The following is a 57,002-nucleotide window of genomic DNA, read 5'->3' on the forward strand; positions in this document are numbered from 1 at the left end:
GCGCTTGATATCTTTGACGATCTTCTCGCCTGGGCTCTTCGTTGTCTTTCTCATCGTCCACTCCTCGGTGGCTACGATGAGCAACAAACACTCTCTTAGCAAATAACCCTATTTGGACCCATAAGCGCTGACGTCAGACACACTGCCATTCGCAAGGCCTTGAAGCTCAACGTCCGGTAAACGGCGGCGACAATCGCAGATAACACAGCGCCTATGGCACCAGCTTCTGTAGGCGTAAAAACTCCGCCGAACAGACCCGAAAAAACACCAATCACGATCAGTAGAACTGGTGCAGTTTCGCCCAAAGCACGAAGCTTCTCTTGCGGCTTGGCGCTGGCCACGACTGGCGGAGCGAGGTTAGGATCCAGCTTTACTCTTACAAAGATCAGCAAGACATATGCAAACAGAGTGATCAGTCCCACAACCAGCCCTCCAAGGAATAACTGGCTAACGGGTTGGCGCGAAATGATGCCATACAGGATCATTAGTATGGATGGTGGAATGAGCGCACCGATTGTGCCTCCTGCCGCAACGGTTCCAGTCGCCAATTCGGGGTTGTAGCGATGACGCATCATTTCAGGAACCGCAATTTTCCCCATAGCAGCGGAACAGGCCACCGACGAACCGGTTACCGCAGCGAAGCCTGCGCAACCGAATGCCGATGCGATTGCGAGCCCTCCAGGTAACCCTGACAGCCATAATTGTGCGGCATGGAACAGCCCTTGGGTAAGACGTGCGTGGTAACAGATATAGCCCATCAACAGGAATGCCGGGATCGAACTTAGAACCCAGCTGTTTGCAAAATTATAGGGAACTATTCCAAGCGATCCCCAAGCAATGTCCCAGTTGAACATTGACCACAAACCGCCAAACGATACGGCGATCAGCGCAATACCAATAGGAATTCGGATCAGGAGAAAGCCGACGAGAACCGCAATGAAGAGGGCTGCAATCTGAAATTCAGACATCGCGATTGCTTCCTGCTAGATAGGGGTCTTCAATTTGTAAGACGCGCAGCCCACTGTCCCGGCCCATCACTGTAGCGATCATTTTCCACGCCGAAACAAGAGCCATCAGACCAAATCCAATTGGCAAATAGAAATAGCTTGGCCATGTGATTATCCGTCCGCTCGCTTCGATGGAATAAGCCCCAATCGAGTATTTCAATAAGGCTTCCTGACCCGTACGCACGGCAACCGTTGCGGCTACAACACTGGTAACCAGAAGCGCAAATACGGATAGAATTTTCTGGAGCCTTCCAGGAAGTTTTTCGACTAAAAGCTCAACAGAAATATGGTTGTCTTTGACTTCCAACGACCCCAATGGAAAAAAAGCCACTCCGATCATGTAGAAGACGGAGACGTAGAGGATTGTGGCATCGATAGGCGTTTGAAAAATGAAACGCATCAACACATCCAGAAAAACATGGATCACCATTAATACAACCAGTATACCGGCAATGCCTGATGCTCCTTCAGTCATCCAAGAAATGGTTCTTCCAACAGCTTTCATCAGCTTCTACCCATAAATGAAGATACAAAAGTTAAGGGGGGTCAACACGAATGCCCCCCTTTATCAATTCAGTTTGCGTATGTCGCAGGGTCGATTTTGGAAGACACCTGATCCCAATAAAGCTGGTGCAATTGATCTTTCGTTTCCACGTTATTGACCAAACCATACCACTTTTCCAATACGGGGCGAAATTCTTCAATGATCACCTCGGCCCGTGCTACACCGTAGTCCTCCATGAAAAGACCAGCGACTGTTTGCAGGTCTTGCCCGCTGAATTCCTGCACTTCAGCAATGAGCTCCGGCGAAGCTTCGTGAAGTCTTATGCCCCTGGCTTGCGCATCTTCGATCGCTTGATTGTCGTCCGTGTAGAAATTCCAAGTGGCGCTTGCAGTCAGCTGCGTTCCTGCCCAAAGCAACGCCTCGCGTTCTGCATCGCCCATTGCCTTCCAGCGATCCGCGTTGATGTTTGCCGATGCAACACCAGCAAACGCCCCCCCTGGAACGGCCGGGGTTATGTCGGTGACGACCTCGTTCAGATTATAATTAATGAGCTCCGGCGCGCTCAGCATCGCGCATTCTATTATGCCTTGGTCGAGCGCCTCGTACACCTCATTCAAGGGCAGTGTCACACCCTGCGCGCGAAAGTGATCTGCAAATCTAACAAAACCTGCACCGCCGGCGCGCAGCCTCAACCCCGCAACATCTTCAATCGAGGTGATAGAAACGTCCTTGCACAGCATATTATAGAGCGGGGTCACCCCTCCTCCAGTGTAAACTTGGTTTTGGGCGCTGAACTCTTCCATGCATTCAGGGCACATGTTGAATGTGTATTCAAGCATCGCGCCAGCAAACGCCAAAGGCTCCTTTCCAGTGGGGTTATCACGCAAGTTGATCAACGTATTCAACTCGTGAAGGAACAGGTTTGTGCTGTATTCGGCCGGATGATAGGGAGTAAGGACAAAACCGATATCAGCGAGACGGTCACGAACACCGGCATTAGTCTCGGGAATACTTAGAAGTGTCATGGGAAAGCCCGTGATCACGATCTCGCCATCAGAGCGCTCGGCGGCAGCGGTAATATAGTCTTCGACAGCCAGGCCTACTGCTGAGGTGGCTGGAAAGCCAAAAGCAAAATTCATCCGTTCTTCTGCCAGTAGCGGCGTAGCCGCCAGAACAGCGCCCCCCAAAAGACCCCAAAACGAGTGATTCATTGTGCGTTCAAGTTTCATTCTTTCTTCCCTGTCATCGGCAAACCAGGGGTGGAGAAATGTTCCAAGCCAAGATTCGCGTTGTTTGTGCCGATGATTGGTACCGACAGTCCTATGAGCAAAAAACTGAATAGAATTTTGGATCATGTACAATTGTTTACAGGTGGAGAGATGACTCCCAACTCAAAACAGCCAGAGCCGCCCATGTTTGTTTCAAAAGCCCCTTATTATCTTGGCTCAGCCACTCCGTTGCAGTAAATTTGTTTCAACGCATGAAGGGCGCAATAAATCAAATTGCACCTATTGATTGCAAGGTTATAATATTGTATCGGTTCGGTAGTCCGTGAGGGACTGCCGGGCTAATGCACAATTCTGCAAGGCTCGATCCTATGAATTTGATGCAAGAAGCCCCCAATGTTGTCAGTGAAGACGGGCTGCGCACGCTGCTTGCCGAGGGTCATTCGGCGGATGTTGTGTGCCGGGTTACGCCCAAACGTACAGGTGCTCAGTGGTCCGGAGTTTGGACCGTGCATTGCGTCTCGCCAGATGGCGAGACGCGTCGCCTGCTTGTCACTGCACGCAACAACATGGCTGCCCGAGAGTTCAAGACAATCAACGGCTTATCGAGCTTCCTTGCAGGGCTGGGCGTTTCGATCATTTCTATCCCGATGTTTGAGGGCAAAGTCGCCTCGCATCAGCTGGACGACGTCGACTAAGCTACTTGCATTTGGTACTTCGCTTCTCGCTGCGCCAGCTTACTCTGAAGGCTTCGTGCTCTCCATGCGCACGGATGGCCAGTTGGAGACAAAAGCACCGCAATCCGGCCAGCATCATACAGGCAGCCCAGTTATGGCACTTCGCCATAATTGATTCAATATTATAATATTGCATCAACTGCCTGTATTCCGTTTGGAGCAGCCACAGTCTGCGACCGCCGAGCAAAGCCCGGCCACATGCGCAAGGCATGGCACCACTAGTCGTGGTTCCACGCCTCAGCATCGCCAAGGAGTTGCAGCGCTATTGTGCGGGCCGCGCCTTCGGCGCTGGCATAGGTTTGATGGTCGGGCAGCTCGTGCAGATCAAAGGGCTGTTGCGGGTCGTCCGGGGTCTCAACTCGGACATAGATCGCCCAGCCATCAATCAGTGCTGGATCATCACAATACTCCTGCCCGCCATCGGGCAGATTACTGAACCCATGAAGATGCACGCTGGCGCGGCCCTCTCGGGCCGCCTGCCTGATGTCAGAATACTTCATGGCAAACGTCGGCCCTTTCACTGACAAAGAATTTGACAGGCTTGCCGTTCAAGCGGGTGCCATCCCGACTGGTCAAGCCAATAGCTGACCCGTTCTGCGTGAAGGTGATGAGGTATTGCCCGAGCTCATCACGTGTCACCACATACCCGCTGTTGACCCAGTGAACGCGGTTGCCCGCGTCCACTGCTGCTTTGATCTCTTCCAAGGTCATCGCAACGCCTCCTCAAGGATTGCGAGAGCCCCAAGACAATCGTCGATATAGGGCTGCTCCTCGCCGTCCAGATCGTTCAGCTCCAGCCGGTTCAAGACCGCGTAGAGCGTGGCGCGCGCTTCACGAGCGGCGCTTCGCAAGCTGACAGTGTCTTCCAGACGTGCCGTCGAAAAATCATCGCTGTGATAGTCCGGGATCATGCTGCCACCTCCTTGCTCTGACCTGCAGCTGCTAGGACAAAATCGGCTGCCTTCTGCGCCTCGGACGCCGCACGAAAAATCGCCTTTTTGTCCTCTTTGAGCGCTTTCAACCAGCCTTCAACATAGGCGGCGCTTTGGTCGAACTCCGGCGCGACGCCAATCTGAGCCCCAAGGAAGCAAGCACCGATTTCCGCCACCAGCTCTTCAAAGGCATAGGCTTCGCGGTTCGCAAATTTCTTGATCCGCTCAAGCCGCTTTTCGCTACCGGTCCAGTGGATTGATTCATGGGCAAGGGTCGCAAAATACCCTTTCGCACTAAGGAAGGTCGCCACGGGCGGCATATGGATGTGATCCTTGGCCGGGCTGTAATAGGCTCGCGGCTCATCGGTGGTCACGATCTCCGCACCCGTACGAGCAAAAAAAGCCTCAAGATCGGGATCAACCTCAGTGCCAAGGTCGCGCGGGGCCTCGGGACGGATGTAGTACTCCTCCGGCAAATCTTCGATCTGATCCGCGTTGAAGACGCGGTATGCGCGCGCATAGGGCAGTTCTTCCTCAATGCCCAGTTCGTTTTCTCGGGTGAACGTCCCGTATTTGACCACGGTCGACGACGTTTCACCTTTGCGGACCTGACCGCCCAACTCCTGAGCCTGCTTGTAGGTCATCCAGCGGCTGGATACATAATCATGCTTGGCCGCCATGACCCAGAGCATCAGGATATTGATCCCGCGATACTCCTCCCCATTATGTCGGGTCGGCAGGGCAATGCCGGACGCGCTTCCGGTCCACGGCTTGCGCCATGGCGGCGTGCCTGCCTCGATCTCTGCAATAATGGTGTCGGTGACATGGGCATAAACATCAAACTTTGGTGCCATTTGTGGCCTCCTCGATCAAAGTGAAGCGGGTGAGGCTTTGCGCCCCCTTCCGCCGATGGGCTGCGCCTCGGCCACCTGATCTGACCGAATACGCATGTATTCGGCGGAACAGAGTGGGAGAGGGCAAAGCCCGACCCACGGCCCTGGCCGGGGCTGTCAATCGGCCACATTTACGAAGAAAATGTCTGCGCCAAAATCAGACGCCAATTTGCCCCGCGAGGAATGGCTCGCCTGCGAGACAGGGGAAATTGGTGGCTGATTTTGGGGATGGACTAAGGTTGACCGCCACGGTCAGGGGTGTTGGGCGGACAAAACTAAAGGAATGATGCCTGAATCGGGGTGAGCGGGCCAACGGCCCGTTGAGCCCCTGTTCAGTCGATTGGAATTTGTCGCCCGCGCACCAAAGCGCGGGCTCGTATCCATATTCGGGAAGATATATTTTTCGGACCGTCGGAAAGAATGAAACTCGGCTGGTGGGAGCCTTTCATGCTGAACCACCTGAAACCGACATTGAAACTTCTTCGAAATCGAATTTTTCGTTGCGCTGCCGCATGTCCGCTTGGAGCCCAACTTGTAAATTCGAGATTCTCGCTGCGAGTGCACGCAGCACAAAAATTTCCGCAATTGCATAGAACACGACGCTGCCATGCGGCAGACAAACCGGCTCTCGTGTTCCACGCAGTGGAAAAATTCGACCCAATTCACGTGTTGTGGCTTTTTCGTTCATCCACACTCTTGGAACCAACGGTGGGCTTCAGACTTGCCCGACAGGCATGAAATAAATTTTGTAGTTTTAAGCCCAGTTAGCGCTTGCAGGGCTGCAGTTAAGCTTGGGCATGTTGACTGAAGCGCAAGATCAACAGTTTTTGCGGTAGCCATCGTGATCCGAGATGCCAGGCATGACCATTTGACGCTTCGGGATTTGAAGCGTGTGGATAGGGTTAAACTGACGTAGGTCTCACTACTATTTTGAGCACTAGCACCCTAACATGTGTAGGATGAAATCAGATCGCCTGCTTCGTAGCGTGGAATGTCTTATGCAATTGAACCATTCCGAAATGTTGCAAATTTTTGTGGAAAAACCATGTCGTTTAATCTGATAACATTGAAAATGTTCCTGACCGTCGCCAAAGCGGGCAGCATTGCGCAAGCTTCTGAGGCAGAAAACGTCGCAGCGTCGGCGATCAGCAAACGCATTTCCGATTTGGAAGATAAGATCGGGACGCCGTTGTTCTATCGGCAAACGCGAGGCGTAGAGCTGACCCCCGCGGGCCGTGAACTCGCCCGGCATTCCTCGAACGTGCTCAGTCTGGTAGAACGCATGGAAACCCAGATGCTTGATTTCGCATCAGGAGCGAAAGGGTCGGTTCGCATTGCGGCGAACACATCGGCGATTACGCAGTTTCTCCCCGAAGACTTGGCCGGCTTCGTCGAGGATTATCCGGATGTGCGGATCGATCTCAGCGAGCAGACATCTGACGAAATCCTGACGGCGGTGCGGGATGGATTGGCCGATCTGGGCATATTTTCGGGGCTGGTTGAAGAACCGGAACTGGAGGTTCTAACCTACCGACGAGATACACTGGTTGTGGTTATGGGGAAGGATCATCCATTCCGACCCGACAATCCAGTGAAGTTCGCTGAATTTGCCAAGCTTGCTATGGTGGGCCTGCAATCAGGTAGTTCACTTCAGGCGTTCTTGGAGGCGCGTGCCGCGGAACAGGGGCTGACACTCAAGACACGTGTCGAAACCCTTAGCTTTGATGGTGTACGCCGGATGGTCGAGGCAGGTCTGGGGGTTGCCGTACTTCCCCTTGGTGCAGTTGAACCCTACCTTGAAAGTGCGCAATTACGGATGCAAGAAATTGACGAAGACTGGGCTGTTCGGACGCTAAAACTTGCTGTGAAGGATTTGAACGCAGTGTCCCGTCCTGTTCGCGCTTTGGTGGAACATCTGATTTCCCAGAACTTGGGGAACACATAGCCCGGCATGTCTTTGCCATCCCGAACGGTGATACCCCCATTCGGAATTCGAGACTCCTGAAAGCGGCGGTACAGGCGTTACCCATAGATTGCACAACAAAAGCAATCCTATGGGAGGATAACCATGAACAGAACATCCAAGGCGATCACCGCCGCCGCGATGCTGGCAGGCGTCGTCGCCGCACCGGCACTGGCCGAAGAAATCAAGATCAACATGCCATCAACCTTCGCCGGTTCGTTGACCCAACTGGGTACAGCTGGTGTGCGGTTTGCAGACACCGTAAATCTGATCTCTGGTGGTGACATTGAAGTCAAGTTCTATGACCCTAATGCTCTCATTCCTGCGTTGGAAATTTATGACAATGTATCTACCGGAGCGGTAGACGCAGGTTGGTCAACCTCGGGTTACTGGGGTGCCAAAAACTCTGCCCTGAACCTGTTTGCTGCTGTGCCATTTGGTCCGGGACCCGGTGAATACCTGGCATGGATGTGGAATGGCGATGGCGAAAAGTTGATGAACGAGTTGTACCATCCCGTCGGTATCCACGGGCAGGTCTGCGGCATCGTTTCGCCGGAAACCTCTGGCTGGTTCAAAGAAGAAATCAACTCCGCAGAGGACCTTGCAGGGTTAAAAATGCGCTTTTACGGCCTTGGCGCTTTGGTGATGCAGAAAATGGGTGTCGACACCCAGCTTCTGGCCGGTGGCGACATTTATCCAGCACTGGAGCGTGGCACGATTGATGCGACCGAATTCTCGATGCCCGCAATCGATCAGAACCTGGGGTTCTACAATCTTGCCAAACACAACTACTTCCCCGGTTGGCACCAACAGTCGACCATTCAGGAACTTCTTGTGAACAAGGCTGTTTGGGACGGCATGACGGATCAGCAACGTGCGATCATTACGACGGCATGCCGCGCGACTGTCGCAACGCAGCTGGCAGAGGGTGAAGCCATTCAAGGCAAGGCACTGCTTGAGATGCGTGCCGAAGGTGTGACGACCCACCGTTGGCCAGATGAATTCCTCGACACGCTTGAGGCTGAATGGAATGGGATCGCCATTGAGATGGCCGAGGAAAACCCTGACTTTGACCGGGTTTGGAAAAACCTTCAGGCCTTCCGTGCTGACTACAAAGTCTGGAAAGATCTGGCCTACCTCGATTGATGAACTGAGATTAAACAAAGAACCCGGCTGACTGTCAGCCGGGTTTACTCATTTTCAAGTCAAGAAAAGAAGGAAGGGGTGTCCAATGCAGAGCGCTTTGGCGGTTAGCCGCGCAATCGATGGGTTTCTCTGGGTTATGGCCAAGATTGGCGCTTGGTGCGCGCTGCTTCTTGTACTCGTTGTCACTTATGACGTGACCACCCGTTATCTGGGCGTACCCAAGGTATTTGGATTGACCTCAACAATGTTGCAGGAATCCGAGTACTGGCTGCATAGTTTTCTGATCGTTTTGGTCGTGGGCTATGCCTACACAAGACAATCCCACGTGCGCATTGATCTGATCCGCGAAAACCTTTCGGATCGTGCCAAGTACATAATTGAAATCATGGGCATCCTACTGGCCTTGATCCCTTATTCCTTTCTGGGGGCCTGGCTGTCCTGGCCCTATGTCGTTCGGTCCTATATCTCTGGCGAAATTTCAAAATCCCAAACTGGCTTGACTGATTTGTGGATCCTGAAAAGCGGATTGATCATGCTTTTCGCTTTGATCGGACTGGCCGGGATATCCCAGCTTATCAAATCAATCGCAGGACTGGCCAGAAGGCTTCCCAATGACATGAAAGCCACGACAATCGGGGGTGGCCACTGATGGGCATTGTCGAACTCCTCCCGCTGTTGATGTTTGTCGCTCTTGCGTTCCTGCTGTTTAGCGGCTTTCCGGTTGCCTGGGTTCTGGGCGGTGTTGGTCTGGGTTTTGGCCTGATCGGCATTGCCGCAGATGAGCTTGCCTTTATTCAGTTCTCCACACTGCCGTCGCGTATTTTTGGCGGTGTCATGGAAAACCTCATCCTGACAGCGATCCCGATGTTTGTGTTCATGGGCACGATGCTGGAAAAATCCGGCGCTGCGCGCGACCTGCTGAATTGCCTTCAAGTTCTGATGCGGCGAGTTCCGGGAGGTCTCGCACTGTCTGTGACCATCATGGGTACAATTCTGGCAGCCACGACAGGTATCATTGGGGCGTCTGTCATCATGATGAGCCTGTTGGCTTTGCCGATCATGGTTGAGCGCAAATACGATCATGCCCTTGCAACCGGCACAATTGCGGCGTCCGGAACGCTGGGCATCCTGATCCCGCCGTCGATCATGCTGGTGATCATGGCAGATTTGCTGTCGCGCTCAGTGGGCAATCTGTTTGTGGCGGCGATCTTTCCTGGCCTCATTCTGGCGACGCTCTACATGGCCTATATCGTCATTCGCTGTTGGCTTAACCCGTCTTTGGCACAGCCAATATCTGAGGCTCTCGGCCCGCAAACGCGCGGTGGCGTAGTGGTCATGATCCTGCGTAGCTTTGTCCCCCCTGTTATCCTGATAGGCATGGTGCTCGGCTCAATCCTTGGGGGCGTGGCAACCCCAACCGAGGCGGCTGGCGTCGGTGCATTAGGCGCGATTTTATTGGGGTTCTTCAATTTGGTGATCTTGCCCTCGATGGGCGTAAAGGACTTCACACTTGAGGGGCCAGATGCCAGCACGCAATCTGCCACCGTTGTTGCCACATCTTTGTGGAGAAAACTGGTGCAGTTCGGACGCACGGTGTCCGGCGTGGTCGACAGTACGGCACAAACCAATGCGATGATCTTCGGCCTGTTCGTCGGCGCGACTTTCTTTAGCTACATCTTCCGCGCGTTAGGTGGCGATGATCTGGTGATCAGCACTGTTGAGGCGATGGGTCTTGGCCCATGGGGTTTGTTGTTCCTGCTGCTTGGTCTAGTCTTTGTGTTGGGGTTCTTCTTTGACTGGATCGAGATCACGCTGATCGTGCTGCCCGTCTTCGCACCCATCATTGCACAACTGGACTTTGGCGATCACGTCTCGCGATTTGACGTCGTGTATTGGTTCGCAATCCTGATTGCCATCAACCTGCAAACCTCGTTCTTGACGCCGCCCTTTGGTTTTGCGCTCTTTTACCTCAAGGCTGTCGCGCCGCCGGAGGTAAAGATCCAACAGATCTATCGCGGCATCATCCCGTTTGTGATATTGCAGCTGTTTGGTCTGACACTGGTGATCCTGTTTCCAGAGATCGCGCTTTGGCTTCCCAGAGTGTTGCTCAACTAAGCATATGATATGTTACATTTGGCAGGTGCTGCACCTTTGCGGCACCTGCCTTGTCGTTTGTGAGAAAGCTATTGATAGCCGAAACTCTTCCATTGTTTCTGTTTGTACTGGCTGGGTTGTTTTCGCCTGGCCCGAATGTCGTCATGCTGACCGCATCGGGTGCAAGGTTCGGGTTCAGGGCTACGGTTCCACACCTGCTGGGCGTTCCGTTTGGGACTGGAATGTTGGCCGCCGGAAGCGCACTTGGGCTGAGCACACTTCTGCTGACCTTACCGGCACTGAAACTGCTGTTTCAAATAGGGGCCGCTCTTTGGATTTTGTGGCTGGCATGGCAGACAGCCTTGGCAGGGCGCACCGAAAGAACACAAGACCGTGGGTGCCCATTTACTTTTCGTCAGGCAATTCTGTTTCAGGCCGTAAATCCCAAGGTCTGGGCGATCGCGCTCGCGGCCTCAGCAGGATTTGGCATTGGGCTTGCCCCCCATCAAGAAGCACTGCGCTTGTTCGTTGTTTTCGCGGGCATCAATCTGGGTGTGTGCCTGTTTTGGACAACACTTGGCCATTTGCTTTCGAATTTCTTGCGTTCCGAGAATGTTTGGCGCGCTTTTATGACTTTGATGGCCGCATTGATGGCGAGCACAATCATTCTGATATTTGCCTAAAACGCGAAATCGGATCAGCGCATGATGAAGGGATTGGCGACCTCGGAAGCCGTTGAAATCATCACGCTCTTGGTTTGTAAATACTGGTAAATCGCGTTCTGGCCATTCTCACGACCCAGTCCGGAATTCTTGTAACCGCCCAGCGGGGTCATGTAGCTGATCACACGGTAGGTGTTTGCCCAAATGGTCCCCGCCTGAAGTCGTTCCGAGAAATGTTTGATCTTGCGAATGTCCTGCGTCCACACCCCCGCAGCAAGGCCATAACTGCTGTCATTGGCGATGCTCAGCGCTTCATCAGCGCTGTCAAAGGGAATGACAGACAGAACCGGGCCAAATACCTCTTCCTGTGCAATGCGCATGTCGTTGCGTACCCCGCCAAAGATGGTGGGTTCAACAAACCAGCCATTGCCCAACTCTGGCCGGTCGGGTCTGCCGCCGCCCATCAGGGTCTCCGCGCCTTCACCTTTGGCGACGTCAATGTAGCCCAGAATTTTTTCCAGCTGTTGCTCGGTCGTGACTGGACCCACCTGGGTGTCGGTGTTCATCGGATCACCGATCCGCGCGATTTTGGCAAGTCTTAGTAATTTGTCGAGGAACGCGTCATGGGCACTGCGCTCGACCAGCAAACGTGATCCGGCGATGCAGGTTTGGCCCGAGGCGGCGAAAATGCCCGAGATCACGCCGTTAACAGCATTGTCCATTTCAGCATCGGCAAAGACGATATTGGGGGATTTTCCACCCAGTTCCAACGTCACCTTCTTGAACGTCCGCGCGGCGACCTCGGCAATGTGGCGTCCGGTTTGTTCGGAGCCGGTGAAGGCCACTTTGGCGACACCTTCATGTTCGACAAGGCTGGCCCCCACTTCCGCACCAAACCCCGTCACCACGTTGAACACACCTTTGGGCAGGCCAACCTGATCCACGATCTTTGCCAGTTCCAATGTCGAGGCCGAGGTGAATTCCGACGGCTTCACGATAAACGTATTGCCAGCCGCCAATGCCGGTGCGAGTTTGTAGGCCAATAGCAGCAGGGGTGAGTTCCACGCGGTGATGCCAACGCAGACACCCAGAGGCTCATAGCGGGTGAAGTTCAGCATGTCGGGTTTATCAATCGGGATTACGCTGCCTTCGATTTTGTCGGCGAGGCCTGCGTAATAATAGAACCACTCCGGCACGTATTTCAGCTGAAAGAACATCTCGTTGAACAGCTTGCCGTTGTCCTGAACCTCGGTCCGAGCCAGCGCTTCGGCATTTTTAGCGATCAAATCACCCAGCTTGCGCAACAGGTGTCCGCGATTGGTGGCCGTTATGCCCGCCCAATCGTCCGAGCGAAAGGCACGTGTCGCTGCTGCAACAGCCCGATCTGCATCCTCTTGCTGCCCGCGAGGGATCACGGCCCAAGGCGCACCCGTGTAGGGATTCTTGCTTTCGAATGTCTCTTTGCCCGCGGCATCTGTCCACGCGCCGTCGATATACATCTGGTAGGTTTTCATGTGTTGTCTCCTGTTGAAAACCCGTCAGAGGTCTGCGGGTGTAACTGTTTTGCCAAGGATCATGTCAGCGGCTTTTTCGGCAATCATCATCACAGGCGCATTGGTGTTGCCCGACGGCATGACAGGCATGACCGAAGCATCGGCGACGCGCAGACCTTGCAGGCCCCGCACACGAAGTTGGCTGTCGACTACCGCGCCTGGATCATCATCCGGTCCCATCCGCGCGGTTCCGATCATGTGGTAAACCGTGATGCCTTCGTGCTTTGCCCAATCCAGCAACTCATCATCGCTCTCGAGGCTTTGATCAGGGTTGGTCTTGCCGGTCAGATATGGCTGCAAGGGCGCAGTGGTCATCAGCTTGCGCGCCAATCGGATTGATCGCAGCAGCACCTGCTGATCACGCGGATCAGACAGGTAGTTCGGGTTGATCTCAGGCGGATCAAACGGATTGCGGGATACCGGACGGACATAGCCGTGGCTCTCTGGTCGCATTTGCCAGACCCCAACAGTCATACCCGGCACATTGTCTAAAAGGCCTACCGTGCCTTCGCGGAAGCTGGCAGGCGTCATCACATATTCAAGGTCCGGCGTTTCCAGCGCGTCCGAGGATTTCCAGAACAGATGCGTCAGCGACGGGCTGACCGATAAGATGCTGGGACGCCCCAAAAGCCATTTAGCAATCTCAAACCCCAAGGGAAGACCCTGCGCCATCGAATTGAAGGTTTTGATGCCCTTCAGGTGCGAAACCATGCGCACGCCGTAGTGATCGCGCAGGTTATTACCGACGCCGCACAGATCCGCTCGCACCCTAATACCCAACCCGCCAAGAACCTCGGCAGGCCCAATGCCTGACAATTGCAGCAATTTGGGCGTGTTCAGTGCTCCTGCACACAGAATGACCTCGCGCCGTGCGTGGACTTCGATTGTGGGGTTGCGTTGCTTGCCCAGACAATACCGAACGCCGTTGACACGACTCCCGTCAAAAAGAATTTCAGCCGCCTGCGCATTGGTACGAATATCGACATTGGACCGCTTGCGAGCTGGGCGCAGGAACGCCTTGGCCGCGCTATAGCGATAGCCTTTGTGGACGGTGCGCTGAAAATACCCGGTTCCGGCCTGATCGCCGCTGTTGTAGTCAGGATTGCGTGGGATGCCCATTTGCGCGGCACCCTCGATGAAGGCCTCGCAGATTGGATGGATCAGGTCCAGATCGGTGATCGGTAGCTCTCCATCGCGGCCACGTACGGCGTGGTCACCTGGTCCAATGCGCCGCTCTGAGCGTTTGAAATACGGGAGAATTTCGTTGTAGCTCCAGCCTGTATTTCCCATCTGCGCCCAAGCGTCATAGTCAGCGCTTTGACCACGCACATAGTTCAACCCGTTGATCGAGCTCGACCCGCCAAGCACACAACCCTGTGGCAAGGCAAAGCTCCGGTTTGCGGTTGCCGGGTTCGGTTTGGACTTGAAACTCCACGTCAATTTCGGCGAGTAGATGTTTTTGATGTAGCCCGCTGGAATATGGATGAACGGGTGCCGGTCCTTTGGACCGGCCTCAAGCAGACAAACCGAGGCACCATCTGCGCTAAGACGATTTACCATGATCGATCCGGCGGTGCCGCCACCGACCACCACGTAGTCAAAGGTATCGGCATCGGTGCTCATTTCAGCAACTGTTCTTCCATGCCGGTGCGCAGTTTATAGGCGTCTGTGGTTCTGTCGATCTTGATGTCATCCCAGGTGATCGCAGCGCCTTCTTTCACGGCCCGGATCAACGGGACATTATGTGCCAGTCCCAACGGCACATTGCCTTGCCGTACCGAAGATACTGCGGGCCGCAAGCCACCCGACACCGTATAACCGCCTTCGCCGTCCAGCATCTCGCCCACGGCCAAATCGCGCTTGGCAATTGCCGCACAATCAGCATTAAAGCAAATCGCGGCACCTGTCGCCTCCGCCCGCAGGGCCACCGATGCAACCGACACAGCAAGCTCCAATCCGATCATGTGCCAGCGTTTGTATAGCGTCATGTATTTGCCCGAGGGATCGGTCACGACTTTGTATTCCTCAAAGCAGTTTTTCAGATATTCAGTGTCGGCCTCGAAAACGACCCAGACGCCTTTGCGGATATCATAGGGGATCTGTTCGCCTTCACGGGTCAGACAAGACACGACGTCAACCAGCCCCTTGCGCTCCAAAACGCCCCCTTCGGATTTTGGACGCATCAGGGTGGGGATGTCATCAATGCCACCGGGGGGAAAAACCAAGCCGTTGTCAGGTGCCTCCAGCCCGGTGGCATTGGCAATGGCCGCAGATTCGATGGCGGGTTTAGACCCGTCAAGAAAGGCATTGAACATCTTAGGGTTCAGACGTCCGCGTTTGGCCTGCTCACGGGTCAAGCCCCAGTGATCCCAAACCGTGTCCGGAGTGGACTGGCGGTAATGCGGCAACCATTTATGGCCGCGACCCGCTGCCACCACACTAAAGCCACAGGTGCGCGCCCAATCGACCAGATCACTGGCCAACGCAGGCTGATCGCCATAGGCCATGGAGTAGATCACACCGGCCTCAGTTGCTCTTTGGGCCAGACCGGGACCGCAGAACGCATCCGCTTCGACGGTCACGTTAATCACGTTCTTGCCTTGTGCAAATGCGGCCAGACAGTGCGTCACAGCGGCTAGCGGATTACCTGTAGCCTCGATCACAATGTCGACTGCCGGATGTGCGGTCAACGCCTGCCAGTCATCGCTGACATGGGTTTTGCCTGAGTTCGCAGCGTCATCGAGGCTGGCGGCACTATGGGCCTCATAGGACCAACCCGCCAGTTTCATGTTTGATTTTGCGTTTGCTGGATTGAGGTCCACCACACCCACGATGTGGATCGCCGGGATGCGCACCGCTTGCGCCAAAAACATCGTGGCGAATTTTCCAGCACCGATCATGCCAACCCGAATTGGGTTCCCGGCAGTTGCACGTTCCTGCAATTTCTTGAAGAGATTCATCGAATAACCCTATATGTCAGATTTGCCAGATTGCGTGAGGAAATCAAAGTCACAGCCATCAGGGGCCTGAAGGACCGTCTGTTCATAAAGCGCACGGTAGCCGCGTTTGTGCCCTTTGGCTGGGGTAAACTCGCCAAGCCGGTTGGCGATTTCCTGATCTGACACCAAAAGGTCTATGGATTTGTCTTTCACCGACAGGCGGATGCGATCGCCGTTTCGAACAGCGGCCAATGGCCCGCCTGCGCCCGCCTCAGGAGAGATATGTAAAACGATGGTGCCAAATGCGGTGCCCGACATGCGCGCGTCCGAAATGCGCACCATGTCTTTTACACCAGTCCGCGCCAGTTTTTTAGGGATCGGCAGATAGCCCGCCTCGGGCATGCCTGCGGCGATCGGGCCCGCACCTTTCAGCACCATGATGTCACCCGCTTCGATATCAAGTTCGGGGTCATCAACCCGATTGGCAAGGTCTTCCAGACCCTCGAAAACGATGGCCCGACCTTCGGTTTCGAAAAGAGCCGGTGTTGCCGCCGCACGTTTGAAAATAGCACCATCCGGCGCGATATTGCCTTTGAGCGCGATCAACCCGCCTTGATCCGAAACGGGATTGTCAAATTCCCGGATCACCCGGCGATCGACCCATTCCATTTCCGGTTCCAGTCGATCCCCCAGAACCTGACCGGTCACATCGACCGTATCAAGATGCAGCAGATGGCGGATTTCACGCAGGATTGCGCCCACCCCCCCGGCTGAAAAGAAGTCTTCCATATAGCCGTCGCCCACGGGTTTCAGATCTACCAGAACAGGCGTTTCGTCAGAAATCTGGTTCAGACGCGCGTTCGGAATACGAATGCCCAACCGCCCGGCCACCGCTGTCAGATGCACAATCGCATTGGTCGAGCCACTGACAGCCATCAAAACCCGAAATGCGTTCTCGACCGAATGCTCTGTGATGATCTCGCTGGGCAGGCGCGGATTGGCGATCAGATCGACCGCTGTTTTACCGCTGAATTCAGCCGCGACCAACCGATCCGAATGCACTGCCGGGATCGCCGCACTTCCGGGCAACGACATGCCAAGCGTTTCGGCAATACAGGCCATCGTGCTGGCCGTGCCCATGACAGCACAGGTGCCCGCAGTCGTGGCCAAACGCCCTTCGACAACGTCAATTTCCTCACGCTCGACCTCGCCCGCGCGGTATTTGCCCCAAAACCGGCGGCAATCGGTGCAGGCACCCAGCCGCTCGCCCTTGTGCCGACCTGTCATCATTGGCCCTGTAACCAGTTGCACCGCCGGGATGTTTGCTGATGCGGCACCCATCAATTGCGCGGGCACCGTTTTGTCACAGCCACCGATCAGCACGACCGCATCCATGGGTTGCGCGCGCACCATCTCTTCGGTGTCCATGGACATCAGGTTGCGGTAGACCATGCTGGTGGGGTTCAGGAAAACTTCACCAAGGGACGTTGTGGGAAAGGGTCTTGGCAACGCGCCCGCCGCCAAAACGCCGCGCGACACGGCTTCGACAAGTTCGGGCATCGTGCGGTGGCAGTTGTTGAAACCTGACCCCGTTTCCGCAATGCCGACAATTGGTTTGCGCAACATGTCCTTTGACAGACCCATGGACCGCGCAAAGGACGAGCGCAGATATTCGGCAAAATCTTTGTCGCCGTAATTGGTCAACCCACCGCGAATGCCGTGTTCTTCGTTCATGCCTTGTCCTCTTTGAATGTGGTCGCGCGGAATTCCGTGCCGAGCAAACGCTCAAACACCAGGATCATGCCGCCTTTGTCCTTGTCGCCATGGCCTTCCAACAGGGCCTGCTGATAGGTTGCCGTCGCCGCTGCCAAAACTGGTGTGGGGATGTTGTGGCGTGCAGAAATCTCTGCGCCGCTGATCAGGTCTTTGTAGGCGGCCTGCATCGGGTAGCCATTGCTGAAATCACCTTGCAGGATGTTTGGTACGAAAAACTCAGAGGCATAGCTGCGGCCGGTTCCGGAATTCACCACTTCTGCGACCTGTTCGGGATTGATCCCCAATTTGGCGGACAAAGGCAGAATTTCCGCGAGGGCCGCCGCGTTGATATCAAACAACAGCTGATTGATCAGCTTGGTCAGCTGCCCCGCACCCACATCGCCCATGTGCAAAATCTTGGATGCCATAGTGGAGAGAGCGCCCTGAACCTCTGCCAGATCTTTTGCATTCCCACCAACCATCATAGTCAGCGACCCGTCCTCGGCTCGTTTTTGCATACCCGAAACCGGCGCGTCGAGAAATCGCAAGCCGACAGCCTGTAGCTGGTCCCTGATTTCCAGCGTTGCACCATATTCAATGGTGCTGGTGTCAACAACGAGCGCGCTTGGCTTCAAGTGTTGCGCCAATCCTGTATTTGAATCGAACAGCGCACTATCGACGATCTTTGCAGCAGGAAGGCAAGTGATCAGGACATCGACATCGGAAAATTGGTCGGTCTCGCCCGCTCCTTTGGCACCATTTCGCGCGACCTTGGCAACTGTGCTCGTATTTCGGTCATAGACCAACACCTCGTGTTTGAGGGCAAGGTTGATCGCCATTGGCGCGCCCATCTGCCCTAATCCAACAAAACCAAATTTCATCGACTGCGCCTCGTTTCTCATAACGTGTTTCGAGGCTATCATCGGGCTTGGCATTACAAGGCATTCCGAATGGTGATCCCCCCATTCGACTCTTGCGAGTTTACGGCCAAGAACTGTTAGTAAATCGACACCGTCCTGAATCGGGGCAACAATCTCGCGAGGGTCACACGATCGAGTTGGTGACACGGTGACTGTGATCCACGACAAAACCAAGCGGCCCGCTCAGTTCGAACTTTCTGAAAACACATGGGAGACCATTGTCGCGGGTATCAATTCACCTGCAGTGAACGGATGTAGGTTCAAATTTCCAAGCAAGTTTCACAACCGTCAGCACACCCCAGCTCGCCATTATGCCCGGCTTGTGCGGAGGTGAGAGGCTGAAATTGGGCTGAAACCAACTGGAACGGCACTCATTCGCTGAGCCGGACCAAAGTAGAGCAGAGATGCCGCAAAACTCGAATTATCAAAGCGGTTCAACTTCTGCTCAAACACACAAAGCTCGACAACACTGGATGATAACTCGGCGTCGAACTTGAAGATGCACTGGGCATAGCTGAAAAATCCACATGTGGGCTGTGTTGGCGGGCGGCACTTTCCGAACACGAATTTCCCGCTTCGTCCTTTCCCGATCCGAATATAACAAAAGAGCTGCTTGAATTCGCACCTCAGATTGGCTTTCAATGGCCGGTCTGGCGGCAACGGCCGCAACGCAGCGATAAGCGTGCCGCACTTGCGAGTAAATGCTGCATCAGCGAAGGCGGGAAAATGAATGTCGGTTGTGTCCCGCAACTGGGACATCCAAGGCTTGCGCAGCGAACGGCTGGTTATCCGCATTGCGGCCATTGGTGCATTGCGCAGCGGATGACCGTTGTGAGCCCAACTTGACCTTTTTCAAAACGGACAGTGAGACACTTCATTTGCCACGACGTCTGCAGCACACCTGAAGTTAGTGCGCGGCGGGCCGCCGTGGACTCGTGACTAACCCATGCTCAATCGCACTGTTGCGCATATGGAAACAAAGATGTCATTGCTGCCAATTTGTCTACAAAAAAGCTGCGCGATGCACAGTATTCACGCGCTCGGGGACGGGTCGCCCCGCCAATCACGCAATATTGTTGCATGGTCAAAGTAAATGTGGTCTCGCTCGTGGTGCATCTAAATCTGTATGGCAAGGAAAAACCTGCTAACCATCGTAAAATATACAACTTTTAAGGGAACGGACACGTGAAAAAATTATTATCGGCCTGTGCTTTCGCAGCCTGCGCCGCGTTTGCAAGCAGCCAAGCCGGAGCAACGACCCTTTCTTTGGATTTCTTAACGCCTGGAACTGGATCGACATTGGCGACGACACCGCTGACAACAACGGCAGGCACGATAACTGCAAGTGCCATCGATGGATTATTGTTTACCTCCACGTCCCCGGGGAGTGCTTACCTGGCGCATAGGCAAGGGGGGAGCGACAGTGATTTCGGTCAGCTTGCCTTTGATTTCGATGTCACTCAAATCTCGTTTGGATACTTTCCGGACACCGGTGGAATTCTGGCGCAGGTCCTCGATGCGAGCTTTAACGTCTTGGATACGTTCACCGACTCAGATACCGGAACAGTCGAGACTGCCGTCCTGAACGGGGCGGCCATTCGTTATTTCCGCTGGTCGGATCAACCCGGTGGGGGTTCGTTTTCCGGGCTGACTTCAATGGCACTGACTGCCGCCCCTGCTGCTGTGCCTCTGCCTGCGGGTCTGCCGCTTTTGGGTGCAGGGTTTTTGTGCCTGTTCACACTGCGCCGCAATCAAGCGCGGAAATCTGTCTCTGCCTAGGCAACCGACAAACACCAGATGACAAGACAACCCCGGCCCTTGTGCCGGGGTTTTTCATTCTGGTTTGCGATGTTTCGTGTTCCTGCGCCACGCCGTCTTTTGGAGCCTTTGGGCGATGCAGGGCCCGCGCGTCAGGCAAGGCAGGCGCAAGGGGGCATCGTGCGGTGTCACGCGCACCCCTTCCATGTTTGGCACGCTCATGAACCGACAAGGCGAACGGCAGCTTCGTCCGCATAGCAGAAGTTGATGCAAACTGCGGCGAATGGCTGGATAGAGCCCAATTGTGCCACTTTTCTGTTCCGCAGCTAAAGTCCGCTTTCGGGAAACCGACAAAACCGCCCCCGAAACTCGGCCTTCACGCGGCACGCATTTTGCGGCAACTGCGTGAAAAACCGTGCCGCGCCGCGATGTGAAAAGGCGCCGTTCATGCAGGGCGCAGCAAGCCGAGAGGGATCAATTCACCGATCGCGGACTTTCCTACCGTTTTCTGCAACCGGAAAATTTTTGCATTCTTGGCGGATCATCCGGTTCGAATGAAGGATCGTTGTAAACAACTGAGTGATTTTTTTTGAGAAAAAGTGTTTTTCGTAAACAGCGGCCGATCCATTTTGGACCGCCCGCTAATTTTTTTGTGACTGGCTATCTACTCGATCACAGTGCGCCCAATTTCAGCCTGGAAGGACTCGGAATGCGGTTGCTCTGAAGAATTGTCACGTGTTCCCGGAAGAACTTCGAACAATGGGTCAAAGTCGACCATGGCGGTAGCCAGGATACCAAGAATACCGATGTCCCCCTCGAAGGTCGCTGTGCCGTCGGCAAACTGAGTTTCCAGTTCTTTTTCGCCTGCCATAACGACTTCGAGGTCTGTGCGATTGATCGTCATCGACAGGTCCGGATCGTCGTGTAGATAGCCCTCGACATTGGTCAATGTCGAATTGGACAACTCGATCAGGAATTTTTCGCCGTTGTCAGGCGTGCTCAAATTGATCTTGTACTGGTGCCCAGAAACCTTGCGCCCATCCATCTTGATGGCGAGGAAATTCAGGAAGAGTTCGGTCGACATGGCCCGAATAACATCAGGGCTGGATGTGTCGGCGCTTTCACCCTCAGGAACGCCAGACCGGAGTTCAAAAGCCCCGGACAGAAATGAGTTTCGCAGGCCCGGATTTTCTTGTTGATAGCCAATCTGCTCGTACACATCTGCTAACAAGTGGCGCGCAGGCTGGTTCTGAGGCTCGGCCTGAACCAGTTTGTTTAGGACTTCGCTGGCCATCATGTAGTCACCGGCTTCGTGCAATTCCAACCCCTTTTTAATGATCGCCTCGGACCCGCCCATCATCTGGACATAAAGCGGTGCCGAATCTTCGGGGGAATTCGGGATAAGGGTGGCAGGGTTACAGTCCCAGAAGCCAAGGTATCGTTGGATAACGCCACGGCTGTTGTGCTCTGGCGAGCCATGATAACCGCGAGTATGCCAGGTTTGTTGCAGGCTTTCGGGCAATTCGTAAACGTTGTGGATCTGGTTGATGGTCACGCCCTGGTTCGCATGGTGCAAAACTTGGTTGTTCATATGCGCATAGAGATCACGTTGGTCGCGAAGCACCTGCTGGATGCGGTCATTTCCCCAACGTGGCCAGTGGTGCGAATAGAACATGACCTCGGCTTCCTGACCGTACAGCATCAACGCATGCGAGATGTATGTCGCCCAACGCAAGGGGTTGCGTACCGGTGCGCCACGCAACGTATAAATATTGTGCAAGGTTGCTGTGACATTTTCCGCCATCCACAGCGTCTTGGTTTCGGGGAAATAGGTATTCATGTTCGACGGTGCTTCGGTGCCTGGCGTGTTCTGGAAGATCATCCGAACGCCGTCGACGACGATGTCCTCGACATCGTCTTCAATAATGCGGGTTGGCGCGATCAGTCCGACTTGCCCCGCTGAGACACCCTGTCCGAGCCCCTGACTGACAAAACCGTGCGGGCTGGTGGGCAGTAACAGACCATATTGATAGAACAACCGCCGGTTCATCGCGTTGCCAGCATAGACGTTTTCCGAGATCGTATGCTCCATAAAGTCGCGCGGTGCGATGATCTCGACTTTGCCAGCGCGCACATCATCCTCATCAACGACACCGCGAACTCCACCCCAATGATCGGTGTGTGAATGAGAGTAAATCACAGCCGTCACCGGGCGGCCTTCTCCGACGTGTTCTTGGAAAAACTCAAGCGCAGCGCGCGCCGGTTCTGCCGAAATCAGCGGGTCGATCACGATCCAGCCAGTCTCACCTCGGACAAATGAAATATCCGACAAGTCAAACCCGCGGACTTGATAGAAACCGGGTCGAACTTCGTAGACCCCGTAGTTCTGGTTCAGACGCGCAATGCGCTGCAGCGAGGGGTGAATGCTGTCGAAATCTTCGTCAGTGTCCAGAAAATCAAAGCGCTCTTTATCCCAAGCGACATGTCCAGCATCGGCCATGATCTGCTTTTTGGGCATCTCGGCAATCAATCCGCGTTTCTGTTCATCGAAATCCAGCGTGTCGGAAAACGGTAGATCCTTGCGCGCTTTGTCAAGCACCGCTTTTGTATGTGCAGAAGGTGCTTTGCCTTTGGGGTGAAAATGACCTTCAAGTGGTGTTGCTTCTTGAGCATGGGCAACGGCGTCGTCCAGAAGCACGTGGCCGGCCACAGCAAATGCGGCCCCTGCGGATGGGAGGGTTTTCAGAAAGTTGCGTCGTGTCGTCATTTTTTTCTCCTTGGGATGAAACTGATAAGGTGCAGAACCGGCTTGGTTCGCTGGAAAAGATCGAACTCCATAACCGAAGTACGAACTTGGAACTTCAGTGCCTTTGGCCGTCGTCGAACGTGTCTAAATCGCCATTTCTGTGCAGCGCTTTATGAACGTATGGCCAAATTTCTCTTGGGATGGCCTCATGCAGCTGATCCTGAATGCTCAGCAATTCTGACCGTTTGGCGTGCCATTCTTTGTCGAACTCCGAAGCTAAAGGCCGCAACGCGTTGATTGGTGAGTTTGGCTCACGTAAAACCCGGATAAGTTCGGCTTCCAACATGCTTTGCATGACATTCAGAACAAGGGCCTTGGCATGGATTTGACGCGCGATGGCTGTTAATTCCGGAGAGTTTTCATCGCTCAAGCGCACCAGTGCGGCCTCAAGCCTTTCCGACAATTTCACAATTTCCTCGATCGGGTAGCTGCGGGCAAAACCCAAAATTGTCATGATTGATTTCACCGCAACATCGACCAATTCCGAGCACTGACAAGATGTGGTGGCACCGGGCAATCCTGAAGAATGAGACGTTGTTTTGTCGTTGGAATGCTGCCCGTTAGCCTTCCTCGACGAGCTTCTTTTGTGAAACGTTTCAGTCACGCTCTCATCCTTTATTGCTCCGGACTTGTGCACCAATCTGGTGAAGACGAACTGGCTCATCACATTAGCGTTTGAGCCGGTTGCGTTGACCGTAGCCCGAGGGGCGCAATGCAAACTGCTCTCCAGATGTATTCTTGCGAACTTTTTAGATGGCAGCGTCTGGCTCATTCATATGGAAGACCTGGTGGCATTAGTTCTGACGCCTCACCGCATTGTTCGTCTCATCGGCTAGACTGTCTGCCTTGCACACCCATCTTCCTTGCTGATCGGGAATCCCAGGGGTAGGCTAATGGCCTGAAACCACGATCTTGGGTGGGAATATTGACAGTACAATCAAAGCAACTTTCCGCCGGGCAAAGGACCATCCTAACGCGCGATGGGTGGCTTTCACTGCAAAGCCTGGATTTTCAGGATTCGTTTTTGGCACTTGGCACGGTCAAGCAGTTCGAAGCCGGGTACTGCCTCTATGCTTTGGACAGTCAGGTGTCACATGTCTACGGCCTCATTGATGGGCAAATTGACGTGCATCTGCTTTCGTCGACATTCGAAGAGATTGCCTTTCCCTCAACAGGGCGTGGCAAGTGGTACAGCTTTAGTGATGCTATTACGGGTGATCGCACCGCAGGAACCGCGATTCTAAAAACCCAATCCACGATGTTTTGCATCCCAAGGGCAAAATTCCTTACATTTTTGGATGTCGACCCAACTCATTACAGAGCCATCATTTCTCACGACAATATTTTGCGGAGGCACATTCAGAGAGTTCTTATGGATGCTCTTACCGGATCCGAGGTTGAGCGCGTCGTGATCCGGTTGCAGGCACTTGTAGACGGTCAAAACACCGATGTTGGAACGAGCCTGAAGCTTACACAAACCGAGTTGGCAGCGATGGCAGGGGTATCGTTACCGACGGTTCAGCGAACATTTCGACTGCTAAAGAAATTTGAGGCGGTGGAAACTACCTATGGTGAAATTCAAATCACCGATCGTGAGAAGTTATCCCAATTGCAGGATAGCTTGGAGCAATCGAAGGGCTGAATCACTTTTCTAGGCGGCTTCGAAAACTCATTATTACCAAGCGACAGAAGTCATGGAATTGCTTTGACGGCCATTTCTACGGAATGCACGCCTGTTCCAACAAAAACACCGGCAAGCAATAGTCCGACGAAAGCTTTCATCACTGCCAGAGTTCTACTAGACAGCCATGGTGGCCTGAGGTCGCCATACCCCACAGTCGTTGCGTAAATGCAGGAAAACGCCTTTCAACGCACTGTAAATGTAACGAAAATCCGGACACGAATTGCCAGAATCGGAAATAATCGACCAAAGCTTGCAATTCTGCAGTGAATATTCCGTCGGTGTGGTTGAGTTCCTGAACTGAAGGCTGCAATTTCGAAAAGCACGACCTACGCAACGTCAAATCCAAACCGCTTTGTTGCACTCGCCATTGCGAACAATGCCGACTCCCTTGGTGAATGGCTGGATTGGAGCCCGTTACGTCAGTCGATGTGGATTGGTCGAAGGTCCGGAATGTCCGCAGAGCACCAGTTCCCCCAACTGCCGGTTCTGCACTTGCAGCGAAAGTCCGGTCTGAGGAGTTGCACTGAAGCGACATCGGATGCTTGTGGAAGTCCAATTGGCAGCGATCCACACCTAACTTCGGGGTTATCCGGGGCGGGCTACCCGCCCCGGCACCGCTGTCATTCGGTGACTGGATCTTCATCGCGGCGCGGGAAGGCGACCATTTCGACGTCGGGGAACATGCTGTGTTTGACGTTGATTGAGGTGATGTTGCCGCTGTCGTCGGTGTTGACGAAGAGGACGCCGCAGCGATCCCAGAAGTTCTTGCCGTCTTTTTCGCCGGATTTGACGTTCAGTTTCAGAGTTTGGGTAGCCATTTTTTGATCCTCACTTTGAGTGTTTCGATGAACATGACCAAAGCTGGCACCAAGGGGCTGTCAGCGAGAAACTTGCCTCGCGAGGAATGCGCTGGCGCAGGGGAATTTTCTTGTTGAAGCGGGGTTTGTCCCGCGTCTGACACGGCTGCCCGCTTATGTTCAGCAATCAGAAACACGGCGTTGAGGATCTGAGTTTGGCCATCAATCTCTGGGCTTTCCCGCCAAAGCTGGCCTAGAACGCTGAAACCCCTGTATTGGGCCAGAAGATTGCTCTCAGTTAATATGACCTACCGACCATAAAGCGGAAATATGATCTGCGGATCATACGGCATGAAAGGCAATCGCCCGACGTCGTATGCCAGCAGCAATGGCTTCCGCCAATGGCTGTGGAAACCCATCCGGCACGTCTGCTAGTGTCTTGTCCAAGCCGGGTTCAAGCTCAGACGCGGCGCCCGACAAGATCTCTTCCACCAGCGCCACACCAAAACCTGCCGCCTTCGCAGCCTGCAGGAAATGACGCGGCACCACCTCGTTGATCCGGTAGTGTCCGTCGACGGCCATCGCGAGGCGCATGCGGTTCTGACGGATTTGACCGTCATCTACCGCTTTCTGGGCGCTCAGCACGTCATAAAGCGGGGTCATGCGGAACCCGCCGGGGCGCAATGCGATGCTGAAATTCTTAGCGTGCCCGTCTGTCGCGCCCAAGAGCCAAAACAGCACCTGCGCACGGAAGAACGCGCGCTGATCTGTTTCAGGGTCATCACTACCATTCAGCAATCCGATCCCTTCGGTGATCCCCGGCCCGCCATCCATTTGGTATTTTTGGCTGGGTGGGACTGTCAGCGCTTGGCAAAAGTCTTCTTGCGGGAGGCGGATCAAGCGGCCATCCTTGGTCCAACGCCGATCAAACCGCGTCACGACAAGGCTCCGCACGTCTTCAAAATCGGCAATCTCGACCTCCGCCACATCCATGCCCATGGCGCGGCAGAAGCTCATACAGAAGAACTCGTTCTCGACGCTATCGGACAAATCGATCCCTGCAGGCAGAACGCCAAGCTGGGTCTTGAGGATATGGGTTGTTGGGGTGAGCCCTGATGGACGGATCCACACGCCCTCGTGGCGCAACAGCGCGGTTTTCTCCTGCGCCCCTGCGATGGAAATACGGAAGTCGTCTTCCTCGTCCAAGCCTAGCGGAGCGCTTGCGAGGTTGCGCAGCATATCCGCAATCTGTGCCTCGGAAACGGGCTCTCCCGCGAGTGCGCCAACCTCGGGGATCTCACCCGAAACAAACTGCAAGGCCCCCACACAATCGCGGCCGATCTTCTCCAGCATGTGCCATGCGTCCGTGCCGCCTGCGCGCACTCGAGCGGCAACGCGTTCACGTATCGCCTGATTGTCCGGCAGCAGGTTTTCCAAGTAGGCGATCACAGGGCCGCCCTGATGCGCCTCTTCGCGCAAAGGCAGTGACAACGAGATGGGCATGGCATGTTCCCATGCCAACCATTCCGGATCATAGGTAAAGCTGATCGCGCCTGAACCAGCGAGACGCAAAGCCCCCACCAACCGCCCGTTCAGAAGCACTTGCATCGTGCCGCTACGCCCGTGTTTGGCCATCAGAAGATATCCTCAATCTCAAGCGAGCCACCGCGCTCCACCAATCGGAACTCAAGCCCAAGTGCCGCCATGACAGCGAGCACTGTGGCGAGCTTCGCTCCCGTGTCGCCATTCTCGAGCGACGAAATCGTCGCGACGCGCAAATTCGTGCGCGCGCTGATATCGCTTTGGGTCCAGCCGCGCGCTTTGCGCGTCCTACGGAGTGCCTCTCCGATTTGCTCGGCCGTTCGTGCTGTGAGATCCATGATGTGGCTCCTTTTACGGCACAGCGTAAATCAAAGTAAATTACGCCGCAACGTAAATATTCACTTTTTACGCCATAGCGTAACAATCGAGCCGCACTCATGCCTGCAGCCCCGCAGCTCGAACTTGCTCAGGCGTCACCAGCTTTGCAGCGATCAAGTCCTCGATCTGCCGGTTGGTGATGTGACGACACAGCGGATGGCGCTCGTGGATCCACTCAGTGAGGCTCGCACGCCCTTTGGCTTCGGCCTCTCGCGCCTTCTCACGGTCGGCTTGTATCTGGGCAAGCCCCTTCTCCCACCGGCGCATCTTGAACCAGTTGTCCGAGAAACAGACCTTGCTGCGCGTGTAGCCCTCGCTTTCCTTCGCATAGGCTTTGACCACCTGCTTCAGGTCATCGGACGTCACTCCGGCTTTCACCGTCGCTGAGATCAAGCGCAGAGTAGTTCTCCGGTCTCGGATCCTGTCCTGAGGATAGGCCACTAGGACCTTCTCAGATTCAAGATCTTCAACCTCCTCCTCCGCCGCCTCGCGCCTTCGCGTAGGTGGTTTATGGATGGTTTTAGGATGGTTTGGGGTCCACCGTGAACCCCGTACCCCGTTCACCGTGGACCCCGTACCGGGTTCAGGCTGGACGGGGTTCACAGTGACCCCCGTCTGAATGTCGGGCTCAGCCGTGGGTTCGAGCGCGGCCACGCGTTCCAAAACGATCCGGTAAATGACGGTGTAGCCGTTCTTGCACTGCCGCCGCCCTGTCTCGATCAGAATGCCTTCGCGCAGGAAGTCGATGATGGTGCGCTTGACGGTGCTCTCGCTGAGCTCTGTGTGGCGCTGGATGGTCCCCTTGGAGCACCAGATGCCCGAGCCGTCATCGCTCGCTTTATCGGCTAGGAACATGATGATCTGCTTGCGCGCGGCGCTGCCAAAGCGACGCTCTGCGCATTCGTTTGCGATACGCCAGCTCATTGGACCACCTCACCGGTCAGAGGTCGCGAAAAAGCCGACTGAGCGTTTGCGGAGCGGTAGTGGCCCGTGCTAATGTCTTTCGAAAGCTGACAGGCTTTTTCTATTTGGCCCCGGTTCACAGTTGCCGCTGTGACGGGGCCTTTTTCGTTTTGAACCGGCGAACTTGGCTTTGAAACTTTCGCTTTTTGTTCACTTTTTGTCAGGGGGCATTTTGCGCCCCTAAGTCGTTGTTTTTGCTTTATCTCTTTCTGGATTGCAAATCCGTGTACACCGGTTCGATTCCGGTACTCGCCTCCAATGTGCGATTAAGCAGTCCAACCCTCGCCGCGGAACAAAACTCCACTATTGTCGGGCATGGAGGTATGTCTTTCTTTTTTCTGACACAGGTCTTGCGACCCAGGATCATTGATCGACAATTATTTCCTGGTACTTCTAACTCAGCCACTTGTCGTAGTCACTGACCAACAAACGCTTGGGGTCAGTGTCTTCTTCGATGTTCGAAAAACGGCCAATAGGCTGACGGAAAATATTGTCAGTCTCGTCATCGTTGACCGTCGAGACTTCGCCGATCAGCACGTCCCCGCTTTCACCCCAGAACGCATGCCAATCTCCGGGCATCAGCGTGATGCTCTCTCCTGGCGCCAGCGCGAGTTTGTCGCCCGGGCCATACTCCTTGCGGATACCATCGCACCACACGGTGCCGCCGCGATTTTCGGCGAAATTGCCCGCGTCATCAGAGCCATACAGCTCGATGATCAACGTCGCTCCACCGCGATTGATGATATCTTCGGCCTTGATCACATGCGTATGCATCGGGCTCAGCTGATCCTGTTTCGAGATCAGCAGCTTTTCGGCATAACACATGCCCCCGCCTCTTTGCAGATCCGCCAGACGGCCGTTGCGCAATGTGAACAGGAACAAGCCCATCTCGTCATAGCGCCCTGCCCCATAATCGGTCACGTCCCAGCCACAGCGCGACGAAATGACATGTGCCGCGTCATCCTTTTTCGCGGCAAAGGCGTCCGGCGTCCAATTGGCAAAGGGCGGCAGCACAAAGCCGAACGACCGGATCATGTCTTCGCCTTCGTCCAGCAGGTCGTTGATCCGCGATCTTTTCATGTACTCAATCCTGAAGTTGCGAGATTTTGATCACCATTGCTGAGGTCAGTATGAAAAGTCCAGCAGCGGAAAGTTCCTTTTGATGGGATCACCGGAAGGGCGCGCGCTGACGGATTTTGATCGCAGGCAGTGCCGCTTGCTTTCAAACCGGATACACCAGCCGAAACCCGTGGTGCGACGTCGAGCTGTCTGCGGACGTTCCGCTCCGTGCCGCGATCCTGTAGCGATAACAATAGGATGCGTGGCACAAAAACGAGCCCCCCTTGCTTAACTTGTAACCAGCTTTGCCCGTGTGCACGGCCTGCACTGACCGTTTCAGTGACTTTACCTTGAAGGGCAGTGACGTCCATTCCCAGACATTCCCAACCATGTTGTAAAGCCCATAGCCATTGGGCGAAAAAGAGCGTGCGGGGGCCGTGCCCACATACCCATCAAGGCCCAGATCGCTGTGCGGAAACTGGCCTTGCCAGATGTTGCAGGGGAAATGTGCGACATCGTCCGGATCGCCTTCGCCCCACGGATAGGGCACATCACCCAGTCCACCACGTGCAGCGTGCTCCCACTCGACCTCGGTCGGCAGTCGCCCGCCCGCCCATGCAGCAAAGGTCTTGGCGTCATTCCAGGTGATGTGGACAACGGGATGGTCGGGATCGCAGGCCGCCTCTGATCCCGGGCCATTTGGGCACCGCCAATAGGCACCTTTGATCACGCGCCACCATGGCACTTCGGCCACCGCTTGGCTGGGCGGTGCGTCATCGGGAAGGAAGTTGATGAACACGAATGAATCGCCGATCCGTTCAGCCTCGGTCTTGTACCCCGTTGCCGCAACAAAGGAGGTAAAGCGGGCATTGGTGACGGTTGTGACATCCATCTTGAACGGCTTGACCTTTTTGCGCTGCAACGGCCCCTCGCCGTCTGCAGGCAAGTGTGGTGCGTTCGTACCCACAAGGGCAATGCCACCGGGAATATCCGCTGTTTCGGGGGTGGCCAGCGCAGTCGTCGCAATCATCGGTGCCGCAGGTATGTCGACGCCATCACCTGACGCCCGCGCGGGCAAGCAACAGCCCTTTGCTTTTGCAGATGGTGCGTTGTGCCGGGTCATATCAAATACGCTTCGCTCTGCCTTGCCTTCGGGCGGCATGGTGGCCTGCGCACATCCCTGATTGCAAGAGGCGTTGATACAAACGCGGCCATGCACCCCGCCCCTTGCGCTTTGCTTTTTGTTTGTCGAAGACTGCGCACAAATCAAACAAGGATGCGCCCCATGACCACACCCCATCGTACAGCAGTAATCGGGCTCGGCTCCATGGGATACGGGATTGCGCAATCCTGTCTGGCGGCGAGGCACACGACCCACGGCTATGACGTCATCCCGGATCAAACCGCACGGTTCTCAGCGGAGGGAGGCGCGCCCGGCGCGCTTAGCGACGTGGCTGACACATTGGATGCTGTCATTGTGGTCGTTCTGAATGCCGCACAAACAGAAAACGTGCTGTTTGGCGCAGACGGCGTTGTACCGCATATGCGCGCGGGGGCGGTTGTGATGGCCTGCGCCACTGTTCCGCCAGAGTTTGCGCGCCAGATGGAGGCCCGTTGTGGCGAGGTCGGCGTCCACTATCTTGACGCACCCATCTCGGGCGGTTCGATCAAAGCGGCGGAAGGCGCGCTGTCGGTGATGGCCTCTGGCACGCCCGAAGCCTTCGCCGCGGCCGACCACGTGCTCAAGGCCACGGCCACGACCGTGTTTGAGCTTGGCGATCACGCAGGCCCCGGATCGGCGATGAAGGCCGTGAACCAATTGCTTGCAGGCGTGCACATCGCCACCATGGCCGAGGCCTTGACATTTGGCATGACACAAGGCGTCGACCCCGCTCAATTCGTCGAAGTGATCAGCAAATGTGCCGGGTCCAGCTGGATGCTGGAAAATCGCGCCCCTCACATCGTGGCAGGTGACTATACACCGCATTCATCCGTGAACATCTGGCCCAAAGACCTTGGGATTGTTCTGGATATCGCAAAATCGGCCAGTTTCTCGGCCCCAATCACAGCCGCTGCCCTACAGCAATTCGTAGCCGCCGCCGGGATGGGATTGGGCGGCGAAGACGACGCGGCTGTGGCCAAGGTCTATGCCCGGAACGCCCAACTGACCTTGCCCGGAGACGAGACATGAAATTCTCGGCCAATCTCGGGTTTCTCTGGGCTGACTGCCCGTTGCCGGAGGCCATTCGTGCCGCGCACGCTGCCGGGTTCGACGCGGTCGAGTTGCACTGGCCGTATGAAACCCCGGCGCGGGACGTCAAAGCGGCACTCGACGCCACCGGCCTGCCCATCCTCGGCCTTAACACACGGCGCGGGGACGTGGCGGCCGGCGAAAACGGCCTTGCCGCTCTGCCCGGTCGCGAGGGCGACGCACGCGCGGTCATTGACGAAGCCATCGCCTATGCAGATGTCGTCGGTGCTGGTGCTATCCATGTGATGTGCGGCTTTGGCACAGGCGACGAGGCACACGCGACATTTATCGAAAATCTGCGCTATGCCTGTGCGTCCACTCCGAAAACCATCCTGATCGAACCGCTCAACCGCCATGATGCACCGGGCTATTTCCTTTCCACCACCGACCAAGCGCGCGACATCATCGCCGAAGTTGGGGCGACCAACCTCAAGCTGATGTTTGATTGTTATCACGTTGGTCGGAACGAGGGCGACGTGACCACGCGGTTCACCGATTTGCGTGACATCATTGGACATATTCAGTTCGCGTCCGTCCCTGACCGTGGGGCGCCGGACCATGGTGAATTGAACTATGCCCACATCTTCGCATCCCTTGCAGACTGGTCTGGCCCGTTGGGTGCTGAATACAAACCGGGCGGCGATACGGACGCTACACTGGGGTGGCTGGCGCAATTTCGCGGTTGATCCGCCCAATCGATAGCCAACTGAGCGCAATCATCAGCGCCGCCGTCCCAAGGCATAGGGGCAGCCCTCCGAACTGATATGTCAGGCCGGACAACACCGTTCCGATCAAACGCCCCGCGGCGTTCGCCATGTAGTAAAACCCGACATCCATCGTCACCCGTTCCGCGCTGGTAAAGGCGAGGATCAGATAGGAATGCAGCGAAGAATTGAGGGCAAAAAGAACCCCAAAGATCAGCAGTCCCACAACAACCAAGGCAGTCAGCCAAACCGTTGGCCCGCCAGCAAAATACGCAGCAAGCGCCAATGCGGCAGGGACCAAGAACAACGTGCCCACCCAGAACCGCGCACTGGCGGCAAGGTCAGCCTCACTGTGCGTCGCACTACGCAGAATGGCGGGCGCGCGCGCCTGTACAGCGCCATAGAGGATCACCCAAATCGCCATGAAGATACCAATCATAAAGAATGCAGCGCGCTGAGCCTCAGGGGTGCCATCGCTCAGGACCGCGTAAAAGTAGATTGGGATACCCACGACAAACCACACATCGCGCGCGCCAAACAGAAACACGCGCGCAGCGCTCAGCCAATTGACGCGCGGGTTTCTGGAAAACACCTCGTTGAATTTCACATCCTTACGCCCGCCCGGCAATCCCGGCGGCATCCCAAGCAATACGATCACAAGGATTGCGCCCAAAACCGCCGCCATGCCCAGAACAGAAGGAACAAAGCCAAAAAGCGCCAGCGCGCCGGCCCCAAGCAAAAAGCCAAACCCTTTCACCGCGTTCTTCGACCCCGTCAGCAGGGCAACCCAGCGGAACAGCCCGTCGCCTTCGGGGGCAAGCAGTTTGACGGCCGATTTGGACGACATCTTGGCCAGATCCTTGGCCACACCAGACAGGCACTGCACCAGCATAACAAACACGACCGATGCGGCCACGGACCACGCCGGGTCCAGCTGCGTCAGCGCCAGCAGCGCCACAACCTGTAACGTCAGCCCGGCATAAAGGGTCGACGTCAACCCGAAGCGCGCCGCGATCCAACCCGCTGACAAGTTCGTCACCACACCCGCGATCTCGTAAAGCACAAAGAGGTAGGCAAGCTGCACCGGCGAAAAACCAAGGCTGTTGAAGTGCAACAGCACCAACATCCTGAGCGCGCCATCTGTCAGCATGAACGCCCAATAGGCGGCCGTCACCGCGATATAGGCCGCAAAGCCCTTTGGACGATCCGTCACAAAGACGCGCCTACCATCTGTGCCACATCAACGAGGCGATGGGCATAGCCCCACTCGTTGTCATACCACGCATAGACCTTCACCTGCGTGCCGTTCACCACCATGGTTGAGGGCGCATCAATGATGCTGGAGCGTGGATCATTGGTGTAGTCTGTCGACACAAGAGGGCGCGTCTCATAGCCCAAAATGCCTGCGAGCGGACCGTTAGCTGCCGCTTCGAACATCGCATTTACCTCCTCCACGCTCGTCTCCCGTTCCACTTCGAACACGCAGTCGGTGAGCGAGGCATTGAGTAGCGGAACACGCACCGCGTGCCCGTTCAGCTTGCCCACGAGGTCCGGGTAGATCAGCGTGATGGCCGTGGCCGACCCCGTGGTCGTCGGGATCATCGAATTCAGAGCGGACCGTGCACGCCGCCAGTCTTTGGCGGGTCGGTCCACAATGGTCTGCGTGTTGGTCACATCGTGGATCGTGGTGATCGACCCATGCTTGATGCCCAACCCCTCATGAATGACTTTAACCACAGGGGCCAAGCAATTGGTTGTGCAGGATGCCGCCGTCACAATGGGCTGCCCGCTATACGCCTCGTTGTTGACGCCATAGACGATATTGGCCGTCTCACCATCCTTGACCGGGGCAGATACGATGACCTTTTTTACGCCTGCTTGAAAATATGGAGTCAGCTTGGCTTCGGTCTTGAACACGCCCGTACAGTCGATGACCACATCCACGCCGTCCAGTGGCAGATCTTCGATCGAGCGCACACCAAGAGCCGGGATCACGGTGCCGTCGATTGTGATGCTTTTCTCGTCCGCGCTGAACTGCGCGGGCCAGCGCCCGTGAACCGTATCGAATTCGAGCAAATGCGCATGCATCGCCGGATCACCCACGGCGTCGTTCACAAAGGCAATGTGGCAGCCGCGTTCCAGCAGCGGCCGCAAGGCCAGTTTTCCGATCCGGCCAAGGCCATTCAGGGCATATGTCGTCATGTGGTTTCCTTGTTGCGGCCGATCTCGTCGACTTTGTGTTGGAGGGAGGCCCGGGTCAACGTTTCCAGAGGCAGGGCCGAGAAAGCGATGATGCGATTGCGCATGGCGCCAAAGGTCTGTTGGAAGGCAAGGCGCTTTTCTGCGTCCGTGCCTGTGGCCTTCACCGGGTCAGGCAGGCCCCAGTGGGCCGAATGGGCTGTCCGTGCCAGGCCGGGCATTCCTCGTTTGCGGCTTGATCACAGACGGTGAACACGAAATCCATCACTGGTGCGTCCTCGCCTTGAAACTCCGCAATGTTCTTGGCGCGCAGAGCGGCGATATCGAACCCCTTCTGGTCCAGCATCTCAACCACGAATGGGTTGAGTTCAGATTGCGGTTTTGTGCCGGCAGAATAAACGTTGAACCGGTCGCCTGCCTGATGGCGCATGATGGCCTCGGCAAAGATCGAACGGGCAGAGTTACCAGTGCAGATGAACAGAACGTTTTGCTTGGCGTCAGAGATGGGCGCGCTTTCTTTGAATGGGTCCACCAAACCGAGCGGGCACAGATCCGGCCGCCCGTTGCAACACTCATCGAACACCTGAGCAACCATGGTCCGGGCCCCTTGCATATCGACGCTATAGCGCAGCGATGTGCCCGCTCGGTCCTGACGGATCAATCCGGCACCGGACAGGGCGGCCAGGTAGACAGAGGTGGTCGAGGCTTTGAACCCAAGGACGACTGAAATCTCGCCCGCAGGCAACGCATCGGGATAACGTCGCATCAACAGGCGAAACACATCCATCCGTGGCGCGTGGGCAAGGGTCGAGAGTTGGTCAAGCAGCATGGGCGGCTATATTTCATGATTTCATGAAATATATATGACAGGTGGCACGATCCCACAATTGGTTTAGATGTTGTGACGTAAAACCCCAGAGGGAGGAATGTTTTCTCTATCAATTTCAACATCTTTAGTCGAGTAGTTAAACCAAAAAACTTCTGAGTCGGTCGTGCGCCGCCGCACCCCGTCGGGCATTTCGCGCACGGCGAGGTTGGGTGCAGTCGCGCGGATTACACGTTGATGCATCGCATCATCCCCCCAACCCGCAACATAGGTCACACCCGCATCGCATCGCACCGCCGCAGGTGCGCCATCCACGGTTTGAAGGACTACTTCGCCACCGCCTGTGGTCTGCTCAAAGTACCCGATCACTTGCCCGCCTCCATCGATATCAATGGGCATATCCGGACGGATCGACTGGACACGTGACACCACCAGATCACCGCCCGGCCACGCGGGCGGCAAGGGTGTCGGTATGCAGAAATGTGTATCGCGCGCCGCGCTGCGCGGGCCCAATATCACTTCTGCCTTTGCTTGGCCGAGTGCCGATTTCAGGTCGTCGGGCATATGCATCATGCCCGGCGCCAGAACGAGGGCGTAGCCCTCAAAGTCGCGCGTGGTCGGCGGCAGGATGTCCACCGACAGACCCAACTTGCGACAGGCGCGGTACCAGTCAAACACGAGCCCAAAGTAGCTCAGATCTGCCCCGTGGGGCTGTACCGTCCACATCGCATCGGCATCGTAGTCAAACATGATGGCCACGGGGGCTTGGGCCGGACTGACATCCGGCGATTGTGCTAATTCTTCCATTACCTGCGCGGCCTCGCCAAAGGCTTCAGCCTCAACTGAATCAGGGCGCAGCAGGCCCGCATGCATCTGCTCTTGCGCAAAGGAGGCCTGCCGCCAGCGAAAGTAACACACCGCTTCAGCCCCATGGGCAAACGCCTCCCATGTCCACAGGCGGACCATGCCGGGCAAAGGCGCGGGGTTGTAAGGCGCCCAGTTCACCGGCCCCGGTTGCTGCTCCATCACCCACCAGCGCCCGTCTTTGCCGACTGCACGGTAAAGGTCATGATGAAAGGCCTGAAAATCCGGATCACCCTGCCGCGCATAGGCGCGCTTGTGTCCATCAGACATGCCAGACCGATCTTCGAGGAACCCCAACGGGTAACTGTCCCAGGATGCGATATCGAGATCCGCCCCGACCTTGAAATGATCAAAATCGGTGGTCCGGCCCATGTAGTTGTGGGCGATCGGCGCGTCCGAACAGGCGCGGATGATGTCCACCTGCGCGCGGTTGAACGCCACGACCTGATCCGAAGAAAAACGACGAAATGCATGGGCGTGGGCTGGATTTACCTCAGTCACGGTCAGGTTCGGCAGGCCGATCTGGTCAAAATCATCATAGTCCATCGACCAAAATACATTGCCCCACGCCGCATTCAGTGCGTCGATGTCACCGTCATTGCCGCGATAAGATGCAGGGCCCGGAAACTGCACACGCAACCAATCCTGAAACGCCCGCTTTGCACACTCTGAATAGCTAAGCGTTGTATCATGACAGCTATACTCATTGTCCGTTTGCCATGCTGCAATATATGGGTTTTTTCCATAACGTTCAGAAAGTTGCGCGACGATCCTGCGGCATTCTTCCAAGTACCCGCTGTGGGAAAAGCAGTAGTGGCGGCGCGATCCGTAGCCACGCACACGGCCATCCGCATCCACCGGCAGCATGTCCGGATGCTTGGCCACAACCCACGCAGGCGGTGTCGCGGTGGGGGTGCCCAGTACAACCTTCAGTCCTGCCGCCCCGAGGGTCTCGATTGCGCGGTCCAGCCAATCAAAGTCATAAGCACCCTCAACCGGCTCCATCCGTTTCCATGCGAATTCGCCGATGCGCACCCATGTCAGGCCAAGGGTGGCCATACGCGCGGCGTCTTCTGCCCACTGCGCTTCGGGCCAGTGTTCGGGGTAGTAACAAACGCCAAGCGTGCGTTTCATAAGATCACCTGATGTTCTTGCTGGCCCATAACGCCCGCATCAATGGAAAAGGTCATGCCGCCCTGCCCCTCGTCCACACCGTTCGCGGCAGTGGTGACGAACAGTGTTGTGCCATCTGGCCCGCCAAACGCCGGACAGGTGGCTTGCGACGCTGGCAACAAGATGCTCCGTTTGAAAACGCCATCAGCGCCGTAACACGCCACACGCCCGGCACCCCACTGCGCGTTCCACAGGTTGCCGTCCGCGTCGACAACGGCACCGTCCGGATTCAGACCGTCAGCGCGCAAGTCAACAAACACCTCAGGCTCTCCCTTTGGCCAGCCGTCGGTATCCAGCGCAACCTTTTGAATGCGTTGCGAAAACGTATCCGCAAAATAGGCTGTGCCGCCATCTGGTGCAAAACAGATCGCATTGGAAATCGTGATCCGGTCAAACAACTGGCGCAGCTCCCCCCGGTAATAGCGATAAATCGCGCCCGCATGGGCCTCGGCCTTTATGCCCATCGTACCGATCCAGAACCCACCCTGTGGGTCTGCACGGCCATCGTTAGAGCGGGTCAATGGATCATCTGCCTCAAGAGGCACAATCAATTCGCGCGCTCCGCTGGAAATATCAAACCGCCACAACCCGCTGGCAGAGGCGATCAGCAGCGTGTCATCATCCACCCAACCGGCGGCCGAAACATATTCGTCAAAAGACCAGCTGTGGCGGGTAGCGCCCTTACAATGAAGGGTGTTGTCCAAAATATCGAACCAGAACAGCGCTTTGCGTGTTGGATGCCAAAGCGGGCCTTCGCCCAGACGGCACGGATGCGTGGCAAAGACGTCCATCAGACCCTCGCGTCGTATGCCGCAACCATATCTGCCGCGCGTGCGGCGACATCCGCTACCGACATGCCCGGCTTGTAAAGGGCCGACCCGATGCCAAACCCGGTGATCCCGGCGGCAAACCAGTCGGCAAAATCCGCAGGCCCAACACCCCCGACCGCATAGGTCTTGGTGCCTTTGGGCAGCACGGCGCCGATGGCCTTCAGCCCCTCAACACCCAACAGTGATGCAGGAAAAAGTTTCAGTCCGTCCGCCCCGGCCTGCAACGCAGCAAAACACTCGGTTGGCGTCATCACGCCGGGAAACGACAGCATTCCCGCCTGTTTTGTCGCCACGATGATGGAGGCATTTGCGTCCGGAGACACGACCATATGCGCGCCCATTTTGTAGAGCTTTTCGACATCGCGCACATCCAGAACCGTGCCCGCCCCAATCATCGCATCGCCGCCATGCGACAGCAACATTTTCGAAATGCTGTCAAAGGGTTGCGGGGAGTTCAGCGGTACTTCGATCCGGGTGATCCCGGCCTCGACCAGCGCATCGGCCACGGGCCCCGCTTCATCCGGGGTGATCCCACGCAGGATGGCAATAATCTCTCGGCTCATGCGGCCTCTCCATAAATCTGGGTCCAGGCGGCGGTCAGGCCTGCCAATGTCATGTCCTCGACGCCCGCGCTGTGGCACGGCACCGATTGCATGGCTAGCGCGTCAGCATAGGCGCGCGACAGGGACTCGGCCCCAATCAACGCCACTTGCTGGCCCAACCAATAGGGACGCATCGCCGCCAGTTCCGCACCGATCAGCAGCCCCGACAAACGCGCACGCGCCGCATCCGGGTTCAATCCGTCCAACAGCCCTTCGGCCCTGAGCGAAAACAGGGACGCAGCCAACCCTTCGGGGCGCGACAACGCCTGACTTACACCAGAGGCAAAGCTTGCCGCGTCCCACCCCTTGCCCACCGAGTGGCGCAAGACCGACTGTGTAGAGAGCAGCGCAAACATCTCGCCAGTCATCGCTGTGCGAAAACTCACGATCTCGCCGGCGCTGATATGGACCCATTTAGTGTGCGTGCCGGGCAGGCAGATAACTCCGTCAAAACCGGGGTTCGTCGCCAGATATCCTGCGATCTGCGTCTCTTCCCCACGCATCACGTCTGCCGGTTTGGTCTGTTTCACACCCGGCAAAATGCGGACATCAACACCCGGCACCTGCACCGCCTCACCTGCACCGGGCGGAGAACACGGGGCCGTCGCATAGGGCGCCTCGGCCCAGCCCTGACGCGATCCCACCATGCCACAGGCAAGCACCGGCGCCGGCAGCGCGTCACCAACAAGTGCGCGCAAGGCGGGTTCAAAATCCGACCGGTCCAACGCACCCATGCCCGCATCTGACTGCCGTCGTTCCACGACGGTTCCATCCCCGCGCATCAACCACGCGCGCAGATGCGACGTGCCCCAATCAACCGCAATCCACGACGCTCCACTCATCAGCCCGTCACCGCCACGCCGCCATCAACCACAACCGCCTGTCCCGTCATCATACGGCTTGCGTCTGAGGCCATGAACAAAACCGCCCCAACAATATCGCGCGGCTCCAGATGTTCCTTGAGGCACTGGCGTTCCATATGGGCCTCTAACCCCTCGGGCGTGGCCCACATATCCAGTTGTTTCTGCGTCAGCACCCACCCCGGGGCCAGCGCGTTCACACGGATCTTATCTGGGCCAAACTCGCGCGCGAGGCTGCGGGTCATGCCGTTGATCGCCGAATTGGCGCCTGTATAAAGCGGATAGCCTGCATTCCCCATCATGTAACTGATCGAGGAAAAATTGATGATCGACCCGCCACCAGCGGCCTGCATGCCGGGCGTAACCGCCTGACAGGCAAAGAAATAAGCCTTGAGGTTGATCGCAATCATCCAGTCAAAGAAATCGCTGTCGACCTCTGCCGTGGTGTGACGTTTGTCATTGGCGGCATTGTTCACCAGCGTCGTCACCGTTCCGTGCGCCTCGGCGGCTTGGGCAATGCACGCTTTGAGTGCTGCATCATCCGTTATGTCACAGGGCATGAACAGCGGGCGGTTGCCATACTTCTCTTCCATCTCGTCGCAAAAGGCAGTTGCGTCCGAACGTTGAACAAATGCGACCTTCGCCCCCTGTTCCAGAAACCCTTCGGTCAGCGAGGCCCCGATACCGGACCCGCCCCCGGTGATGAACACTGAAGCGCCCGCAAGATCGTGGAATGTGACTGTCTCTTTCATCTCGATACTCTCTCTCATGCAAGGCTCAGGCCAGATCGCCTTTGATCACCCACATTCGTTCAGGAAAACTCCACGGCAGCGTGAGGCCATGGTACATCAAATAGGCGCCGCTCACCACAAAGGGCCCCGCTTTCAGCGCATTCGCCCCGCGCGACAAGTGGCCGACATCAGCACGATTGATCAACTCGACACGGTACTTCGCCTCAGGACTCAGGCGCGTCAGGCGCAAGGGGCGCGGCGCGATTTGGTCAGATGTCGCGGCCTTGCCCGCAAAGACAACAAACTGCCCGCCCCCCTCTTCTAGGTGTTGTTCGGCCATCACGGCCGGGTCGGCACTGTCCAATCGCAAAATGTCGGCGCCATACATCCAGTCGCGATTGGCCTTCCACCAGGCGGTGACGTCGCGCAGAACGTCGGCCTCTTCTTCCGTCAACTCGCGCGGGTCCATCTCGAACCCCATATGGCGCTGTGCGGCAACCCAAGCGCGGAACCGGATATCCAGCGTGCGACCTGATGTGTGACACGTACGCGGTCCTACATGGCTGCCAGTGACGGCCATCGGCAGGAAGATTGAGGCGTTGTGCTGGATGCGCAGTCGCTCGACCGCATCATTGCTGTCGCTCAGCCAAACGCGCTGTGTGCGCTCCATGATGCCGAAGTCAATCCGACCCCCGCCCGAGGCGCAGCTTTCAATCTCCACATGCGGAAACTCACGGCGCAACCGATCCAGCAGCGCATAAGACCCCCGTGTCTGCGCAGCATCCGGCATGGGCAAAACGCGATTGTGGTCCCATTTGATGTATTCAATGTCATGGCGTGACAGGATGTCGCTGATGCGTGAAAACAGGAACGACTGCACATCTGGCCGGGCCATATCCAGCGCCATTTGCTGACGCCCCATGATCTGATCCTCGCCGCCAAGCGCCCAATCGGGATGGGCGCGGAAGATGTCGGAATTCGGGTTGATCATCTCTGGTTCGAACCAGATGCCGAAGGTCATACCAAGACCTTTGACGTGATCGATCAGAGGCGTGAGACCATCAGGGTACTTCCGAGGATCAACTTCCCAGTCGCTCAGCGCCTGGGTGTCATCATCCCGGCTGCCAAACCAACCGTCATCCAGCACAAAGCGTTCAGCCCCCAGTGCTACGGCACGTTCTGCGATGTCCTTCAACTCACTGAGATTGTGGTTAAAATAGACTGCCTCCCAACAATTGTAATGCACAGGACGCGGTGCGTCGGGCCGAGGGAACGTGACCACACGGTCGCGCAGATGGCGTTGGAATGCGACCGCGCACCCATTGAGCCCATCATCTGAGAACACTGCATAGAGCTTGCCTGTGGCAAAGTGGGTTTGCGCATGCCCTTCCATCCGTGCGGCATGTCCAAACTGGACCTGGCGACGGCCATCAGGCAGTTCTTCGGCCACCATGCGGTGCCCGCCCGACCAGCCATAATGGAACGCATAGGCCTGCCCCGTCGCGTTGCTTGCGCCGCGCACCGGTGCAATCAGCCCCGGAAAGTGCTCATGCCCTGTACGCCCAGTGCGGTTCTCGCGATAGCGAATGCCGGGAGACCACGGCGTGCGATTCATCTGAAACTCGCCACACCAGCGCCCGGCAAAATCGATCATCTCGTCACTGAGCTGCGGGGCCGGAAATACGGGTGCTGCCAACCAATGCAGATGCATCGGGTGATCGGCTTCCAGTTCAGCACTCGCTTCGATGATGTGCATTACCGGATCAATGGCAAAGCGGGCGCGGTAGGTCAGCACACGGGACTGATCCATGTAGGTCAGGATCAGAACATTTTCGCCCACATCCGCCCGCTCAAGACAGAACTTGGGCAGAAACGGTGTGCCGTCGCCATTGCGAATTATCAGCCCCGGCTGGCCGGGAAAGGACCGTGTCGCCTCGGGGCAGATGCTCAGCTCTGGGTTCACGTCAAGCATGCCGCCCGTCACATCAAGCGAATAGGCCTCATAGAGGGTGGCTAGGTCTTCGCTCTCCGGCAGGCTTGGCCCCCAATAGACGACCTCCGCCAACCGGCCACGATCGGACCCCAAGACCAGTGTCTGGCGCCCATCGTCCAGCCGCCAGCATGCGCTCACTTCACGGCACCCATGGTCAGGCCTGAAATGAAGTGCTTCTGCATCAGGAAGAAGCACGCAACTGGTGGGATCGCCGCCAACAGGGACGCCGCAGACACCAGATGCCAGTTGTTCACAAATTGCCCGTTCAACGCACGCACTCCGGCGGTGATCGGCTTGGCCGCCTCGCCTTGGGTCAGCACGTTGGCCCAGAAAAAGTCGTTCCAGACGAACGTAAAGATTAGCACCGCCAGCGCCGCAATCGCAGGGCGCACAAGTGGCAGGATCACATACCAGAAAATCTTCCACTCCGCGATGCCCTCGATCCGCGCGGATTCGACCAAATCAAAGGGCAACGCCTTGATAAAATTGCGCATAAAAAGCGTACAAAAGCCTGTCTGGAAAGCCGCATGGAACAGGAACTGACCCGCGATGGTGTCATAAAGACCCGTCTGCACAGACATATCCCGCACCGGGACCATCAGGATCTGAAACGGGATAAAGTTACCGGCCACGAACAAAAAGAACAGCGGCAGCGCGACCCGGAATTTGTAGATTGCCAGCGCATAGCCAGCAAGGCAGGCCAGAGCGACCGAGATCGCGACCGTGGGCACGGTGATCAGCACCGAATTCCACATGTACTGGGCGGCGGCGGATTGGGTGAAGACTGCCGTGTAATTGTCGATCAACGCAAACTCGGACGGCCAGCCAAACACGTTGCCCGAGTTGATATCTTTGGCCGACCGGATCGAGGTCAGGAAAATGGCCAAAAGCGGCAACAGCCAAAGGATCAGCGCAACGGGCAAAAACGCCTGATAACCATAGCGGACAGGCGCTGAGGATTGTTCAATCGGACGCGGAAACATCAGCGCAACCCCTTTTCGTCTTGGTACATCTGCCATAGGAAATAGCTGATGAAGATCAACATGATACCGAACAGAACAGTAGCAACAGAGGACCCATAGCCATAGCGTTCGCCGTATTCGGAAATGGCCACTTCGTACATGTAATGCGACAGCACGTTGGTTGACCCAAACGGCCCCCCCTGGGTCATGATCGCGATCATATCGAAAGACCGCAGCGCGCCGATCACTGTCACCACAATCGCAATGAAAGTGGCAGGCTTGAGTTGCGGAACAACCACATACCACAGCATCTTCCAACCCTTCGCCCCGTCCAACCGCGCGGCCTCGATCTGATCAGCGGACACGTTGTTGAGGCCTGTCAGGTACAGGATCATGCAATAGGCAATCTGGGGCCACAGACCCGCGGCAATGATGCCGTAGGTCGCCCATTCGGGGCTCGACAGGATATCCGGTACGGGGCGGGCGCAGGTGAAGGTCGCATTGCCAAGGATGTTGACCGTCTCTTCGCAGAACATCGCCTTCCAAACTGTGCCGACAACCCCAAAATCCGGGTTGTAGAACCAGCCAAAGATCAGACCAACGACAACTTGAGAAATCACGAAGGGAAAGAAGAACATCGATTTGTAAAACCGCATGCCCGTCACCGTTTGGTTCAGGAACAGCGCAATGAACAGGCCCAGCGGCACGGCCAACATGTAAAGGATCAGCCACGCGAGGTTGTTGCGCAGCGAGGTCCAGAAATTCGGATCTTCCCACAGCTTGGCGTAGTTTTGGAAACCAACCCACGTGGCCGTGCTTTCTCCGTCCGCTGTGTACAGGCCGTTCCACTCATAAAGGCTCAGCCACAGGCTCTGAAAAATCGGGATCACCACGTAGATGGCAAAAAAGATGAGCGCGGGGATCAGGAAAAACCACGGGGCGACAGCCAGCTTGTTTCGCTTAAGCCAACTGGGTCGGTCTGCAACAGCGGGATTGGGGGCAACGGCGTGGGTCATGTCGGACTCCTGCTCTGGTGTCGGGGTCGCCCGATCGGGCGCAGATCAACCCTTTGAAAACGCTAAAATATAGCACTTACAATGTGTTGATAGGAAAAGTGTGGGGCGGGCGCAATCGCCCGCCCCACCTGTTGCTTACTTGTAGACTTCTTCCTGAACCGTATCGAGGCGCTCAAGGATCTCGTCCATTTTGGACGTGTCCAGCATGAACTCCTGGAAGCCTTCCATGCCCGCTTTGGCCATTTCGGCAGGTGCGTCACGGTCATAGAATTGTGCCAGACCGGCTGCGCCGTTCAGCAGGGCAAACCCTTCTTGAATGAACTTGTCATCCGAAATCTCGGCCTTGGAGTTGATAGGCAGCTGACCGATGGTTTTGTTCCACTGAGTCTGCACATCAGGGCGCGCGACGAAGGCCAGGAATTTCTTGGCATCTTCGACGTTCTTGGCGTTGGTCGGGATAAAGAATGCATCCGCAGGCGCCTCTTCGGCACCGGGGATCGACGCATCGATGGTTGGGAACGGCATAAAGTCGATCTGATCTTCGGTCAGACCTGCGTTCTTGTACCCATCAACCGAAAAATTGCCCATCACGTACATCGCCGCATCGCCATTGGCGAATGGTGCGATGGCGTCCTGCCAGGACATGGAGGCGTGGTTGTCCACAAACCCACATTCGTTGATCAGCGTTTCCCAGTTTGTGAACGTCGCCTTGATGCGGGGATCGGTGTACTTGATCTTGCCCGCAGTCAGGTCGTTATGCACGTCATAGCCGTTGGTGCGCAGGTTCAGATAGTCGAACACGCCCGCAGCCGTCCAAAGGAACTTGGTCCCGATGGTGAACGGTGTCACGCCATTTGCTTTCATCTTGCCACAAGCCGCCAGCAACTCGTCCCAAGTCTGGGGCTCTTCGAGTTCCAGCAGGTCAAAGATGTCTTTGCGGTAGTAGATGCCCCACTGGTAGTAGCTGTAAGGTACGCCCCAGATTTTACCGTCACGCGACATGGTCGGCATGATGGCTGCAAGGTCTTCTTTGAAGCCGTTTTCTTCCCACACATCATCGATGGGCTGGAACAGGCCAGCGTCAACGAAGGGCGCCATACGGTTGCCGGGATACCAGCTGGTGACGTCAGGCGCATCGGCAGTCAAAAAGTTGCGGATCGCTGTTTTGTGCGCTTCGCGGTCGTTGTTGTTGACGATCACGTTGATGTCGGGGTTTTCCTTTTGGAAAAGAGCGACAGCATCATCAAAACCCTTTTTGGGGCCTGGGTTGAGGTCGTCAAAGTTGATGACCAGATCGCGCGCGAACGCACCGCCTGCCATAGCAGACAAGGCAATAGCCGCCACAGCGGTTTTCACATTCAGGAACATGGTTTCCTCCCTTAGTTCCGTTTCTCCCGTGCCGGACCTTGTCTCATTGGCCCGGAAACGAAAAGTCAGATTTCTTTTGACTTAAAGTCTCTCTTCATGGAAGTTCCACATAGTGAAACTGCATTCCAACTATTGGAACTATGCGGTGACATGTTCGGCAGGTCAACAGATTCCTGCAGAGCAGGTTTGGGAGGACCACGATGAACAGCGCAGCGCCCCGCTCGGGGGACGGAACGATCGGCAAAGCACTTGAGGTGCTGGATCTGGTGGCGCAGGCTGAACGGCCTGTGCGGTTTTCCGAATTGCTCGCGATGTCCCCCCATCCCAAGGCGACGCTCTACCGATTGGTCCAGACGCTAACCAATCTCGGAATGCTGCGGTATGATGTGGATCGCCAGACCTATGCGCCCGGTTTGCGCCTTGTAACATTGGCCCATGCGGCATGGCGGCAAAGCTCGCTCGCACCTATCGCCCGACCACATATCGATGCCCTGAGCGAGGCATTGGGCGAAACGGTCCACCTTGCACAACTCGACGGCGGTCAGGTGCTGTACGTGGACAAACGCAACGCCGCCGACCCGATCGAGATGTTTTCCCAAGCGGGCAAAGTTGGCCCTGGGTATTGTACAGGCGTAGGCAAGGCGATGATCGCATTTCTGAGTGATGAGGCGCGCGAAACGGCGCTGTCCCAGCAAGCGTGGTTCGCCCACACTGCCCACACACACACCACACCCGACAGCCTCTCAGCGGAACTGGAAACGATTCGCGATGAGGGAATCGCCTATGACCGGGAAGAGCACGAACCTGGCATCATCTGTATCGCGGCCCCCATTCTGTCTGAAACGGGCCGCTCCATTGGAGCGCTCAGCGTAACAACTTCCACCGCACGCAAGTCACTGGACGATCTGTCCAAGCTTGCGCCGCACCTGCAATCAACTGCGCGCGACATCGCGCAGGCCGCTGCCAACTGGCAGTTCCCAAGCCAATGACATTCAATTCAAGGGGGAGAGACACATGACCGGTGTGACACTGAACAAAGCCATAAAACGCTACGGCACCACCCAAGTGATCCATGGCGTGGACCTGACCATCGACGATGGCGAATTCTGCGTCTTTGTTGGGCCTTCGGGGTGCGGCAAGTCCACCCTTTTGCGCATGATCGCCGGGCTTGAAGAAACCTCTGACGGCCAAATCAACATCGGTGCACGGGATGTGACCCACATAGACCCGGCCGCGCGAGGCGTTGCGATGGTTTTCCAGACCTACGCGCTCTATCCGCATATGACGGTCAAGGAAAACATGGGCTTTGGGCTCAAGATGAACAACGTCCCCAAGGACGAAATTGACCGCAAAGTGGGTGAAGCCAGCAAGATCCTCAAGCTGGACGAATACCTTGATCGCAAGCCCAAAGCCTTGTCTGGCGGGCAACGTCAGCGGGTTGCCATTGGGCGGTCCATCGTGCGCGGCCCCGAAGTGTTCCTGTTTGACGAACCCCTGTCGAACCTTGATGCCGAACTGCGGGTAGACATGCGGGTCGAAATTGCGCGCCTTCACAAGGAACTCGGTACCACCATGATCTACGTTACCCACGATCAGGTCGAGGCGATGACACTGGCCGACAAGATCGTGGTGCTGCGTGCAGGTTACATTGAACAGGTCGGTAGCCCGATGGATCTGTATCAGGACCCCGACAACAAGTTCGTGGCCGGCTTCATCGGTTCACCAGCGATGAACTTCGTGAACGGAGTGGCCCAAGACGGGGCAGTCGCTGTGCCCGCACTGTCTGACGCGGTGATCCCGACATCTGTTGCGCTGCCCGCTGCCGGGTCCCCCGTCATCGTCGGGGTGCGCCCTCAAGACATGGAACTCAACGCCGAAGCCTCGCCGATCAAACTCGACATCCGAGAACGTCTCGGCGGTGTGGCTTATGACTATCTAACCACGCCAACAGGCGAACGGTTGGTGGTGGAAAGCCGGGGCGACATGGCGATGGAAGAAGGGACCGAAGTCACAGTCACCTTTGATCCAACCCGCGCAATGTTCTTTGACGCCCAAAGCGAAGCGCGACTGCGCTAGGCTCAAGCCCACAAAGGTACGCTCTCAGACCGCCCATGTTCCGGCATGGGCGTTTTTTTGCCCTCAAAAGAGCTTGTGGACATCTGTTTTTCCAGTGTGGGATTAAAAGACTGTATTTGTCGATAAAATGAAATTTTTTGACAAATTTTTGGGTAAAATAGCCAATAAAGGACGGAATATAGCAAACTGTAACACCCGATTCCACGCAGAAAATGTGTACATGAAAAGTTATCCACACACAGGCTGTCACGCAGCGATGCTTCAAGAGCCTCGCTTAACAGATTAAAATTAATGAAAAGTTAACCTTGCTGTCGCAAGTACTCCATGATCGCCGGACGGACGTTCATTTCGCCGCGATGGCGCGCATCAGCGATCACCTTGCGGACCTCTGCCAGATTGGACCGACGCAGCAGGGATTTGACAGGCCCGACAGAGGCCGGACGCATGGACAGGTTGCGCAAGCCAATCGCCGCAAGGCACAGCGCCTCAACCGGACGTCCCGCGTCTTCGCCGCAGAATGACAAAGGGGTGTCCGTGATCGCACAGCGTTCCACGATCCGCTCGATAAAGCTCAGAAAAGAGACGTTCAGCGTATCATAGCGCCTACGCACACGTTCATTCTCACGGTCGGCCGCAAAGAAAAACTGCTTCAGATCGTTGCCGCCAATCGACAGAAATCCGACCTGTTCAAAGAATTTCTGCGGCGCAAAAGCAAGGCTTGGTGTCTCAAGCATGGCCCCCACTTCAATGTCCTCAGGCAGCACATTTCCCAGCGCGCGCTCGCGCTCAATGGCCTTGTCCATCAGGGCGCTGGCTTGGGTGTATTCCTCAAACTGCGCCACAAACGGAAACATCACCGTCAAGGGACGCCCGTTTGCTGCACGCAGCAGGGCCTGCAATTGCATCAACATAACGCCAGGCTTGTCCAGGCCCACACGGATCGCGCGCCAGCCAAGGGCTGGGTTGGGTTCATCGTTTGGCTTCATATATGGCAGCACCTTGTCCGACCCGATGTCGAGGGTGCGAAAAACCACCTTCTTGCCGCCCGCAGCATCCAGCACGCGGGCATAAAGCGCAGACAACTCCGAGCGTTTGGGCATCTGGTTGCGGATCAAAAACTGCAATTCGGTCCGAAAAAGGCCAACCCCTTCGGCCCCCGACCCTTCAAGTGACGGTAAATCGGCCATCAAACCCGCATTCATGTTGAGGGCGATAACCTCGCCGCACAACGTTTCTGCAGGTTTGTCACGGATGGAGACATAGCGTTCAGCGGCAGCCGCCTGCATTGCCATCTTGTCACGAAACGCAGAAACCACCTGATCATCCGGGCGCAGATGCACAATCCCCTGTTCGCCGTCCACCAGCACATGGTCACCGTTTAGCGCCTCTAGCGTGGCGCGGTCCGCATGAACGATCAGCGGAATAGCCAGCGCACGCGCGACAATCGCCGCATGAGACCCGACAGATCCCGCCTCCAGCACGATTCCCTTCAGCGCTCGCCCATAATCAAGCAATTCCGCAGGCCCAATATTGCGGGCCACAAGTATCGGATCAGGCGGCATGTCTGCGCCCGTATCCTTGCCCTGCCCCGTAAGAATACGCAGCAATCGGTTGGACAAATCGTCCAGATCGCTCAAACGCTCGCGCAAATAGTTGTCGCTCGCCTGGCCCATGCGGGCGCGGGCCAACGACTGCTCTTTTTCCACCGCCGCTTCGGCGCTGAGACCGTTGGCGATATCCTCCTCCATCCGGCGCATCCACCCTTTGGAATTGGCAAACATCCGGTAGGCCTCAAGCACCTCGGCCTGTTCCTTGTCCGCACTTGCAAGGGCCAGCATTTTGTCGACACCGACACGCAGCTCCTCAACGCTGTCATGCAGCCGCTCTAGTTCGCGGTGGGGGTCGTCGGCAATGGGGTTGGTAACGACTACGCGGGGCTCATGCAGCCAGATATGGCCCTCAGCCACGCCTTCTTGTGCAATCGTGCCGCGCAGCATCGCAGGTTGGCTGTGGCGCTTGCCCATTGCGCTGCCTTCGCCGACGAAAGCGCCCAGCTCCGTCATTTCTGCAAGCACCATGGCGACCACTTCAAGGGCGTAAATCTCGTCCGCCGAATATTCTCGCGCATCCTTGGACTGAACCACAAGAACGCCCAGCGCTTCGCCAAGCCGTTGTACAGGCACGCCGAGAAAACTGGAAAACACTTCTTCGCCCGTTTCCGGCATATAGCGGAAACCACGGGCCGCGGGGGCATTGGCCGTGTTGACGACCTCGCGACGGCGGGCCACGCGACCGACAAGCCCCTCGCCCAGCCGCATCCGGGTTTGGTGCACGGATTCGGGGTTCAAACCCTCAGTGGCACAAAGTTCCAGTGTTTCTTCATCCCGAAACAGGTAGATTGAGCACACTTCAGTGCCGATACTGTCCGCAATTAAATGGGTGATCTTGTCCAGACGCGCCTGCCCAGGGTCATCCCCAGCCATGGCATCGCGCAACCGCCCCAAAAGTTTGCGGCTTTCTGTTTCCACCCGTTCGGACATTGGCCCACGCCCCTCAAAGTCTTGGAGAACAGTTTAGAACACAGACCCTCAAAAAGCGAAACGACAAAGCGTGCCCCGCTGTCGCATTATTCCATCACAGGTGGCAGAATGCGCAGTTCATACGCCTACCCACCGTAGGCGTTGAATCGCTATGCCGCCTTTTCCAATTCAAATGCGTCGTGCAACGCCTGAACTGCCAGTTCCATGTATTTGCGATCAATCAGCACCGAAATCTTGATTTCCGAGGTGGTGATGACCTTGATATTGATGCCCTCTGCGCTCAGGCATTCAAACATTTTGGCGGCCACGCCGGTGTGACTGCGCATGCCAATCCCCACGACACTGACCTTGGCGACGTCCGTATCCGCAATCAATTCATGAAAGTTGATCACGCCCGCAGTCTTCGCCTCATCCATGGCCTTTTCGGCCCGTTTGACCTGATCCGTTGGGCAGGAAAAGGTCATATCGGTGCGACCCTCTTCGCTGATGTTCTGTACGATCATGTCGACATTGACGCCGCCCACACTCAACGCACTAAAGATCGAAGCGGCAATGCCGGGGCGATCTGCAACACTGACGAGGGTCATTTTGGCCTCATCCCGGCTATAGGCGACACCGGCTACAACATTGCTTTCCATGATTTCCTCCTCATCACACACCAGTGTCCCGGCGGTATCGGATTGCTCTTCAAAACTGCTTAGAACGCGCAACCGCACCTTGTAGCGCATGGCCAACTCGACCGACCGGGTCTGCAAAACCTTGGCCCCCAACGAGGCCAGTTCCAACATTTCCTCAAACGAGATGCGATCCAGCTTGCGGGCCTTATCGGTGATGCGCGGATCGGTTGTATAGACGCCATCCACATCCGTGTAGATGTCGCAGCGCTCCGCCCCAAAAGAAGCCGCAAAGGCGACAGCAGTGGTGTCAGAGCCACCGCGTCCCAATGTGGTGATGCGCCCTTCGGGGCTCACACCCTGAAAACCTGCGACAACTGCAACGCGCATGCCCTCATTGAACTTTGCCATGATGTTGGCTGGCGGGATCTCTTCGATCCGCGCACTGGAATGGGCCGAGGTCGTGCGCACCGGCACTTGCCAGCCCTGCCAGGACCGCGCGGGCACATCCATTTCCTGCAACGTCAGCGCCATCAATCCAGCTGTCACGTTCTCACCAGAGGACACGACAGCGTCATATTCACGCGCATCAAACAAAGGCGACGTTTCGTTGACCCAGCCGACCAGTTCATTGGTCTTACCCGACATGGCCGACACGATGACGATCACATCGTAGCCCTTGGCCACTTCGACGCCTACACGCTTTGCCGCACGGCGAATGCGGTCCAGCGTGGCAACCGAGGTGCCACCGAATTTCATCACAAGTACAGGCATGCTGTGCCCCAAATTCTAGTCCGCCCGGGCCATATCGCCCCCCCGAGCCAGTTGCAAGGCAACGGCGACAACACGGCGCCTTCACTTGGTTAAAGATACTACGGGAAGTCGCGCCGGCGACGGGGCAAAGCCCCTAAAACATGACTTCACTCCAACGGCGTGTCCGCAGGATCAGTAGGGATGCGCCCGCCCGTCCCACGTCTCAAAACACCCCGAGGTGTCGAAAGACAGCGCCTCAAACCGATCAACCAGGCCGGCCACAGACTGATCCACCGTGATCGCCGCCGACGCTCCGCCCATGTCCGTCTGCACCCAACCGGGGTGATAAATGCCCACAGCCACCTCACCATCCAAATCTGCTGCAAGGTTTCGCCCAAGGTTCAGGACAGCAGCCTTGGAGGACCGGTAAATGTAACTGCCCCCAGGTGCCCGGGTTTGCGACGCCATCTGGGACGAAATGATCGCGATTCTTGGCCGCGCTGCGCGGCGCAAATTGGGCAACAGCGCCTGAACAGTTAAAAACACGCCCGTCACATTGGCCGCAAAAGTCTGCGCCCAAATATCAGCGGCATAGCCGGTCTCCAATGTCTCCCCACGATCCAGATAGACACCCGCATTGCATACCAGCAGATCAACCGGCACGTCCGCCAACCGCTGCGCCAGTACGCTGTGGTCACTGGGTTGCGTGACATCCAGCGTCACATCAGCCCCTGCCGAGCGGCCCGTACCCACAACGCTGTGCCCAGCGCGCGTGTAATGAGCGGCCAGCCCGGCACCAATGCCGCGGGTCGCCCCGGTGATTACAATATTCATATGTTCAGTTGACCTTACGGGTTGGAATGAAAGGCAGCGGGACGACAGGCACACCGTCGTCAATCAGGGCCTTGGCCTCGGTTGGATTGGCCTCTCCCCAGATCGGACGCTCAGGTGCATCACCCAGATGGATATCACGCGCGTCTTTGGCAAAATCCTTGCCCACATAGGTTGCGTTCTTTTCCACCTCAGCCCGCATCTTGGAAAGGGTGGCTTCGACGTCCGCTTTTGTGCTAGGGGCCTGCGGCACCGGGTCGGACGGCGCAACGGCGACAGCTTTTGAGGTGCTGACACGCGGGGCCATGATCGCCTTTTCAACATCGGAAGACCTACAGATCACACAAGCCAGATGGCCGGACGACTGCAAGGTGTCAAAGGCAGACGCACTGGCAAACCAGCTCTCAAAATCATGCCCTTCGGCGCATTTCAAAGTGTACTTGATCATGGTCGGTTAAACATAAACCGGTGCGCGCTGTGCGCAATGGGCGTCTTTGCAACTTAGTAAAGCGCGCGTGGGTCGAAATCCCGCAAGATACGAGACAATTCAGGCTCATCCACCATGCTCGCCGCTTTCTTGCGGCTCACCCATTTACGGGTGCGCTGACCGGCCTCGGGGAACGCGTCTGCCAGTGACTTCACCTTGACGCCATAAACCATGGCCACACAAGGCAAGTCATAATCAACATCGTCCAGCACCTTGCTGTAGGAAAACAGTCCCAAGGGCCGGGGATCCGGCGTGCCATGTACACCCGCTTCTTCCCAAGCTTCCCGAGCGGCGCTCTCAGCAGGTGTTTTTCCATCCATCGGCCAGCCTTTGGGCAAAATCCAACGTCCAGACCCGCGCGATGTCACCAGCAGCACCTGAATCTTGTCGTTTTTCACACGATAGCACAGTGCTGCAAACTGGGTGCGCACATCGGTCTTGTCGGCTTGTCCAAACGACAAAGGCAACTGTTTGATAATTGGGGCGGTCACGACCCTACTCTCCAATAATTTCAAAAAATATATGCTACATCTGCGCAGATATCCAGATTTCTTTCCGATTCCAACAAGATATGCCATTTATGTTACCATTTTGATGACAGTGGGACGTGCCCAAATAGGTATTTACGGCTTGAGCCGACCCAGACCTTGGCCAATAGTGCCCCTGCAATGAAAACGTATATCTGGATCAAAGGCTTGGCAGTCTTACTTGCCCTTGCGTGGGCACCGACCAGCCTTTGGGCGGGCCCGCTCAGCATCTTTGCCGCTGCCAGCCTGCAAGGCCCCCTCGACACAGTCGCCGCAGACTATGATGGGGCCAGCACGATCAGCTATGGCGGCAGCGGGACCATGGCCCGCCAAGTCAGTCTGGGTGCTCCGGCTGATGTGGTCATTCTGGCCAATGAAACATGGGCAAACTGGCTGTTTGATCAGGGCCATGTGCCAACACAGCCACGCCCACTTTTGTCCAACGAGCTGGTGCTCGTGACGCCGTTGGGTGGGCCAACATTTGGTTCCATGGATGCAACCACACTGCGCGATGCACTGGGCTCAGGTCGGCTCGCCATGGGCCAACACATGTCTGTGCCAGCGGGCATCTACGCCTCTGCGTGGCTCAAGACCATTAACGCATGGGACACATTGCGCCCTCATCTTGCCGAAACCGAAAACGTCCGCGCCGCCCTCGCCCTTGTGGCGCGCGGAGAGGCGCCTGTCGGCATCGTTTACGTGTCTGACGCTCAGGCCAGCGCAAAAGTGGCCGTCGCATGGGCGATCCCGGCACATCAGCACCCGAAAATCCTCTATCACGGTCTTGCCCTGACACAGGAAGGCGACGCTTTCCTTGACCACCTTATCACCCGCATCGCCCTGTTTGAGGCGGCGGGCTTCACGGCCCTGCCATGAGCCTTGATCCAGCAGGCTGGGACGCACTGAGACTGTCGCTTTTGGTTGGTGTGGTGGCCACGCTGCTTGCCCTGCCGCTGGCCATATGGGTCGCATGGCTGCTGGCACGGCGCGACTTTTGGGGCAAATCGATCCTCAACGCCGCCGTTCACCTGCCGCTGGTTTTGCCCCCGGTGGTCACAGGCTACCTCTTGTTGATCGCGTTCGGACGTACGGGGCCCGCAGGCATCTTTCTCGAAAAAACCTTCGGGCTTGTGCTGGCCTTCCGCTGGACGGGCGCGGTGCTGGCAGCCATCTTCATGGGCTTTCCGCTCATGGTGCGCGCCATCCGGCTCGCGATCGAGGCGGTAGACCCCAAAATCGAAGCTGCCGCGCGCACACTTGGCGCCCCACCTGTCGCCGTCTTCGCCACGATCACCCTGCCCCTCATCACGCCCGGCATCCTTGCGGGGGGCGTCATGGGGTTTGCCAAGGCGATCGGAGAATTCGGGGCCACCATCACCTTTGTTGCCAACATCCCCGGGCAAACCCAAACCCTTCCTTCGGCCATTTACGCATTGCTGCAAGTCCCGGGTGGTGAAAACGCGGCCATCGCCCTTGTCCTGTGGGCCTGTGTGCTCGCGTTGGGGGCCGTCGTGCTGTCCGAATGGCTTGCCCGCCGCGTGGCAAAACGGATCGCTGGCACATGAGCCTCAAGGTCGCCATAACCCACCGCTTTGACAGCTTTGACCTCGACGTCGGGTTCGAGGCTGGCCTCGGCGTTACCGCGCTCTTTGGGCGCTCTGGCGCGGGCAAGACCACCATCGTGAACGCCATCGCCGGGCTGTTGCGCCCTGATGCCGCCCAGATCACCCTCAACGACACCGTCTTTAACAGCGCGCAGACCTTCCTGCCCGCGCACAGACGGCGGATTGGCTACGTCTTTCAGGATGCAAGGCTGTTTCCGCACCTCACAGTGGCGGAAAATCTGGACTATGCAGGGCGTTTTGGCGCGCGGGCCAAAGGACGTACGCACATTGTTGACCTTCTCGGGATTGGTGATCTGCTGGTTCGCCGCCCCGCCACCCTGTCAGGGGGCGAAAAACAACGGGTCGCTCTGGGCCGCGCGCTTTTGTCTGATCCCGCACTCCTGTTGATGGACGAACCACTTGCCGCGCTCGACGGGCCGCGCAAATCCGACATCCTGCCTTATCTCGACCGGCTCAAATCCGACACCGGCGTGCCTATCCTCTATGTCAGCCACGCCGTAGAAGAGGTCGCTCGGCTCGCCGATCACATGGTGCTCTTGTCGAAGGGCAAGGTTACGCGCAGCGGTCCCTTGTTCGAAGTGATGGCCGACCCCACCGCCGTGCCCCTCTTGGGGGTCCGAGAGGCAGGTGCGGTCTTGCAGGCAAGGGTCACTGACCACGGGCCTGACGGCCTGTCCACACTGCAAGTTGCGGCTGGCACACTGAACCTGCTCGGTGTGCAGGCTCCTATCGGCGCACAGGTGCGATTGCGGGTATTGGCCCAAGACGTGCTTTTGTCGCTCGAAATGCCGCAAGGGCTTAGCGCGCAAAACATCCTGCCAGCGACGATTGCCTCCATCCGCACAGGCGACGGCCCCGGGGCCGCAATCGCACTTGATGCTGGCGGAGAAGCGCTGTTGGCGCGGGTCACGGGCCGCGCCGTTACGTCAATGGGTTTGGAACAAGGTCAGAGCGTGTTTGCAATCATCAAGGCAACGTCAGTGGCACAAGACGCCATCTCGGGCAGCTCTACTTAAGTGCCAGCACCTCAGCCTTAAGGCGGGCCACCATCGCCTCATGAGGCTGATCCGTCTCAACCGCCAAACGGCGCAATCCGAAATGCACGTGGGCCACATCGGTGTAATAGCTGGTATAGGCGTAATTCGTCGCCGCCCCCGCCACAGCACCCAGCACAGGCACGGCTTGGGCGGCAAGCTTTTGGCCCATGACGATGGCCAAACGGGGGGCCACACGGGCAATGATCGCCTGCATGGCCGAACCCGTCAGCGCTACGCGGGCAGACAAGAAAGCCAGATCAGCCCCATCGTCATGCTCAAGCGGACCGGCGGCAGAAAACACCTGGACGCAATCAAATCGCACGGACTCCGCCGAAGGGTCAAACCCGTGTTCGACCGCGACGCCTTCGATCACGCGCAACAACAGCGTCGTTGTAACGGGCAGTTCGGCCAAGGCCGTCGGCAAGCCTCCAAAACCGCCCGCAGCCCCCATCGCCGTGCTGACAACCGAATTCAGCCATTGCGCCCGATCCGGCACCACCTGACGCGATCCACTGGCAGCGCGCAGGGCCTGTGTCAGGGCAACGCGCGCCGCACTATCCAACTGTCTGCGCACCGGGGCGGGCAAACGATCCAGCAGACCGTCGGCCCCGGTTCCAAGGGTGTTAAGGACCTGAATGCCCAGCCCCCCCGCTGACGCATAACGGTGGGCAAGGCGCGCAATCTCTGTTTCTGGGTCCAGAACGGGGCGGGCAAGAATGATCGCTGACATGGGGTATAGATTGGGCCGCGCAGCCTTCGTTTCAATTGCTGCGGGTCACTTCACCGGCAATGGCGTCCCACGCACCGGGTCGCA

At 56.7% G+C, this 57,002-nt stretch carries 54 protein-coding genes and 2 pseudogenes (1 of these 56 running past the window's edge); 15 read left to right on the forward strand and 41 right to left on the reverse strand.

What is annotated here, in order from left to right:
- Positions 1-95 precede the first annotated feature (95 nt).
- The 3 genes from ABJD00_RS04445 to ABJD00_RS04455 all read right to left on the reverse strand — a co-directional run bounded on the left by ABJD00_RS04445 (position 96) and on the right by ABJD00_RS04455 (position 2,867).
- Positions 96-968 (reverse strand): TRAP transporter large permease, encoded by an 873-nt coding sequence (locus ABJD00_RS04445; RefSeq protein ID WP_413848492.1) that lies wholly within the window; start codon positions 966-968, stop codon positions 96-98.
- Positions 961-1,512 (reverse strand): TRAP transporter small permease, encoded by a 552-nt coding sequence (locus tag ABJD00_RS04450; protein WP_348468366.1) that lies wholly within the window; start codon positions 1,510-1,512, stop codon positions 961-963. The genes ABJD00_RS04445 and ABJD00_RS04450 overlap by 8 nt, the downstream gene beginning before the upstream one ends.
- Before the next feature lie 68 nt (positions 1,513-1,580).
- Complete coding sequence (locus tag ABJD00_RS04455) at positions 1,581-2,867, reverse strand: C4-dicarboxylate TRAP transporter substrate-binding protein (protein WP_413848494.1); 1,287 nt, start codon at positions 2,865-2,867, stop codon at positions 1,581-1,583.
- Positions 2,868-3,109: 242 nt separating this feature from the next.
- Here ABJD00_RS04455 and ABJD00_RS04460 point away from each other — a divergent pair, with 242 nt between their 5' ends.
- Entirely contained in the window at positions 3,110-3,436 is a 327-nt protein-coding gene (locus tag ABJD00_RS04460; RefSeq protein ID WP_413853672.1) for a hypothetical protein, read from the forward strand.
- A gap of 257 nt (positions 3,437-3,693) precedes the next feature.
- Here ABJD00_RS04460 and ABJD00_RS04465 read toward each other — a convergent pair whose 3' ends face one another.
- The 5 genes and pseudogenes from ABJD00_RS04465 to ABJD00_RS04485 form a co-directional block, all read right to left on the reverse strand.
- Positions 3,694-3,975, reverse strand: coding sequence for a hypothetical protein (locus ABJD00_RS04465; RefSeq protein ID WP_348468372.1), 282 nt, complete (start codon positions 3,973-3,975; stop codon positions 3,694-3,696).
- Between the two features lie 7 nt (positions 3,976-3,982).
- Positions 3,983-4,186: pseudogene (locus tag ABJD00_RS04470) on the reverse strand (hypothetical protein); the annotation flags it as partial.
- Positions 4,183-4,386 (reverse strand): hypothetical protein, encoded by a 204-nt coding sequence (locus ABJD00_RS04475; RefSeq protein ID WP_247034477.1) that lies wholly within the window; start codon positions 4,384-4,386, stop codon positions 4,183-4,185. The gene ABJD00_RS04475 and the pseudogene ABJD00_RS04470, both read right to left, overlap by 4 nt.
- The gene (locus ABJD00_RS04480) at positions 4,383-5,261 is read right to left on the reverse strand and encodes an ArdC family protein (RefSeq protein WP_413848527.1); all 879 of its coding nucleotides are present in this window, start codon (positions 5,259-5,261) and stop codon (positions 4,383-4,385) included. The genes ABJD00_RS04475 and ABJD00_RS04480 overlap by 4 nt, the downstream gene beginning before the upstream one ends.
- Positions 5,262-5,745: 484 nt before the next feature.
- Positions 5,746-5,988, reverse strand: coding sequence for a hypothetical protein (locus ABJD00_RS04485; protein WP_413848525.1), 243 nt, complete (start codon positions 5,986-5,988; stop codon positions 5,746-5,748).
- A gap of 357 nt (positions 5,989-6,345) precedes the next feature.
- Here ABJD00_RS04485 and ABJD00_RS04490 point away from each other — a divergent pair, with 357 nt between their 5' ends.
- The 5 genes from ABJD00_RS04490 (at position 6,346) to ABJD00_RS04510 (ending at position 11,186) form a co-directional block, all read left to right on the forward strand.
- The gene (locus tag ABJD00_RS04490; RefSeq protein WP_165798978.1) at positions 6,346-7,245 is read left to right on the forward strand and encodes a LysR family transcriptional regulator; all 900 of its coding nucleotides are present in this window, start codon (positions 6,346-6,348) and stop codon (positions 7,243-7,245) included.
- A gap of 123 nt (positions 7,246-7,368) precedes the next feature.
- Entirely contained in the window at positions 7,369-8,409 is a 1,041-nt protein-coding gene (locus tag ABJD00_RS04495; RefSeq protein ID WP_106610562.1) for a TRAP transporter substrate-binding protein, read from the forward strand.
- Between the two features lie 85 nt (positions 8,410-8,494).
- Positions 8,495-9,058, forward strand: coding sequence for a TRAP transporter small permease subunit (locus ABJD00_RS04500; protein ID WP_413848522.1), 564 nt, complete (start codon positions 8,495-8,497; stop codon positions 9,056-9,058).
- A complete protein-coding gene (locus ABJD00_RS04505) occupies positions 9,058-10,524 on the forward strand; it encodes a TRAP transporter large permease (RefSeq protein ID WP_413848520.1) in 1,467 nt (488 codons plus the stop codon). Before ABJD00_RS04500 ends, ABJD00_RS04505 begins: the two co-directional genes overlap by 1 nt.
- A gap of 71 nt (positions 10,525-10,595) precedes the next feature.
- The gene (locus ABJD00_RS04510; RefSeq protein WP_341477204.1) at positions 10,596-11,186 is read left to right on the forward strand and encodes a LysE family translocator; all 591 of its coding nucleotides are present in this window, start codon (positions 10,596-10,598) and stop codon (positions 11,184-11,186) included.
- Between the two features lie 14 nt (positions 11,187-11,200).
- On the opposite strand, the gene ABJD00_RS04515 is transcribed toward ABJD00_RS04510, so the two are convergent.
- Genes ABJD00_RS04515 through ABJD00_RS04535 form a run of 5 tightly spaced genes read right to left on the reverse strand, consistent with a single transcriptional unit; the run spans position 11,201 to position 18,293 of the window.
- Entirely contained in the window at positions 11,201-12,679 is a 1,479-nt protein-coding gene (locus tag ABJD00_RS04515) for an aldehyde dehydrogenase (RefSeq protein ID WP_413848516.1), read from the reverse strand.
- A 24-nt stretch (positions 12,680-12,703) separates the two neighbouring features.
- Positions 12,704-14,341, reverse strand: a complete 1,638-nt coding sequence (locus tag ABJD00_RS04520) for a GMC family oxidoreductase (RefSeq protein ID WP_413848514.1) — start codon at positions 14,339-14,341, stop codon at positions 12,704-12,706.
- Positions 14,338-15,678 carry an NAD(P)H-dependent oxidoreductase gene (locus ABJD00_RS04525; RefSeq protein WP_106610557.1) on the reverse strand — a complete coding sequence of 447 codons (1,341 nt, stop codon included), beginning with the start codon at positions 15,676-15,678 and terminating at the stop codon, positions 14,338-14,340. The genes ABJD00_RS04520 and ABJD00_RS04525 overlap by 4 nt, the downstream gene beginning before the upstream one ends.
- 9 nt (positions 15,679-15,687) lie before the next feature.
- A complete protein-coding gene (locus tag ABJD00_RS04530; protein WP_413848512.1) occupies positions 15,688-17,391 on the reverse strand; it encodes a dihydroxy-acid dehydratase in 1,704 nt (567 codons plus the stop codon).
- Positions 17,388-18,293, reverse strand: coding sequence for an NAD(P)-dependent oxidoreductase (locus ABJD00_RS04535; RefSeq protein WP_413848510.1), 906 nt, complete (start codon positions 18,291-18,293; stop codon positions 17,388-17,390). The genes ABJD00_RS04530 and ABJD00_RS04535 overlap by 4 nt, the downstream gene beginning before the upstream one ends.
- 1,224 nt (positions 18,294-19,517) lie before the next feature.
- Here ABJD00_RS04535 and ABJD00_RS04540 point away from each other — a divergent pair.
- Positions 19,518-20,111 (forward strand): hypothetical protein, encoded by a 594-nt coding sequence (locus ABJD00_RS04540; RefSeq protein WP_413853675.1) that lies wholly within the window; start codon positions 19,518-19,520, stop codon positions 20,109-20,111.
- Between the two features lie 643 nt (positions 20,112-20,754).
- On the opposite strand, the gene ABJD00_RS04545 is transcribed toward ABJD00_RS04540, so the two are convergent.
- Complete coding sequence (locus tag ABJD00_RS04545; protein ID WP_413848506.1) at positions 20,755-22,857, reverse strand: alkyl/aryl-sulfatase; 2,103 nt, start codon at positions 22,855-22,857, stop codon at positions 20,755-20,757.
- A 94-nt stretch (positions 22,858-22,951) separates the two neighbouring features.
- On the reverse strand, positions 22,952-23,668 hold the full coding sequence (locus tag ABJD00_RS04550) for a hypothetical protein (protein ID WP_413848504.1): 717 nt from the start codon (positions 23,666-23,668) through the stop codon (positions 22,952-22,954).
- A gap of 153 nt (positions 23,669-23,821) precedes the next feature.
- Here ABJD00_RS04550 and ABJD00_RS04555 point away from each other — a divergent pair, with 153 nt between their 5' ends.
- Complete coding sequence (locus tag ABJD00_RS04555; protein ID WP_348190354.1) at positions 23,822-24,538, forward strand: Crp/Fnr family transcriptional regulator; 717 nt, start codon at positions 23,822-23,824, stop codon at positions 24,536-24,538.
- 50 nt (positions 24,539-24,588) lie between these two features.
- Here the strand turns inward: ABJD00_RS04555 and ABJD00_RS04560 are convergent, their stop codons facing one another.
- The 7 genes from ABJD00_RS04560 to ABJD00_RS04590 all read right to left on the reverse strand — a co-directional run bounded on the left by ABJD00_RS04560 (position 24,589) and on the right by ABJD00_RS04590 (position 30,442).
- Entirely contained in the window at positions 24,589-24,747 is a 159-nt protein-coding gene (locus tag ABJD00_RS04560; RefSeq protein WP_413848531.1) for an ion channel, read from the reverse strand.
- Positions 24,748-25,200: 453 nt separating this feature from the next.
- Positions 25,201-25,398, reverse strand: a complete 198-nt coding sequence (locus ABJD00_RS04565; protein WP_035262952.1) for a hypothetical protein — start codon at positions 25,396-25,398, stop codon at positions 25,201-25,203.
- Between the two features lie 321 nt (positions 25,399-25,719).
- Positions 25,720-27,012, reverse strand: coding sequence for a type II toxin-antitoxin system HipA family toxin (locus ABJD00_RS04570; RefSeq protein WP_348190358.1), 1,293 nt, complete (start codon positions 27,010-27,012; stop codon positions 25,720-25,722).
- Positions 27,012-27,257, reverse strand: coding sequence for a helix-turn-helix domain-containing protein (locus ABJD00_RS04575; protein WP_170449439.1), 246 nt, complete (start codon positions 27,255-27,257; stop codon positions 27,012-27,014). Before ABJD00_RS04575 ends, ABJD00_RS04570 begins: the two co-directional genes overlap by 1 nt.
- Before the next feature lie 97 nt (positions 27,258-27,354).
- Positions 27,355-28,221: a hypothetical protein gene (locus tag ABJD00_RS04580; protein WP_348190361.1), complete on the reverse strand. Its 867-nt coding sequence runs from the start codon at positions 28,219-28,221 to the stop codon at positions 27,355-27,357.
- Positions 28,222-28,653: 432 nt separating this feature from the next.
- Positions 28,654-29,340, reverse strand: a complete 687-nt coding sequence (locus ABJD00_RS04585; protein ID WP_413829846.1) for a D-lyxose/D-mannose family sugar isomerase — start codon at positions 29,338-29,340, stop codon at positions 28,654-28,656.
- Between the two features lie 142 nt (positions 29,341-29,482).
- Positions 29,483-30,442 carry a formylglycine-generating enzyme family protein gene (locus ABJD00_RS04590; RefSeq protein ID WP_413829848.1) on the reverse strand — a complete coding sequence of 320 codons (960 nt, stop codon included), beginning with the start codon at positions 30,440-30,442 and terminating at the stop codon, positions 29,483-29,485.
- 162 nt (positions 30,443-30,604) lie between these two features.
- Here ABJD00_RS04590 and ltnD point away from each other — a divergent pair, with 162 nt between their 5' ends.
- Positions 30,605-31,510, forward strand: a complete 906-nt coding sequence (gene ltnD, locus ABJD00_RS04595) for an L-threonate dehydrogenase (protein ID WP_413829850.1) — start codon at positions 30,605-30,607, stop codon at positions 31,508-31,510.
- The gene (locus ABJD00_RS04600) at positions 31,507-32,256 is read left to right on the forward strand and encodes a hydroxypyruvate isomerase family protein (protein ID WP_413829851.1); all 750 of its coding nucleotides are present in this window, start codon (positions 31,507-31,509) and stop codon (positions 32,254-32,256) included. Before ltnD ends, ABJD00_RS04600 begins: the two co-directional genes overlap by 4 nt.
- Here ABJD00_RS04600 and arsJ read toward each other — a convergent pair.
- The 12 genes and pseudogenes from arsJ to ABJD00_RS04660 all read right to left on the reverse strand — a co-directional run bounded on the left by arsJ (position 32,222) and on the right by ABJD00_RS04660 (position 45,698).
- On the reverse strand, positions 32,222-33,487 hold the full coding sequence (gene arsJ, locus ABJD00_RS04605; protein WP_413829853.1) for an organoarsenical effux MFS transporter ArsJ: 1,266 nt from the start codon (positions 33,485-33,487) through the stop codon (positions 32,222-32,224). The genes ABJD00_RS04600 and arsJ overlap by 35 nt on opposite strands.
- Positions 33,484-34,476, reverse strand: coding sequence for an ArsJ-associated glyceraldehyde-3-phosphate dehydrogenase (locus tag ABJD00_RS04610; RefSeq protein WP_413829855.1), 993 nt, complete (start codon positions 34,474-34,476; stop codon positions 33,484-33,486). Before ABJD00_RS04610 ends, arsJ begins: the two co-directional genes overlap by 4 nt.
- A pseudogene (locus ABJD00_RS04615) lies at positions 34,473-35,260 on the reverse strand (ArsR family transcriptional regulator). Before ABJD00_RS04615 ends, ABJD00_RS04610 begins: the two are co-directional and overlap by 4 nt.
- A 105-nt stretch (positions 35,261-35,365) precedes the next feature.
- Positions 35,366-37,297: a beta-galactosidase gene (locus ABJD00_RS04620; protein ID WP_413829857.1), complete on the reverse strand. Its 1,932-nt coding sequence runs from the start codon at positions 37,295-37,297 to the stop codon at positions 35,366-35,368.
- Positions 37,294-38,127 (reverse strand): SMP-30/gluconolactonase/LRE family protein, encoded by an 834-nt coding sequence (locus ABJD00_RS04625; RefSeq protein WP_413829859.1) that lies wholly within the window; start codon positions 38,125-38,127, stop codon positions 37,294-37,296. The genes ABJD00_RS04620 and ABJD00_RS04625 overlap by 4 nt, the downstream gene beginning before the upstream one ends.
- A complete protein-coding gene (locus ABJD00_RS04630) occupies positions 38,127-38,729 on the reverse strand; it encodes a 2-dehydro-3-deoxy-6-phosphogalactonate aldolase (protein WP_413829861.1) in 603 nt (200 codons plus the stop codon). The genes ABJD00_RS04625 and ABJD00_RS04630 overlap by 1 nt, the downstream gene beginning before the upstream one ends.
- Positions 38,726-39,610, reverse strand: a complete 885-nt coding sequence (locus tag ABJD00_RS04635; RefSeq protein WP_413829863.1) for a 2-dehydro-3-deoxygalactonokinase — start codon at positions 39,608-39,610, stop codon at positions 38,726-38,728. Before ABJD00_RS04635 ends, ABJD00_RS04630 begins: the two co-directional genes overlap by 4 nt.
- Positions 39,610-40,380, reverse strand: a complete 771-nt coding sequence (locus tag ABJD00_RS04640; protein WP_413829865.1) for an SDR family NAD(P)-dependent oxidoreductase — start codon at positions 40,378-40,380, stop codon at positions 39,610-39,612. Before ABJD00_RS04640 ends, ABJD00_RS04635 begins: the two co-directional genes overlap by 1 nt.
- Positions 40,381-40,405: 25 nt before the next feature.
- Positions 40,406-42,490 (reverse strand): alpha-galactosidase, encoded by a 2,085-nt coding sequence (locus tag ABJD00_RS04645; protein WP_413829867.1) that lies wholly within the window; start codon positions 42,488-42,490, stop codon positions 40,406-40,408.
- Entirely contained in the window at positions 42,487-43,335 is an 849-nt protein-coding gene (locus ABJD00_RS04650; RefSeq protein ID WP_108838273.1) for a carbohydrate ABC transporter permease, read from the reverse strand. The genes ABJD00_RS04645 and ABJD00_RS04650 overlap by 4 nt, the downstream gene beginning before the upstream one ends.
- A complete protein-coding gene (locus ABJD00_RS04655) occupies positions 43,335-44,330 on the reverse strand; it encodes a carbohydrate ABC transporter permease (protein WP_413829870.1) in 996 nt (331 codons plus the stop codon). The genes ABJD00_RS04650 and ABJD00_RS04655 overlap by 1 nt, the downstream gene beginning before the upstream one ends.
- 135 nt (positions 44,331-44,465) lie before the next feature.
- Positions 44,466-45,698 (reverse strand): ABC transporter substrate-binding protein, encoded by a 1,233-nt coding sequence (locus ABJD00_RS04660; RefSeq protein WP_413829872.1) that lies wholly within the window; start codon positions 45,696-45,698, stop codon positions 44,466-44,468.
- A gap of 200 nt (positions 45,699-45,898) precedes the next feature.
- On the opposite strand from ABJD00_RS04660, the gene ABJD00_RS04665 reads away from it, so the two are divergent.
- Both ABJD00_RS04665 and ABJD00_RS04670 read left to right on the forward strand, forming a co-directional pair.
- The gene (locus ABJD00_RS04665) at positions 45,899-46,687 is read left to right on the forward strand and encodes an IclR family transcriptional regulator (RefSeq protein ID WP_413829874.1); all 789 of its coding nucleotides are present in this window, start codon (positions 45,899-45,901) and stop codon (positions 46,685-46,687) included.
- A 25-nt stretch (positions 46,688-46,712) separates the two neighbouring features.
- On the forward strand, positions 46,713-47,774 hold the full coding sequence (locus ABJD00_RS04670; protein WP_413829876.1) for an ABC transporter ATP-binding protein: 1,062 nt from the start codon (positions 46,713-46,715) through the stop codon (positions 47,772-47,774).
- A gap of 299 nt (positions 47,775-48,073) precedes the next feature.
- On the opposite strand, the gene ptsP is transcribed toward ABJD00_RS04670, so the two are convergent.
- From ptsP to ABJD00_RS04695, 5 genes are all read right to left on the reverse strand, one after another.
- Positions 48,074-50,314: a phosphoenolpyruvate--protein phosphotransferase gene (gene ptsP / locus ABJD00_RS04675; RefSeq protein WP_413829878.1), complete on the reverse strand. Its 2,241-nt coding sequence runs from the start codon at positions 50,312-50,314 to the stop codon at positions 48,074-48,076.
- A 149-nt stretch (positions 50,315-50,463) separates the two neighbouring features.
- Positions 50,464-51,702, reverse strand: coding sequence for an aspartate kinase (locus ABJD00_RS04680; protein WP_413829880.1), 1,239 nt, complete (start codon positions 51,700-51,702; stop codon positions 50,464-50,466).
- A gap of 171 nt (positions 51,703-51,873) precedes the next feature.
- The gene (locus ABJD00_RS04685) at positions 51,874-52,515 is read right to left on the reverse strand and encodes an SDR family NAD(P)-dependent oxidoreductase (protein WP_413829882.1); all 642 of its coding nucleotides are present in this window, start codon (positions 52,513-52,515) and stop codon (positions 51,874-51,876) included.
- A gap of 4 nt (positions 52,516-52,519) precedes the next feature.
- The gene (locus ABJD00_RS04690; RefSeq protein ID WP_413829884.1) at positions 52,520-52,960 is read right to left on the reverse strand and encodes a DUF1178 family protein; all 441 of its coding nucleotides are present in this window, start codon (positions 52,958-52,960) and stop codon (positions 52,520-52,522) included.
- A gap of 53 nt (positions 52,961-53,013) precedes the next feature.
- Positions 53,014-53,490, reverse strand: coding sequence for an NUDIX hydrolase (locus ABJD00_RS04695; RefSeq protein WP_413829886.1), 477 nt, complete (start codon positions 53,488-53,490; stop codon positions 53,014-53,016).
- A 177-nt stretch (positions 53,491-53,667) separates the two neighbouring features.
- Between ABJD00_RS04695 and modA the strand changes: the two genes are divergently transcribed.
- From modA to modC, 3 genes are read left to right on the forward strand one after another with little or no spacing between them, the layout of a single operon-like run.
- The gene (gene modA / locus ABJD00_RS04700) at positions 53,668-54,402 is read left to right on the forward strand and encodes a molybdate ABC transporter substrate-binding protein (RefSeq protein ID WP_413829888.1); all 735 of its coding nucleotides are present in this window, start codon (positions 53,668-53,670) and stop codon (positions 54,400-54,402) included.
- The gene (gene modB, locus ABJD00_RS04705; RefSeq protein ID WP_413829890.1) at positions 54,399-55,091 is read left to right on the forward strand and encodes a molybdate ABC transporter permease subunit; all 693 of its coding nucleotides are present in this window, start codon (positions 54,399-54,401) and stop codon (positions 55,089-55,091) included. The genes modA and modB overlap by 4 nt, the downstream gene beginning before the upstream one ends.
- Positions 55,088-56,167 carry a molybdenum ABC transporter ATP-binding protein gene (modC, locus tag ABJD00_RS04710; protein WP_413829892.1) on the forward strand — a complete coding sequence of 360 codons (1,080 nt, stop codon included), beginning with the start codon at positions 55,088-55,090 and terminating at the stop codon, positions 56,165-56,167. Before modB ends, modC begins: the two co-directional genes overlap by 4 nt.
- On the opposite strand, the gene ABJD00_RS04715 is transcribed toward modC, so the two are convergent.
- Together ABJD00_RS04715 and ABJD00_RS04720 are read right to left on the reverse strand one after the other, a co-directional pair.
- Positions 56,160-56,918 carry an EcsC family protein gene (locus tag ABJD00_RS04715; protein ID WP_413829894.1) on the reverse strand — a complete coding sequence of 253 codons (759 nt, stop codon included), beginning with the start codon at positions 56,916-56,918 and terminating at the stop codon, positions 56,160-56,162. The genes modC and ABJD00_RS04715 overlap by 8 nt on opposite strands.
- A 31-nt stretch (positions 56,919-56,949) precedes the next feature.
- Positions 56,950-57,002 carry the 3' portion of a GNAT family N-acetyltransferase gene (locus ABJD00_RS04720; protein ID WP_413830020.1) on the reverse strand. The gene runs 433 nt beyond the window's last position, so only the last 53 of its 486 coding nucleotides appear in the window; its start codon lies off the right edge, out of view — the gene reads right to left on this strand; the stop codon is at positions 56,950-56,952.

Origin of the sequence: Tateyamaria sp., from assembly GCF_039945315.1 — a bacterium.
Classification (GTDB): Bacteria; Pseudomonadota; Alphaproteobacteria; order Rhodobacterales; family Rhodobacteraceae; genus Tateyamaria.

Excerpts from the sequence above, each read along its gene's own strand:
- modC (WP_413829892.1), top strand. The coding sequence starts at position 55,088 with ATGAGCCTCAAGGTCGCCATAACCCACCGCTTTGACAGCTTTGACCTC.
- ABJD00_RS04600 (WP_413829851.1), top strand. The coding sequence starts at position 31,507 with ATGAAATTCTCGGCCAATCTCGGGTTTCTCTGGGCTGACTGCCCGTTG.
- ABJD00_RS04655 (WP_413829870.1), bottom strand. The coding sequence starts at position 44,330 with ATGACCCACGCCGTTGCCCCCAATCCCGCTGTTGCAGACCGACCCAGT.
- ABJD00_RS04465 (WP_348468372.1), bottom strand. The coding sequence starts at position 3,975 with ATGAAGTATTCTGACATCAGGCAGGCGGCCCGAGAGGGCCGCGCCAGC.
- ABJD00_RS04620 (WP_413829857.1), bottom strand. The coding sequence starts at position 37,297 with ATGAAACGCACGCTTGGCGTTTGTTACTACCCCGAACACTGGCCCGAA.
- ABJD00_RS04530 (WP_413848512.1), bottom strand. The coding sequence starts at position 17,391 with ATGAACGAAGAACACGGCATTCGCGGTGGGTTGACCAATTACGGCGAC.
- ABJD00_RS04460 (WP_413853672.1), top strand. The coding sequence starts at position 3,110 with ATGAATTTGATGCAAGAAGCCCCCAATGTTGTCAGTGAAGACGGGCTG.
- ABJD00_RS04475 (WP_247034477.1), bottom strand. The coding sequence starts at position 4,386 with ATGATCCCGGACTATCACAGCGATGATTTTTCGACGGCACGTCTGGAA.
- ABJD00_RS04515 (WP_413848516.1), bottom strand. The coding sequence starts at position 12,679 with ATGAAAACCTACCAGATGTATATCGACGGCGCGTGGACAGATGCCGCG.
- ABJD00_RS04500 (WP_413848522.1), top strand. The coding sequence starts at position 8,495 with ATGCAGAGCGCTTTGGCGGTTAGCCGCGCAATCGATGGGTTTCTCTGG.
- ABJD00_RS04480 (WP_413848527.1), bottom strand. The coding sequence starts at position 5,261 with ATGGCACCAAAGTTTGATGTTTATGCCCATGTCACCGACACCATTATT.
- ABJD00_RS04715 (WP_413829894.1), bottom strand. The coding sequence starts at position 56,918 with ATGTCAGCGATCATTCTTGCCCGCCCCGTTCTGGACCCAGAAACAGAG.
- ABJD00_RS04520 (WP_413848514.1), bottom strand. The coding sequence starts at position 14,341 with ATGAGCACCGATGCCGATACCTTTGACTACGTGGTGGTCGGTGGCGGC.
- ABJD00_RS04690 (WP_413829884.1), bottom strand. The coding sequence starts at position 52,960 with ATGATCAAGTACACTTTGAAATGCGCCGAAGGGCATGATTTTGAGAGC.
- ABJD00_RS04525 (WP_106610557.1), bottom strand. The coding sequence starts at position 15,678 with ATGAATCTCTTCAAGAAATTGCAGGAACGTGCAACTGCCGGGAACCCA.
- ptsP (WP_413829878.1), bottom strand. The coding sequence starts at position 50,314 with ATGTCCGAACGGGTGGAAACAGAAAGCCGCAAACTTTTGGGGCGGTTG.
- ABJD00_RS04575 (WP_170449439.1), bottom strand. The coding sequence starts at position 27,257 with ATGGATCTCACAGCACGAACGGCCGAGCAAATCGGAGAGGCACTCCGT.
- ABJD00_RS04625 (WP_413829859.1), bottom strand. The coding sequence starts at position 38,127 with ATGGACGTCTTTGCCACGCATCCGTGCCGTCTGGGCGAAGGCCCGCTT.
- ABJD00_RS04685 (WP_413829882.1), bottom strand. The coding sequence starts at position 52,515 with ATGAATATTGTAATCACCGGGGCGACCCGCGGCATTGGTGCCGGGCTG.
- ABJD00_RS04455 (WP_413848494.1), bottom strand. The coding sequence starts at position 2,867 with ATGATCCAAAATTCTATTCAGTTTTTTGCTCATAGGACTGTCGGTACC.
- ABJD00_RS04585 (WP_413829846.1), bottom strand. The coding sequence starts at position 29,340 with ATGAAAAGATCGCGGATCAACGACCTGCTGGACGAAGGCGAAGACATG.
- ABJD00_RS04590 (WP_413829848.1), bottom strand. The coding sequence starts at position 30,442 with ATGACCCGGCACAACGCACCATCTGCAAAAGCAAAGGGCTGTTGCTTG.
- ABJD00_RS04610 (WP_413829855.1), bottom strand. The coding sequence starts at position 34,476 with ATGACGACATATGCCCTGAATGGCCTTGGCCGGATCGGAAAACTGGCC.
- ABJD00_RS04505 (WP_413848520.1), top strand. The coding sequence starts at position 9,058 with ATGGGCATTGTCGAACTCCTCCCGCTGTTGATGTTTGTCGCTCTTGCG.
- ABJD00_RS04640 (WP_413829865.1), bottom strand. The coding sequence starts at position 40,380 with ATGAAAGAGACAGTCACATTCCACGATCTTGCGGGCGCTTCAGTGTTC.
- ABJD00_RS04665 (WP_413829874.1), top strand. The coding sequence starts at position 45,899 with ATGAACAGCGCAGCGCCCCGCTCGGGGGACGGAACGATCGGCAAAGCA.
- ABJD00_RS04570 (WP_348190358.1), bottom strand. The coding sequence starts at position 27,012 with ATGGCCAAACACGGGCGTAGCGGCACGATGCAAGTGCTTCTGAACGGG.
- modB (WP_413829890.1), top strand. The coding sequence starts at position 54,399 with ATGAGCCTTGATCCAGCAGGCTGGGACGCACTGAGACTGTCGCTTTTG.
- modA (WP_413829888.1), top strand. The coding sequence starts at position 53,668 with ATGAAAACGTATATCTGGATCAAAGGCTTGGCAGTCTTACTTGCCCTT.
- ltnD (WP_413829850.1), top strand. The coding sequence starts at position 30,605 with ATGACCACACCCCATCGTACAGCAGTAATCGGGCTCGGCTCCATGGGA.
- ABJD00_RS04635 (WP_413829863.1), bottom strand. The coding sequence starts at position 39,610 with ATGAGTGGAGCGTCGTGGATTGCGGTTGATTGGGGCACGTCGCATCTG.
- ABJD00_RS04630 (WP_413829861.1), bottom strand. The coding sequence starts at position 38,729 with ATGAGCCGAGAGATTATTGCCATCCTGCGTGGGATCACCCCGGATGAA.
- ABJD00_RS04650 (WP_108838273.1), bottom strand. The coding sequence starts at position 43,335 with ATGTTTCCGCGTCCGATTGAACAATCCTCAGCGCCTGTCCGCTATGGT.
- ABJD00_RS04490 (WP_165798978.1), top strand. The coding sequence starts at position 6,346 with ATGTCGTTTAATCTGATAACATTGAAAATGTTCCTGACCGTCGCCAAA.
- ABJD00_RS04670 (WP_413829876.1), top strand. The coding sequence starts at position 46,713 with ATGACCGGTGTGACACTGAACAAAGCCATAAAACGCTACGGCACCACC.
- ABJD00_RS04485 (WP_413848525.1), bottom strand. The coding sequence starts at position 5,988 with ATGAACGAAAAAGCCACAACACGTGAATTGGGTCGAATTTTTCCACTG.
- ABJD00_RS04535 (WP_413848510.1), bottom strand. The coding sequence starts at position 18,293 with ATGAAATTTGGTTTTGTTGGATTAGGGCAGATGGGCGCGCCAATGGCG.
- ABJD00_RS04550 (WP_413848504.1), bottom strand. The coding sequence starts at position 23,668 with ATGAGCCAGACGCTGCCATCTAAAAAGTTCGCAAGAATACATCTGGAG.
- ABJD00_RS04545 (WP_413848506.1), bottom strand. The coding sequence starts at position 22,857 with ATGACGACACGACGCAACTTTCTGAAAACCCTCCCATCCGCAGGGGCC.
- ABJD00_RS04450 (WP_348468366.1), bottom strand. The coding sequence starts at position 1,512 with ATGAAAGCTGTTGGAAGAACCATTTCTTGGATGACTGAAGGAGCATCA.
- ABJD00_RS04565 (WP_035262952.1), bottom strand. The coding sequence starts at position 25,398 with ATGGCTACCCAAACTCTGAAACTGAACGTCAAATCCGGCGAAAAAGAC.
- ABJD00_RS04580 (WP_348190361.1), bottom strand. The coding sequence starts at position 28,221 with ATGAGCTGGCGTATCGCAAACGAATGCGCAGAGCGTCGCTTTGGCAGC.
- ABJD00_RS04660 (WP_413829872.1), bottom strand. The coding sequence starts at position 45,698 with ATGTTCCTGAATGTGAAAACCGCTGTGGCGGCTATTGCCTTGTCTGCT.
- ABJD00_RS04445 (WP_413848492.1), bottom strand. The coding sequence starts at position 968 with ATGTCTGAATTTCAGATTGCAGCCCTCTTCATTGCGGTTCTCGTCGGC.
- ABJD00_RS04495 (WP_106610562.1), top strand. The coding sequence starts at position 7,369 with ATGAACAGAACATCCAAGGCGATCACCGCCGCCGCGATGCTGGCAGGC.
- ABJD00_RS04680 (WP_413829880.1), bottom strand. The coding sequence starts at position 51,702 with ATGCCTGTACTTGTGATGAAATTCGGTGGCACCTCGGTTGCCACGCTG.